This window comes from Lacrimispora sp. (assembly GCF_046972725.1).
GTDB lineage: Bacteria > Bacillota > Clostridia > Lachnospirales > Lachnospiraceae > Lacrimispora.
The window spans coordinates 288,358-346,028 of the sequence record NZ_JBKVXF010000004.1; the positions used below are offsets into that span (position 1 = coordinate 288,358).

The following is a 57,671-nucleotide window of genomic DNA, read 5'->3' on the forward strand; positions in this document are numbered from 1 at the left end:
AGATCTGGTAAGAGAGCTTAAGAGCCGGGGCTATGGAATTTATCTGTGCTCCAATGCCTCTGTGCGCCTTCTGTCCTGCTACCAGATGATTCCCGGAATCGATTGTTTTGATGGGATATTATTTTCCGCAGAGGTAAAATGCATAAAACCTCAGAAGGAGATGTACCTCCATCTGTTTGAACGCTTTCATCTGAAGCCGGAGGAATGCTTTTTTATCGATGACCTGCCTATGAACATTGAAGGCGGCAAGGCATGCGGCATGGACGGATACTGCTTTGCTGACGGAGATGTTGAACGGTTAAGGGAATTTTTGTCTCATCTCAATGAGGGGCAGCCACTTACATAACAGGATATTCAATTGGAAAGAGGTATATTATGTACCGGATAAAGATCAACGATATGGACTTAGAACAGATTGCCCGTTCCGGCCAGTGCTTCCGTATTGGAAAAAGGCAGGAACATAGGGACATCTTTACCATAGCGGCGGATGAGAACTATGTAGAAGCAGTGAAGGAGGGGGACCGCTTTCTTTTTTCCTGCACAGAAACTGATTTTTACCGCATCTGGTCCGGTTATTTCGACTTGCAGACCGATTACGGAGGCTATAAAAGCCATGTGGCTTCTGAAGATGCTTACTTAAGGGAAGCCATGAAATGGGGCTGGGGAGTCCGGATTCTAAAACAGGATTTATGGGAAATGATCATCACTTTTTTGATATCCCAGAACAACAACATCACCCGGATCAGAGGGAGTGTGGAAAAACTCTGTTCCCTGCTGGGGGAAAGAAGATCCGGGGTGGGGTTTGCAGTTTTGCCTGATAACAGCCTGATTGAGACAGAACGTTCCTATGAGACATTTCCCAGACCGGAAGCCATCAAAGAGGCCGGTCTTTCAGGACTTGCTTCCATGGGACTGGGATACAGGGATAAGTATATTCTGTCTATGGCAGAGTTCTGCAGCAGCCGGGAAGGAAACGCATGGCTTGAGAGACTGAAGACCGCAGAATATAAAGAAGCCCATGAAATGCTGAAAAGTCAATACGGCATTGGGAAAAAGGTGGCGGACTGTATCTGTCTGTTCGGCCTGCATCATGTAGGTGCTTTTCCCGTGGATACTCATGTAAAGCAGATTCTGGAGTGCCATTATCCACAGGGATTTCCTTTGGAACGGTATCAGGGATATGCTGGTATTTTGCAGCAGTATATGTTCTATTACAAGGTAAATGGGGGGAAGTCCAAGAATTCTATTCCTTCCGTATCGGTAAGCGGATCATGAATGACCTGAAATACATACTTTTCCCAGGCAGCAGACAATTACAGTTCTGCTGCCTTTTTTCGTTATTTCTTGTGATTTACTAACATATATGAAAACCTCCAGTGATCTGCAGATCTTGTCGAAACATTTCATACTTTTATCACACAATCAACAAAATTATATCACACATTTTTCACAATTCCCTTCTAATCTAGATAAGAACGCATTCATGCGAAAAAGAACAGGAGGAGAGAGCGTTGATTGAAGTCAAAAACCTGGTAAAAGATTACGGCGGCCATCTGGCCGTAGACCATTTGAGCTTTACCATCGAAGACGGTCAGATCTATGGCTTTCTGGGGCCGAACGGTGCCGGTAAATCAACCACAATGAACATTATGACCGGTTATATCGGTGCGACAGAGGGTGACGTGCTGATCAATGGCCATAATATTCTGGAAGAGCCGGAGGAAGCCAAAAGATGCATTGGCTATCTGCCCGAACTTCCCCCGTTATATGTGGATATGACCGTAAAAGAGCAGCTTTTTTTTGCTGCAGAGTTAAAGAAAATACCAAAAGGAGAAAGGGAGCAGGCTGTTTTAAAAGTTATGGAACTTGCGAAACTCTCGGATGTAAAAGGCCGTCTGATCCGTAACCTGTCAAAGGGCTACCGGCAGCGCGTGGGGCTGGCACAGGCAGTATTGGGATTTCCGCCCGTCATCGTCCTGGATGAGCCGACCGTAGGCCTTGATCCCAAGCAGATCATTGAGATCCGGGACACCATCCGGGAGCTTGGCAAGAATCATACCGTGATCTTAAGCTCCCATATTTTATCCGAAGTCAGTGCCGTGTGTGACCATATCCTGATCATTGACAGGGGCAGGCTGATCGCCAGTGATACGCCGGAGAACCTGGAGCGTCAGATGGCAGGGGCCTCTGGAATGGAACTTCTGGTTAAAGGGGCAAAAGAGGAGATTATAGACATCCTTGATTCCATTCCCCAGATTTCAGAGGTCATGGTAAAGGAAAGCGGAGAAGAAGGAATTGAGAAGGTCTCCTTTCACTTAAGCGGTGCAGAAAAAGAAGACGGTGAGGATATCCGGGAGAAGATTTTCTTTGCTTTTGCGGATAAGAGACTTCCCATATTATCCATGCAGTCCCAGAAAGCATCTTTGGAAGAAGTGTTCCTGGAATTGACTTCAGAAGCAGAAGAAGAGACGGCCGGAGCAGTTCCTGAAACCGGGTCTGATCCGGTTTCCCAGGAAGAACATGAAGAGGGGGAGAAGGCAGAATGAGTGCAATCTATCGACGAGAATTAAAATCCCATTTCCAGTCCATGACAGGATACGTATTTATTGCTTTCGTGGTGCTGTTTATCGGGATCTATTTTATGGCATATAACATGATGAGCGGGTATCCGTATTTCTCCTATACCCTTTCGGGCATGGTGACCATCATCATGATCGGTATTCCAGTACTTACGATGAGAAGCTTTGCGGATGACAGAAAGACAAAGACCGACCAGCTGCTCTTGACCGCCCCGGTTACCGTTACAAAAGTAGTTCTGGGGAAATACTTATCCATGGTAACTGTTTTTGCAGTACCAATTCTGCTTACAAGTGTCTGCCCGCTGATCATCAAGATGAACGGCACCGCCCACTTAAAGGCAGATTATGCTTCCATGCTGGCCTTTTTCCTGCTGGGCTGTGTGTATATTGCTATTGGAATGTTTATTTCCTCCTTAACGGAAAGCCAGATCATTGCTGCTGTTGGAACCTTCGGCGTTATTTTGCTACTCCTTTTGTGGCCCAGTCTTGTTGGCTTTCTTCCTGCCAGTGCATCAGGCTCTGCCATTGGTTTCCTGATCTTGTGGACCCTTGCCGTATTTATCGTACATCGGGTCACCAGCCATAATCTGCTTGCTGCTGTTTTAGAGGCTGTGGGCCTGATTGGTATCGTGGGAATTTACTTTATAAAGAGAGGCCTTTTTGACCGGGCGCTTATCCGCGTGCTGGAAAAAGTGGCTGTTACCGATGTATTCCAGAATTTTGCCAGTCATTACATCTTTGATGCGGGAGGCCTTGTGTCCTATATAAGCATCATATTCCTGCTGATATTCTTGACCGTGCAGTCCATAGAAAAACGCAGATGGAGTTAGGAGGATGGAAATGACCAGAAAATTAAAAAAAGGCGGCTACACGGCGATACTATCTGTAATCGTCATCGCAGCCGTAGTGATACTGAATATGATTATAGGCCGTCTCCCGGAAAAGGTGCGGCAATGGGATATGAGCAGCAGCCAGATCTATACCCTTTCGCAGACCACAAAGGATCTTTTAAAAGGACTTGATAAAGATATTACCATTTATGTGGTGGGGGACCCGTCTGCTGTGGATAAGCGGATCACCAGCTTTGTAAAACGTTATGAAGATTTATCTTCCCATATCAAGGTGGAAACCGTGGACTCTGTCCTTCACCCGGATAAGGTGAACCAGTTAAAAGCAAAGGACGATGCCCTGTTCGTAAGCTGTCAGGCAACCAATAAAACAGAATCCATACCCTTTACAAGCATCATCAAAATGGATGAATCATCCTATTATTATACCGGGCAGTCTCAGGAATCCCAGTTTGACGGAGAAGGCCAGCTGACCAGCGCCATTTCCCATGTGATCAATGACGTGGAGAAAAAGGTTTATGTGACCGAAGGCCACGGGGAAGCTGCCCTTGGAGCCACTGTGTCCGATATGCTGAAAAAGTCCAATCTGACCGTAACCTCCTTAAATCTGCTGAAAAAAGGAAGCATTCCCCAGGATTGTGAACTTCTTCTGTTAAATGCACCGGAATCCGATCTGGCAGACGATGAAAAAAAGATGATTTCTGAATATTTGGGAAAAGGCAAAAACGTGATGATCCTCGCTGGATATTCAGAAAAGGAACGCCCCAATTTAAATGAATTGATGAACGAGTACGGGCTGAATCTGGAAAACGGTCTCGCTGCCGATACAAAGAATTTTTACCAGAACAATCCTTACTATATATTCCCGACCATTCCTGCAGGCAATGAAGTGACAAAGGGCATTGATACCCAAAGTGCCTCTCTTGTTCTCCAGTCTGCAGCCATGACCCAGTTAAAGACACTGCCGGAAGGGGTGACCGTGACTCCTTTTATGGAAACAAGTGATAAGGGCATGCTGGTAACGGCAGATAAGAAAACTCCCGGAACCTATATTTTAGGAGCAGTAGCAGTAAAGACCCTGGATTCCGGTTCCGCCCGGTTGACCGTATTAAGTACGCCGTCTCTGATCGATGAAGGCTTAAATACCAGCTTTACCAATCTGACAAACCTAAGCCTTTTCATGAATACAGTGACTGCCAATTTTGACGATGTGGCAAACGTATCCATTCCGGCTAAAAGCCTTGATGTAGCCTACAACACCGTAACCCGCGGCGGCTGGTGGGGAATCCTGTTTATTTTCGTGATTCCTGTGATCACTCTTGGCGTTGGCCTGTTCATCTGGCTCAAGCGCAGACGGCTCTAAAAGGAGGCATGACCATGAAAAAGAAAAAGGGCCTTTTCTATGGAGTATTTGCTCTGGTGGTCCTGTGCTTTGTTTATGCAGGGACAACAGTCTATCTGGACCATAGCGAGAAAAAAGAGAACCAGAAAAAGGAAGCAGATAAAATCTATATGACGGACCTTACAGACGTGACTGCAGTTTCCTATGAAAAAGACGGAAAAGAGCTGTCCTTTACCAAAAAAGACGGAGTCTGGAACTATGACAGCGATGAACTGTTTCCAGTAAAACAGACAAAGCTGGAATCCCTTGCCACCACCGTCTCAAAGCTGGAAGCTCTTAGAAAGCTGGAGGGAGGGGACCCCCTCAGCTCCTATGGACTGGATAAACCAATCCGAAGAATCGAAGTGACTGCAAAGGACGGGAAAAACTCCACGATTCTTCTTGGAAATGGCACAGAGGACGGAAATTATTATGCGGTTCTGGAAGGAGAGACCACGCCCTATCTCATCAGTTCTTCCCTTTACAGTGAGACGGACGGCAGTCTTGATGACTTCATGGCCTTAGAAGAATTCCCTGCCATAGCAGGAACAGACATCAAGACCATTACGGTAACAGAAAACGGGAAAACGAATCATTTTGTGAAAAAGAAACCGGACGATAAAAACGGAACGGTTGAATGGTATAGAGATTCTGCTGATTCACCGGATCATAAGCTTAAGGACAATTCCCCTTTGAATGTTCTGGCTGATTCCCTGAGCAGTCTGACGGTGAAGCGCTGCGCCAACTATAAGGTACAGGCGGATGAGCTTGCAGGCTACGGCCTTGATAAGCCTGTTGCTGAAATCACTTATACCTATGAAAAGAACGGGAAAGAAGAAACCTTTCAGCTTACCGTAGGTTCCCTGAACCAGGATTTAAGCAGTTACTATACCCGCACGAAAGATTCTTCCAACATCAACGAGATCGATAAAGCCGCCATTGATAAATGCCTGAATGTAGATAAACAGGTGTAAAATAATAACAGAACAGGAAAAAACATCTCTGAAATATCCTTGTCTGCGCCTTCCAAAGCCGCTGTGGTTTTGGAAGTGCAGGCAGGGATATTTCTCTTTCATAACCTTAATTTATAGTATCAATTCCAATCTTATATATATGTTTCCAGTAAAATTATTTTATTTTAGTTGAAAAATCTCGATAAATGTTCTATTATGAGAAGAAATATATTAGCATAGTACAGTGGCATAGAGGGAGAGGACGAGATGAATTACAACATTGCAGTGATTCCCGGTGACGGAATCGGGCCTGAAATCATTGGAGAAGCCAGGAAGGTCCTTGATAAAGTGGGAAGCGTATACGGTCATAAATTTCAATATACCGAAGTATTGATGGGCGGCATTTCCATTGATACGCATGGAGTTCCATTAACAGATGAAGCTCTTAAAACAGCAAAAAATAGTGATTCCGTTCTCCTTGGCGCAGTCGGCGGAGATGTAGGAAATTCAAAATGGTACGATGTGGCACCGAATCTCAGACCTGAAGCGGGGCTGCTGTCCATCCGCAAGGGTCTTAATTTATTTGCAAATATAAGACCTGCCTACCTTTATAAAGAACTGGCGGCTGCCTGCCCCTTAAAAGAAGAGATTATCGGAGACGGTTTTGACATGGTGATCATGCGGGAGCTGACAGGCGGGCTGTATTTCGGAGAGCGTTCCACCAAAGAAGTGGATGGGGTTCTGACTGCCGTGGATACACTTACCTATAATGAAATTGAAATCCGCAGAATTGCCGTCAAAGCGTTTGATATCGCCATGAAGCGCAGAAAAAAAGTGGTCAGCGTGGATAAAGCCAATGTGCTGGACTCCTCAAGGCTTTGGCGTAAGGTGGTGGAAGAGGTGGCAAAGGATTATCCGGAGGTCACATTGAGCCATATGCTGGTAGATAACTGTGCTATGCAGCTTGTGATGAATCCGGGACAGTTCGATGTGATCCTTACAGAGAATATGTTTGGAGATATTTTATCGGATGAAGCCAGTATGATTACCGGGTCCATCGGGATGCTCTCTTCGGCCAGTATGAATGAAAGCAAATTCGGAATGTATGAGCCAAGTCATGGTTCCGCACCGGATATTGCAGGAAAAAATATAGCAAACCCCATAGCCACTATTCTTTCGGCGGCTATGATGCTCCGTTATTCCTTTGATCTGGATAAGGAAGCGGAGTCCATGGAGAAAGCGGTGGAGGCAGTATTAAAGGAAGGATACCGGACCGCAGATATTTTCTCAGAAGGCTGTAAAAAAGTATCTACCACGGAGATGGGAGATCTGATCGCAGATCAGATCGGAAAATAAATGTTAATTATTGCCGGAAGCGGAAAAAGACCTGTGGTTCTTGACCGCTCCCGGATTTCCATATAATCAGAAAACTAAGACTAAAAGAAGGAGTGTGCAGCAGATGAAGAGTGATTCAGTGAAAAAAGGAATGCAGCAGGCACCTCATCGTTCCCTGTTTCATGCACTGGGAATGACAGAGGAAGAGATGGAGAAGCCTTTGATTGGAATCGTCAGTTCCTATAATGAAATCGTACCGGGCCATATGAACCTTGATAAGATCACCAATGCCGTCAAGATGGGCGTTGCCATGGCAGGCGGAAACCCGGTTATGGTACCTGCCATTGCAGTCTGTGACGGAATTGCTATGGGCCATATCGGTATGAAATATTCCCTGGTGACCAGAGATTTAGTTGCGGATTCCACGGAATGTCTGGCCAGAGCACACGCCTTTGACGCTTTGGTTATGATCCCCAATTGTGATAAGAATGTTCCCGGACTTTTAATGGCGGCAGCCCGCGTTAATGTACCCACAGTGTTCGTCAGCGGCGGACCAATGTTAGCTGGGCGTGTGCACGGACATAAAACCAGTCTTTCCAGCATGTTTGAAGCGGTGGGTGCTTATACCGCAGGCAACATGACCGAGGAGGATGTAAAGGAATTTGAGCAGAATGCATGTCCCACCTGCGGTTCCTGTTCCGGTATGTATACTGCCAACAGCATGAACTGCCTTACCGAGGTTTTAGGCATGGGGCTGCGCGGAAACGGAACCATTCCGGCAGTTTACTCCCAGCGTCTGTCTCTGGCAAAGCATGCCGGAATGGCGGTAATGGATATGCTGAAAAAGAATATCCGTCCCCGTGACATTATGACTAAGAAAGCATTTATGAATGCCCTGACCATGGATATGGCACTGGGCTGCAGCACCAACAGTATGCTGCACCTTCCAGCCATAGCCCATGAAGCAGGAATTGATTTGAATCTTGAGATCGCCAATGAGATCAGTGCAAAGACTCCAAACCTTTGCCATCTGGCTCCGGCAGGCCCTACTTATATAGAAGATTTGCATGAAGCAGGCGGGATCTATGCGGTTATGAATGAGATCAGCAAGCTTGGACTTCTGGAGCTGGACTGTATCACCGTAACAGGTAAGACGGTAGGAGAAAATATCCGCGGGTGTGTAAATAAGAATCCGGAAGTGATCCGTCCTGTGGAAAATCCATACAGCAGTACCGGCGGAATCGCCATCTTAAAGGGCAATCTGGCTCCGGATTCTGCCGTTGTCAAGCGCTCTGCCGTTGCGCCTGAGATGTTAAAGCATGAAGGTCCTGCACGGGTCTTTGACTGTGAGGAAGATGCCATTGAAGCGATCAAAGGCGGAAAGATCGTGGCAGGAGATGTAGTCGTGATCCGTTATGAAGGCCCTAAGGGAGGTCCTGGTATGAGGGAGATGTTAAATCCTACCTCAGCCATCGCCGGTATGGGACTTGGTTCTACCGTAGCTCTCATCACGGATGGCCGTTTCAGCGGCGCCTCCAGAGGCGCTTCCATCGGCCATGCCTGTCCCGAAGCAGCCGTGGGAGGCCCCATTGCTCTGGTGGAAGAGGGAGATATCATTTCCATTGATATTGATAACCACCGGCTTGATGTAAACGTATCAGAGGAAGAACTGGCAGCCAGAAAGGAAAGATGGAAGCCAAGAAAGCCTGCAGTAACCACCGGATATCTTGCCCGGTATGCAGCCATGGCGGCCCCTGCCAGCCGTGGAGCAATTCTTGAAATATAAAAAAAGGAGCAGCCTATGAAGACATTGACAGGAGCGGAAATTGTAATAGAATGCTTAAAAGAGCAGCAGGTGGATACGGTTTTTGGATATCCGGGAGGCTCCATTCTGAATATATATGATGCTCTTTATAAGCATCAGGATGAAATCAACCATATCCTTACCGCCCATGAACAGGGGGCGTCCCACGCGGCAGACGGATACGCCAGAGCCACAGGAAAAGTGGGGGTCTGTATGGCCACCTCAGGACCTGGAGCTACAAACCTTGTAACCGGAATCGCCACAGCCTATATGGATTCTATCCCGATGGTAGCCATCACCTGCAACGTAGCCCTTGGGTTACTTGGACGTGACAGCTTTCAGGAGGTGGATATTACAGGCGTGACCATGCCGATTACAAAGTATAATTTCATTGTAAAGGATATTACAAAGCTGGCGGATGTTATCCGCAGAGCATTTGTAATCGCACAGACAGGAAGACCAGGCCCGGTGCTTGTAGATATTACAAAAGATGTAACGGCAGCCACCTGTGACTATGAATATCAGGAACCGGCACCCATCATTCGGCAGGAAGATACCATAACCGAAGAAGCTATTGAAGCAGCTTTGAACCTGATCCGTAAATCTGAGAAACCTTATATTTTTGCAGGCGGCGGAGCTGTGATCTCAGGAGCAGCGGAAGAACTTTATTCCTTTGCCCATAAGATCCAGGCTCCGGTTGCAGACAGCCTTATGGGCAAAGGTGCTTTTGACGGAACGGATGAACTCTACACCGGTATGGTGGGAATGCATGGAACAAAGACCTCCAATCTGGGAATTACCGAATGCGATCTTTTGATCGTAATCGGGGCCAGATTCAGTGACCGGGTAGTCGGCAAAGCCTCCAGTTTTGCCAGAAATGCCAAGATCCTTCAGTTCGATGTAGACCCGGCGGAGATCAATAAAAATGTAAAGACCCATGCCAGCGTGATCGGAGATGTAAAATCCATACTGAGGAAGCTCAACGCCCGTCTGGATCCTATGAATCATGAGGAGTGGATTGCCCATATCGACCGGATGAAGGATATGTATCCGATGAGGTATGAAAAGAGCATTCTGACCGGACCCTATATCATAGAAAAAATTTATGAGATAACCGGCGGAGATGCAGTCATCTGTACCGAAGTAGGGCAGCATCAGATGTGGGCAGCCCAGTTCTACCAGTATAAATATCCAAGAAGCTTTATTACCTCCGGTGGCCTTGGCACCATGGGTTACGGATTGGGGGCTTCCATAGGAGCCAAAATAGGAGTGAAGGATAAGGTGGTCATTAACGTAGCCGGTGACGGATGCTTCCGGATGAATTTTAATGAGATCGCTACCGCCACCCGTTATAACATCCCCATCATTCAGGTGATTTTAAACAATCATGTACTTGGAATGGTACGGCAGTGGCAGACGCTGTACTATGGAAAACGGTATTCCCATACGGAATTGAATGACCAGGTAGATTTTGTTAAGATAGCAGAAGGAATGGGAGCGAAAGCTTACCGGATCACCGCCAAAGAAGAATTTGAGCCGGTGCTTAGGGAAGCGATAGCCCTGAATGTTCCTGTTGTTATAGATTGTCAGATCCATTGTGATGATAAAGTATTCCCCATGGTATCCCCGGGGGCGCCTATTGAGAATGTATTTGACGCAGAAGATCTAAAGATTTAGCAGACAGCTAAAATTATGAGGAGGAAGAGATATGAGCAGAGTGTTAAACTTTTCCGCAGGACCAGCAGTTCTGCCGGAAGAAGTCCTGAAAGAAGCCGCAGAAGAAATGATGGATTACAGAGGCTGTGGAATGTCCGTCATGGAGATGAGCCACCGGTCCAAGATGTTCGAGACTATCATTGGCGAAGCAGAAGCGGATCTCAGGGAGTTAATGGAAATACCGGATAATTACAAGGTATTGTTTCTGCAGGGAGGTGCATCCCAGCAGTTTGCCATGGTTCCGATGAATTTATTTAAGAACCGTGTCGGCGATTTTGTCATCACCGGACAATGGGCAAAAAAGGCGTACCAGGAAGCATCGCTTTATGGAAAAGCCAATGCGGTCGCATCGAGTGCCGACAAGACCTTCAGTTATATTCCGGATGTTTCCGATCTGCCCATCTCTGAGGATGCGGATTACGTATATATCTGTGAAAATAATACCATTTACGGGACTAAATATAAGACCCTTCCTGACACAAAGGGAAAGACACTGGTTGCCGATCTCTCCTCCTGTTTTTTATCCGAACCTGTCGATGTTTCAAAATACGGTCTGATTTTCGCAGGTGCCCAGAAAAACGTGGGACCTGCCGGTGTGGTTGTTGTCATTATCCGGGAAGATTTAATTACGGAAGACGTACTTCCAGGAACTCCCACCATGCTGCGCTACAAGACCCATGCAGATGCTGCTTCCCTTTATAACACTCCGCCGGCTTATGGGATTTACATATGCGGAAAGGTGTTTAAATGGTTAAAGAATTTAGGTGGGCTTGAGGCCATGAAGGAGATCAATGAAAAGAAAGCAGCCATTCTTTACGATTTCCTGGATCAGAGCAGTCTTTTTAAGGGAACTGTAGTAAAGAAGGACCGTTCTCTTATGAATGTACCTTTTGTGACTGGAGATGAAGCACTTGATGCGCTTTTTGTAAAGGAATCCAAGGCAGCAGGTTTTGAGAACCTGAAGGGACATAGAACCGTAGGCGGTATGCGTGCCAGCATCTATAATGCCATGCCGACAGAAGGTGTAGAGAAGTTAGTTGCCTTTATGAAGGACTTTGAAGAAAAGCACGCCAAATAAACAGACGGGAAGGAGACCGGTATTATGAAAAAGATTCATTGCTTAAATGAGATTTCCCCTTGCGGAACCGCATTATTGACAGAAGAATATGCGCTTACAGATGATATCAAAGAAGCCGAAGGAGTTCTGGTCCGAAGCGCCTCCATGCATGAGATGGAACTGCCGGAAGGACTTTTGGCCATCGCAAGAGCCGGTGCAGGCGTCAACAACATTCCCCTTGATGGCTGTGCGGCAGAGGGTATTGTGGTATTTAACACTCCTGGAGCCAATGCAAACGGAGTAAAGGAACTGGTTCTTGCAGGTCTTTTACTGGCTTCCCGTGATATCACAGGAGGCATCGAGTGGTGCAAGGCAAACAAGGATGATGAAAATATTGCAAAGTCTGTGGAAAAAGCAAAAAAGGCATTTGGCGGACATGAGATCAAAGGGAAAAAGCTTGGTGTCATTGGCCTTGGTGCCATCGGTGCGGAAGTAGCCAATGCATGCTCCTCTCTGGGAATGGAAGTTTACGGATACGATCCGTTTATTTCCGTTACGGCTGCCTGGGGACTTTCCAGAGATATCCGGCATATCACCTCTGTGGATACCATTTACAGGGAGTGTGATTATATCACCGTCCATGTTCCCCTGATGGACAGTACAAAAGGAATGATCAATAAAGCTGCCTTTGACATGATGAAGGACGGCGTTGTGGTATTAAACTTTGCCAGGGACATTCTGGTCAATGAAGATGATATGGCTGAGGCATTAAAATCAGGGAAGGTCAAAAAATATGTAACCGATTTCCCCAATCCAAAGTCTGTTCACTTAGACGGTGCCATCGTAATCCCTCACCTTGGGGCTTCTACCGAAGAATCTGAGGATAACTGCGCAAAGATGGCGGTGAAAGAGCTTATGGATTACATCGAAAACGGCAACATCCGCAACTCAGTGAATTTCCCTGCCTGTGATATGGGAATCTGTAAGGCAGCCAGCCGTATCGCTGTGCTTCATTTAAACATTCCAAACATGATCGGACAGATCACAGGAACCCTTGCAGCAGGTAATGTAAATATTTCAGATATGACCAACAAGAGCCGTGAAAAATATGCATACACCCTGCTTGACCTTGAAAATGCCCCTGATGCCATGAGCATTCAGAAGCTTAACGCCATCAAAGGCGTGCTGCGGGTGCGGGTAATCAAATAAAGGAGATATTATGGCTATTGTAAAACCATTTCAATGTGTAAGGCCGGAGGAATCCTGTGCTCATCTGGTAGCTGCTCTTCCTTATGATGTTTACAACCGCAAAGAGGCTTGTGAAGTAACAGCAGGAAATCCCAGATCATTTTTAAACATCGACCGTCCGGAGACCCAGTTTTCTGATGATGTGGATACGTATGACAGCCGTGTTTATGAAAAGGCAAATCAGATGTTAAAAAGCTGGATCAGCGATGGGACATTACAAAAGGACCCTGCGGAGGCTTACTATATCTATGAACTGATCATGGATGGAAGGAGCCAGACCGGAATCGTGGCCTGCTCCTCCATCGATGATTACGCCGAAGGAATCATCAAAAAGCACGAAAACACGAGAGAACAGAAAGAACTGGACCGCATTCGCCATGTGGATACCACAGATGCCCAGACCGGCCCCATCTTCCTGGCTTACCGCTCAAAGGAAGCCATCAACCGGCTGGTGGCAGAGGTTACGGCAGAACGTCCATTATATGACTTTACTGCTGAGGACGGAGTCACCCACAGGGTATGGCGCATTGCAGAACAGAAGACGGTATGTGAGATCGAAAAAGCATTTCTTGGAATTCCGGCCACCTATATTGCTGATGGCCATCACAGAGCCGCTTCTGCAGTAAAGGTAGGATTTAAGCGCCGGGAAGAGAATCCGGGATATACCGGTAAGGAACCCTTTAACTTTTTCCTTTCCGTTTTATTCCCGGATGACCAGTTGATGATCATGCCCTATAACCGTGTGGTAAAGGATTTAAACGGACTTTCTGAGGAAGCGTATCTAAAGAAGGCGGAAGAGGCATTTCTGGTGGAAGAGATCGGAGAAGAAGCCTATGCTCCTGTTGAAAAGGGAACCTTTGGTATGTATTTGAACCAGAAGTGGTACCGTCTGACCATAAAAGAAGCATATAGATCCAAGGACCCGGTAAAGGGGCTTGATGTTTCCATTCTTCAGGACCAGCTTCTTGCTCCGGTTCTGGGAATCGAAGATCCAAGAACGGATAAGAGAATCGATTTCATCGGCGGAATCCGTGGATTGAAGGAGCTTGAAAAACGGTGCAGAGAGGACATGGCAGTGGCATTTTCCATGGTCCCTACTTCTATTGAGGAGTTGTTTTCTGTAGCCGATGCAGGACTTTTAATGCCTCCCAAATCCACCTGGTTTGAGCCAAAGCTTCGCAGCGGGCTGTTTATTCACCCTCTGTCCCCAATCTGAGATTTTAATAAAAAGGACTGAAGCAGTTACTGCTTCAGTCCTTCTGTTATGGCGGCCTCTGTTTCTTCCGGCACAGGCTGGGGAGGTGTGAAATTCTCCGGGATGCCGGGGTCTCTCATATCATAGACCCGGTTATATTCCTTTGTTTCCTGATTTTTCAGCGTTTCCGAACGGTTCATGGACAGGAATTTTGTCAGCTCATAGCAGCTGACCCAGATCTCATTGTTTCCCTCCTTTTGGGATTCATCAAAAATAAGCTGAAGTCCGAAATGAAGGTGGGACTGGTTGATATTATTGGTATTTTCCGTCCGGCTGTAACCGGTACGGCCCAGATAACCGATAACATCTCCGGCTGTGACGATGCTGCCTTGTTTTAAAGTTTTATGATAAGGGTAATTTTTTCTTAGATGTGCGTAATAATAATACCGTTTCCCGTCAAAACTCCGGATTCCGATCCGCCAGCCGCCGTACTGGTTCCAGCCAAGGGCTTCCACGTATCCGCTTTCCACTGCAATGACCGGAGTTCCCACCTGACCCATCATATCATGCCCCAGATGCTGCCGTTTATAGCCGTAGGACCTTGCTACGCCGAAATCATCAAAATCGCTGTAGGGAAATCCCTTTGCAAGAGGAGAAAAGCCCTTTAATCCGTATTTCTTAACCCATACCTTATCCGGGTCCACGGAGCCGTCTGGAAGCAGGGCAGGCGTTGCATAAAGAGGAGCATTTTCCGAGGGAATCTGAATCTCATAAGTACCTACAAGACCATCAAGAATGGCGCCGTAGGCTTCCCGGTAGTAGGAATAATACTTCATTTTTTCTGTCAGCTCTGCCATGGTCTTCCCTGATAAAAGCTGTTCCGCCAACGCGTCTAAATCCTTGGTGGAATAACGGGAAAAGTCTCCGCCGTATTTGGCGCCCAGATAGGCCAGTAAGTCCACCCAGTTTAAGTGCGGCTCTGACTGGCAGGTATTGACATCATATCGGAATGCTTCCTGCATTGCTTTGGAAGTTACATTGAAATCCACCCATTTAATATACTTTTTTGCATTTGAGGAACTGGCGTTTCCGTCCTGGTTCGTGACCGGAAACGAGAACCTCCCGTTTGGGGATAGGAAAAAAAGAGAAACCAGAAGAAAGGTCAGAATAATGACTTCTATGTAAATAATTTTGTGATGCCGGGATATTTCAGAGTGTTTCAGGCTTTTTTTGAATCGGTTCATAAGTGTTCTCCTTGTCATTCCTTAAGACATACAAGTGAAAAGGGAAAGCAGCTCTTTAAGGCTTTCCCATATAAGATATGCGGAAGGTGTGTAGAATATGACGAAAACAGGAGTCCTCCTTCCAGTTGGAATTTAAAGAGGTTCATGTTATAATTGAAGTATGGAATTGGTATGGAAGAAAAGGATATTATTCTGTACCGGAAAGTGAGGGTTTGAATGAATAATTTTGAGTATTGTGTACCTACAAGAGTGCTATTTGGCCGCGGCACCCACAAAGAGGTCGGAGCAGTGATTAAAGAATACGGGTTTAAAAAGATACTGGTCCATTTTGGCGGCGGCAGTGTGAAAAAGACCGGTCTTCTGGATCAGGTTACGGAATCGTTAAAGGAACATGGAATAGAATATGTGCTGCTTGGCGGAGTAAAACCAAATCCGACCCTTTCCCTTGCAAAGGAAGGAATCGAACTTTGCAGAAAAGAAGGGATTGATTTTATTCTTGCCGTTGGAGGCGGAAGCGTCCTGGATTCCGCAAAGTGCATTGCAGACGGAACCTTAAATCCTGACATTGACCCGTGGAAATTCTTCTTAAAGGAAGCGGTGCCGAAAAAAGCTCTTCCTCACGGTAACATTTTAACCCTGTCCGCATCAGGAAGTGAGACAAGCTTATCCTGTGTCATTACCAATGAGGAGGGAGGTTATAAACGTGGCTTTAACAGTCCGACGCACCGGCCGCTGTTTGCCATCTTAAATCCGGAACTGACTTTTTCCGTCAGCAAGTTTCAGACAGGCTGCGGAACCGTAGATATTATGATGCATACACTGGAGCGGTATTTGGGCGGTACCACAAAGAATACGCCTCTGACAGACCGAATTGCCGAAGGACTGCTGACTTCTGTTATGGAAGCCGGCGCTGTGGCAGATCAAGAGCCTGAGAATTATGATGCAAGAGCTACGCTTATGTGGGCCGGAAGCCTGTCTCATAATGACCTGACCGGACTTGGCAGAGATTATATGATGCAGGTTCACCAGATGGAACATGAGCTTTCCGGGCTTTATCCTTCCATTGCACATGGAGCCGGACTGTCCTCCCTTTTTTGTTCCTGGGCCAGATATGTATGCGAAGCAGATCCTATGCGTTTTGCCCAGCTTGCGGTTCGTGTGCTGCATGTGGATATGAATTTTGAAGATCCTGTAAAAACCGCATTAAACGGAATCAGACGCCTGGAAGAATTCTTTCAGAGTCTTTCCATGCCTGTCAGCTTAAGAGAACTGGATGCAGCCATAAAGGAAGAAGATTTTGAAGTGATGGCGGAGAAATGTTCCTTCCATGGGACCAGGACCCTGCCCGGAATCAAGGTCCTTGGTAAACCGGAGATGATCGACATCTATCGTCTGGCTTTTTAGAAACACCGATGAAAGAGGGGGGCTTTAAGCCCCCTTTTTATATGAAGCATTCTCAAACTCCCATATGGAAAACGGGAGAGAAAATAAAAACAGTTATCAATGATTTGGTTTGATCACTTATAGCAGCCCATTTTACAGATATTTGTTACGAAGGCTTTGTCTTTGTCTTTATCTTTATCCCTGCAAAATGGCTTGTAAATGGATACCATCGTGATCGCATTCTTGGGAGGGCGGGTCATATAGGTGGAATTGCAGATAAAACGGAAATGAATTCCCCCCTTGGTTTCCTGTGTGGCCACCAGATAGGGCTTATAGGTTGTGCCCCTTAACTCTTTGGTTGCATCGTAAAAAATTGCCAGGTCTCTGCAGTTCACATCCCGGTAGGGGGTAAAGTTGTCTGGGCAGCTCATATGAGAAACTCCTTTTCCTTTTCTATTGTTATATCATATGCATGGCAGGGGACGAGGGGCACAACGGGGGCGCTTTATGGGGTAAGGGGAATGATTTCTCCATCATCCGGAACAAAAAGCGTTCCGTTGAAGAAGGGAGTTCCTTCTTTCAGATAGCGTTCTTTCCGGTGAGCCAGGTCTGAATCCTCCGTATGCCAGAGAATCAGATGTTCCGCCTTGAGCTCTTCTGCAAGCTGACAGGCATCCTTTACGGTGCTGTGGTGCTTTTCGTAGGGCTTAAATCTCTCTCTGTCCTCATACAGGCAAAAGGCTTCATGAAGGAGCCAGCTGCAGTCTTTTACGTACGCGGAGCAGGCTTCACGATAAGGCTCGTCCCCGCAGAAGGTAAGGCGTTTTCCGTTTTCCAGCTCTGTGGTAAAACCGTACTGTTCTGCTTTGGTGGAGTGGATATCGAAAAAGGTCACCTCATTTCCAAGGATATTCCGGGTCTCACCGTCGGCAACTGCCTGTAAGCGGATCCGTTTGCCGATCAGCTCATAAAATTTGCCCTGAAGGGTCAGGCGGCAGAGGGTATCAATGACCGGAACCAGTCTTTCGTGGCAGTAAATCTGTAAATCTCCTTCATATTGGTCAGATTTCATTCTGGCTCCTATAAAACGTACCATCCATACCACGCCCAGAATATGGTCTGTATGCTCGTGACTGACAAAGATATGGTGTATGCGGGATAAGTCCACATTCATATCATTTAATATGCCAAGAATCCCATTCCCGCCTCCGGCATCGGTCATAAAATACTCATCGCCCTTTTTTATGGCAAAACAGGTATTATAACAATTGGTTACGGCTGCATTTCCCGTTCCGAAAATATATAATTGTTCCATTGTCTTCTCCTTTTTAAGCAGGGGTTTTATGTTTTCCTAAAATATGGTACTATAAGAAGCGTACAAATGCAACAGTGCATCAGGAGAGGAAGAACTATTATGAGAGATTTAGCATATCTGAAACTGATGGCAAGGGAATATCCGACGATTAAGGCGGCTTCCAGTGAGATCATCAATTTGACGGCCATACAGGGCCTGCCAAAAGGAACTGAGTATTTTTTCAGCGATTTACATGGAGAACATGAAGCTTTTATTCATTTATTAAAGAGTGCTTCCGGTATTATCCGGGAAAAGATCACAGAAACATTCAGCCACATTATGCCTGAAAAAGAGGAAGTAGAGCTGGCGAATTTAATTTATTATCCGGAAAAGGTGTTAAGCCAGCTGGAATGTATCAATGCAGCAGACGATGAGTGGCAGAGAGTGACCATTTACCGCCTGGTCCAGATCTGCAAGGTGGTATCCTCCAAATACACCAGATCCAAGGTGAGAAAAAAGATGCCCGCAGAATTTGCCTATGTCATCGATGAGCTTTTACATGTGGATTATAATGATGATAATAAACGTGTGTATTACAGTGAGATCATTCGTTCCATCATAGACATCCAGGTGGGAGACAAGTTTATTGTGGCACTGTGCGAACTGATCCAGAATTTAACCATTGACTGTCTGCATATCATTGGTGATATTTTTGACCGGGGCCCAAGAGCGGATATGATCATGAACGAACTTCTTCAGTTCCACGATGTGGATATCCAGTGGGGGAATCATGATATTTCCTGGATGGGGGCTGCCACCGGGAATCTGGCATGTATCTGCAATGTGCTGCGCATTGCCATCAGCTATAACAGCTTTGATGTGCTGGAAGACGGCTACGGCATCAATTTAAGACCGTTATCCATGTTCGCAGCAAAGGTCTACCGGGAAGACCCCTGTGAACGGTTCATTCCCCAGATCCTTGATGAGAACATTTATGATGCGGTGGACCCGGGGCTTGCAGCCAAGATGCATAAGGCAATCGCCATCATTCAGTTCAAGGTGGAAGGCCAGATCATCAAACGCCATCCGGAATACGGAATGAATGACAGGATCCTGCTGGAAGCCATTGACTTTCAGCGAGGCGTGGTAACGGTAGAAGGAAAAGAATATCCCATGGTTGATACTTATCTGCCTACGGTAGATCCCAAAGATCCGTTAAAGCTTAATAAGGAAGAGGAAGAACTGCTTCGTACCCTGCAGCTTTCCTTTCTTCATAATGAGCTTCTTCATAAGCATGTCCGTTTCCTGTATTCCCATGGAAGCATGTATAAATGCTATAATTCCAACCTTCTCTACCATGGCTGCATTCCCATGAAGGAAGACGGAAGTTTTGAAGAACTACAGATAGACGATCAGTCTTACTGCGGAAAGGCCCTTATGGATTATCTGGACAAGAAGGTTCAAAATGCCTATTTTATGCCGGAGAATTCCCCGGAGTGTGCAGATGCCAGAGACTTTATGTGGTATTTGTGGTGCGGGGCCAAATCTCCGGTCTATGGGAAAGGGAAGATGACTACCTTTGAACATTATTTCATCGAAGATCCCCAGACTTATAAAGAGCCCATGAACCCGTATTACCGTCTGAGCGTAAAAGAAGAATACTGCAATAAGATTTTGGAAGAGTTCGGTCTTCCAAAGGAAGGCTCCCACATCATCAATGGTCATGTTCCTGTGAAAATAAAGGAAGGGGAATCACCGGTAAAGGCAGGCGGAAAACTGTTCTTGATCGACGGAGGTTTATCAAAAGCCTACCAGTCAAAGACAGGAATTGCCGGATATACCCTTATTTATAACTCCAATCACCTGGCTCTGGCAGAGCATAAGCCGTTTAATCCCGATGAGGAAAGCACTCCCAGAGTTTCCGTAGTGGAAAATGTAAAATCCCGGGTCATGGTGGCAGATACGGACAAGGGAGCAGAACTTGCAGAACGGATTGCAGATTTAAAAGAACTGGTGGCCGCATACCGGGATGGGATCATTAAGGAAAACGTGGATTAGCCCGTAACAAGATGAAATTTTTATAATTTTTTCAGAGAAGGTTTATTTACGAAGCCGCCCCCGGATGGTACAATAGTCGGAGTTATTCACTTAATTGAAGGAGGCTCAGATGAGCAAACAGGAATTTTTGCAGCGTCTAAGGGAAACTTTAACCGGTGAAGTTCCCGGAAACGTGATCGAGGAGAATATAAGGTTTTATGAAGAATATATCAGTTCGGAGGCGGGGAAGGGTTCCGGGGAAGAGGAAATCATTGCTTCCATCGGTGATCCCAGACTGATTGCCAAGACTATCATAGAAGCCAATGAGAACGCTTCGGACCATGGCAAGGCTTATTATGAGTCTTACTCAGAATCCAGAAGGAATGTGTATGAGGACCAGGAAGATTTTGGACGTCAGATCCATTATTTTGACTTGAGTAAATGGTACTGGAAGGCTTTGGCAGTCCTGGTTCTTTTCTTTGTGTTCTTTTTGTCAGTCACGATTCTTACTGGGATCTTCAGTCTTCTGATGCCGCTTTTCGGGCCTCTGCTTTTGGTGCTTCTTATCATCTGGTTTGTAAGAGGAATGAAACGGTAATGTAAAATACTGTTAATAAAGTTGCTTAAATATTACAAAAATATAACGGCATTCATGACGTCAAAACGTCATGGATGCCGTTTTTGCTTGACAATTTTATAATATAATTATATAATCAAAAAGTAACAATTATGTAACATTTAGTTAAAACTTCTCAGGACTGACAGCAATCAAGGAAAACAGGAGAATCGATATGAAGAATAAAATGTGGAAGGCATTTGGACTTTTCGGGCTATTGGCAAGTCTCAGTCTTGTGACACCGGCAGAGACACATGGGGCGGAAATTGCAGTAGAAACCAGCACGACACTTTATGCGAAGATAGATGTGCCTGTTCCTGTTTTGGATACTGCAACGTCTGATGGTACGATCCTTTTAAACGCCGGGGAAGGAAAGACTTATGAGGTAGTGGAACCTCCAAAGGATGGCTATATGAAGATCAGGGTTTCTGACAGACAGGGCTACATAAAAAGCAGTTCTGCAACCTTAATCGAAAAATCTGTGGAAAAGGTGGATAAGTCCGCATTAAAGCGAAAAGAAGTGGTTGATTACGCGCTTCAGTTTGTTGGAGGCCGTTATGTATATGGCGGAGTGAATCCTGAAACCGGAGTCGACTGTTCCGGATTTACCAGATACGTGCTTGGGAAGGCAGCAGGTGTTACTGTCAGCCACAGTTCCAGAACCCAGTCCAAGGAAGGGCAGACCGTAAGCTATCAGAATGCCCGGCCAGGAGACCTGGTATTTTATGGAAGAAATGGATCCATTAACCATGTTGCTTTATATATGGGAGATGGGAAAGTTGTTCATGCATCGACTGAAAAGACCGGTATTATCGTAACAAATGTCATGTATCGCAAGCCTGTGAAATTTGTCAGCGTTTTAAACTGAAAAAAAACGAATTTCGTGCAGTTTTAAATAATACTTGACGAAAAGATAAATTAAATGTATAATAACCGTAATGAATTTAATAATTACGTAACATTTGAAAACCAAAAAGTAAAATTAGGAGCAGATTTCCCGATGATGAAAAAAACATGGAAAACGTTAGGCCTTATGGCTTTTTGCAGCGCAATTGTAATTGCAGGACCTTCAGATGTAAAAGCAGATGTGATTTCAGGACCAGGACTTAGTTATGGCAGCTATTTAGTGACTGTTGATTCGGATAAAGTAACAATCAGTAAAGATGAAGAAGGAACCGAAGCTTTGATGACTGCTTCCAAAGGAACTTCCTTTGAAGTGATGGAAGACATGGGTGGCGGATTGGTCAAGGTGAAAGTAAATGATACATACGGATATTTGCCTCTTAACGGGAATGCGACCGTGACTGAGACAGATGAAGAGACGTTAACAGCTTTGGAGCAGAAGAATAAAGCGGAAGAAGCTGCTGCGGTTGATTTAAGACAGAGTATTGCAAATTACGGATTGCAGTTTGTAGGCGGACGTTATGCATATGGCGGAACGGATCCTCACACCGGTGTGGATTGCTCCGGATTTACAAGATATGTGATGCAGCATGCGGCAGGTATTACAATCAGCCGTTCCTCTGGTGGACAAGCTGCCCAGGGCAAAGCCATCAGCGCGGATCAGATGCGTCCGGGAGATTTGATTTTTTATTCCAGAGGCAGATCCATTAACCACGTTGCCATGTACATTGGTAACGGTCAGGTGGTGCATGCTTCCACATACAGCACAGGTATCAAGACTTCCCCGTGGAATTATCGGACACCTGTGAAAATCGTCAATATTCTTGGCGACTAATGATAAAGCGGACAACCGGATTTTGGATAGGGTATAGACCTTCGGCAGGGATTGCCGAAGGTCTTTTTATGGTATAAGAAGGTTCGTCCTGTACCATAAAAAACCTTCCGGGGAAATCCCGCAAGCGGAATTCTTTCTTGCTTATAAGGTTTGTTTGCAGGAGTCAACGGTCACTTCCAATACTCTTGTCAAAAACGGGCATTTTTTTAACATCATATCATAATGTTCCCCTTCTTTTAAAAATTTTGCAGTTCCTTCTAATAAAAAACCTGTTCCCATGGATTTGTATCCCATAACTTCTTTGCTTCCCAGAGTCAGCTTTACCCTTGGATTCAATTTTACATTTTTTTCGGTTTTTATCATTGCGGCGGCCGGGATTAAGAGTTTATTCCCGTCTGCTATTTCTAAATAACGGTTCCACGTATTGACCACATGGGCTTCGTTCTCTGCAATGCTTACAATGGATACCACACCTTCGTGCTTTAATACTTCAATGAATTTTTCTGAAAACATGAATTTCCTCCTATTTAGCGACATATTATATCGTCGATTAATGTTGTCTATAATTATATTACATTTTTTTCATACATGTGTCAATGCTTTTTCTATAATTGCAGATATTTTTTGTCTTGAATTCATTCCTGTTATCCATTATGATAGATACATATCAGGGTAAAGGAGAATGAATCCATGAGATTTTCAGTTGGAGTTGAGTATGCATTGCATTGTCTGCTTTATATGATAAATATAGAAAAGGACAGATCGGTCGGAATCAGAGATCTGGCCACCTTTCAGGGCATTTCAGAAACCTATTTATCAAAGGTCTATGCAAAGCTTGGAAAATCCGGCCTTATTAAGTCTGTGCCAGGAGTAAAGGGAGGATATGCGTTGGCCCGCGATCCTGGGAATATTACATTTTGGGACGTTGTGGAGGCGGTGGAGGGAAAAGAATCATTCTTTCAATGTGCAGAGATCAGGCAGAATACGGTTTTACTGGATAAAGAGAAGCTGCCCGATTCTCATACGAAATGCCCCTGTCTTATAAAGGTAGTAATGGATGATGCAGAAAAGCAAATGAAGAAATATCTGGAACAGAAAACACTGGCATGGCTGCATCATGAAGTGTATACCAATATTTTATCTGAGGAAATAAGAGAAGCTACGGACCAGTGGTTTCGGAAAGAGTGAATAAAAAGGGAACCAGCCGGGATAGGGGAGCTATCCGGCTGGTTCCGAGGGGAGTATAAATAATTAATAAGGATGAGGAAAATTATCTCCTCATAATAATTATAATATAGCTATAATAAAAATGCAAAGTTATTTTTTGTAAAAGATGTGTTATGAATGTTGATTTAATGATCAATCTTAAACTATCAGGGGTTAGCCCTATAAAATTTTAATGTAGTGATGAGATAAGATATCTTCTGTTTATAAAGGTATAAAGAAAAGAATATATTGTTTTTTGATAAATTTTTATATCAAAATAACCGTATAATCTGTTCGGATTTTGCCATACTAGTTCATGTAACAAAAAACACCAACAGGAGGTATTAATTATGTCTAGAAATAATTACAACGATATGGATAACTCTTCTAGAAATTTCCAGAACAACAACCAGAACAACAGCCAGAACAACAACCAGAACAACAACCAGAACAACAGCCAGAATAACAGCCAGAACAGCAGCCGTAATTCCAGCCAGGACTACAGCCATAATTCCACCCAGGATTACAGCCGTAACTCCAGCCAGGATTACAGCCGTAACTCCAGCCAGGACAACAGCCGTAACTCCAGCCAGGACAACAGCCGTAATTCTAGCCGTAACAAGACTAACTAATCCTCGGGAAAAAAAAGAAGTTAAAAAAAGGCGTGGGAAAGAGACTAAAAGTCCTTTCCCGCGTTTTTTTATGGTATAGGAAAATTCGTCCTATACCATGAACACCCTTTCGGGAGGATTCTTTCTTAATTCAAAATCAGCGTGTCCCTGTGAATTTTCGCAAACTGAAAAAAATGGAATATATTATTACTAGAAAGGACAGGTGATAATATGTTCCAGACGATCCCGATTTGGGAAATCGATAATTATATCGATTACAATGATAATATCATGATCATAGATCTTCGAAATAGACAGTCCTATCGGAAAGCCCATATCAAAGGAGCTGTAAATCTTCCATATGAGGAAATGGACAGCTGGATCAACTCTCTGCAAAAGGATAAACTTCTTATATTCTACTGTGCCAGGGGCGGACAAAGCATGATGATCTGCAGAAGATTAGAGCAATATGGATACCGGGTGCTCAATATTGCCAATGGAATCGCATATTACAGGGGAAAATATATGGTTTGGGGATAGGTAAATTCATTGACAGAAATACCTCCCTGGCCTTAAAATATATCTATTATATACAGAAGGAGAAATAGCTTATGAAATATATGATTGCTTCTGACATTCATGGTTCTGCTTTTTATTGCAGGCTTCTGTTAGATGAATATAAAAAATCTGGTTCTGACAGACTGCTGTTATTGGGAGATATTCTTTATCACGGTCCGAGAAATGATCTTCCCAGGGAATATGACCCGAAGGCGGTGATTTCCATGTTAAATGGATATAAGAACCAGATTTATTGCGTTCGGGGAAACTGTGATACAGAAGTGGACCAGATGGTGCTGGAATTTCCGGTCCTTGCGGATTATGCCCTGCTGGTCATCGAAGGTCTTACGGTCTATGCGACTCACGGCCATATTTTTAATAAGGATCATCTGCCGCCGGTAAAAAAGGGAGATATTCTGCTTCACGGCCATACCCATATCCTGACTGCGGAACGGGAGGGAGATATTACCATATTGAACCCTGGCTCTGTTTCCATACCAAAAGGAGGGAATCCGCCTACCTATGCCATATTGGAGGACCAGACATTCCGCATTCTGGATTTTGAGGGAAATGTGCAAAAAGAAATGAACTTAGGAGAATTCTGTGAAAAAAACATTTGAACTGATTGCCCCCTGCCATTTTGGTATGGAAGCGGTATTAAAAAGAGAAATAACGGATTTAGGATATGATATCACTGCAGTAGAGGATGGAAGAGTGACTTTTATTGGAGATGATGAAGCAATTTGCCGTGCCAATGTATTTCTTCGTACGGCAGAACGTGTTCTTTTAAAGGTGGGGTGCTTTCAGGCCGGAACTTTTGAAGAACTCTTTCAGGGAACAAAGGCCATTGCCTGGGAGGATTATATTCCTCAGGACGGAAAGTTCTGGGTTGCCAAGGCTTCTTCCATTAAAAGTAAACTTTTCAGTCCTTCGGATATCCAGTCTGTCATGAAGAAAGCCATGGTAGAGCGGATGAAGAAGTCCTATGGCGTGGAATGGTTTGAGGAAAAAGGAAGCAGCTATCCGCTTCGTGTGTTCCTTTATAAGGATCAGGTAACGGTTGGGATCGATACCACAGGGGATTCTCTCCACAAGAGAGGCTACCGAACCTTGACCAGCAAAGCCCCCATTACGGAAACCCTGGCAGCAGCTCTTATTATGCTTACACCATGGAACAGGGACCGCATATTGGTGGACCCATTCTGCGGAAGCGGGACATTTGTAATTGAGGCAGCCATGATAGCGGCCAATATGGCACCTGGCATGAACCGTTCCTTTCTTTCCGAAGAATGGAAGAACCTGATTCCAAGAAAATGCTGGTATGATGCCATGGATGAAGCCAATGATCTTCTGGAGAATGATGTAAAGGTGGATATCCAGGGATATGATATTGACCCGGATATTATAAAAGCCGCCAAGTCCAATGCGGAAGCAGCAGGCGTGGACCATATGATCCATTTTCAGCAAAGGCCGGTCAGTGCATTAAGCCATCCGAAAAAATATGGCTTTCTCATAACCAATCCTCCTTACGGAGAGCGGCTGGAAGATAAGAAGGACTTACCGGAGCTGTACCGGCAGATCGGTGAACGGTATAAAGCTTTGGATGCCTGGTCTTTATATATGATAACCGCTTATGAAGATGCAGAAAAGTACATCGGCAGAAAAGCAGATAAAAACCGGAAGATCTATAACGGTATGATGAAAACTTATTTCTATCAGTTTATGGGGCCAAAGCCTCCAAAAAGAAAAACAGGAGATTCGTTTGAAAAATAAAAAATGGATGGCCCTTTTGCTTTTTGTGGTCTGTATTATAACGGGCTGCCAATCCATAAATCCTGTAGGAGAACCTTCAAAGGAAACTGTTATTTCCCGGACAGAAGCAGGCAAGGGGTCCATTGACCCGGAGACTGCCGTTCTTCCGGTTTCCTACGATGGAAGAAAAGAGGGCAGGGTCCCTCCGGTGAAAAATCAGGGAACCCTTGGAACCTGCTGGGCTTTTGCTTCTCTGCAGGCACTGGAAGCCAGTCTGTTACCGGAAGAATCGTTTGATTTCTCCGAAGATCATATGTCCTTAGGCAATGGGTTCTGCATTCCACAGGAAGAGGGCGGGGAATTCACCATGTCCCTGGCTTATCTCCTCTCCTGGAAGGGGCCTGTGCTGGAGTCGGATGATCCCTATGGGGACGGGATATCCCCGGAGGGATTAAAAGCCGTAAAGCACGTCCAGGAGATTCAGCTGATTCCGGGCAAGGACTACGAAAAGATCAAACGGGCGGTGCTTCAGTACGGCGGGGTACAGAGTTCTCTCTATACCTCTATGACGGACGAAAACAGCCGGTCCTCCTCTTATAATGAAGAGGCTTACGCATATTGCTATATCGGTTCCCAGCTGCCGAACCACGATTCTGTGATCATTGGCTGGGATGATGCCTACCCAAAGGAGAATTTTAACGCAGACGTTGGCGGAGACGGAGCCTTTATCTGTTTAAACAGCTGGGGAAAGGGCTTTGGGGATCAGGGATATTATTATGTGTCATATTATGATTCCAATATTGGAATGAATAATCTGGTCTATGCTGCAGTAGAGGATCCGGATAATTACGATCATATTTATCAGTCTGACCTAAGAGGCTGGGTGGGCCAGCTTGGATATGGGAAAGATACGGTGTGGATGTCCAATGTTTATGAGGCAGGGGGCCGTGAAACGCTGTCTGCCGTCGGATTTTATGCTACGGATTCCAGGACTTCCTATGAGATCTATGGAGTGCCTGATGCAAAAAATCAGGATGAAATCATGAATGGAGAAGATGCCGGCCGGAGAATACTTCTGGCAGAAGGCAGCTTTCAAAACGCCGGCTACTATACGGTGCCTGTATCCGATAAATCTACGAAAGCTGTGGAGCTTCATAAGGGGGAGCGGTTTGCAGTTACCGTAAAGATAACCACGCCCAATACGGTTCATCCTGCAGCAATTGAATACGATGCGGGAGATGGCCGCACCTTTGCAGATCTTTCCGATGGAGAAGGTTACATCAGCATTGACGGTGTAACCTGGGAAAGGGTGGAAGAAAAACAAAACTGCAATTTATGCTTAAAGGCGTACACAAAAGACCGTTAGAATTGGGAATTAAGGAGATAACAAATGAACCAGGAGATCATTGTTTTTGCAACCGGCAACGAGGGGAAGATGCGGGAAATCCGTGAGATTTTAAAGGACCTGGGAATGAAGGTATTGTCCATGAAAGAGGCGGGTGTCACCATTGATATTGTGGAAGACGGGTCTACCTTTGGGGAAAATGCAGAGATAAAAGCCAAAGCCGTGTGGAAGAGAACCGGAGGAATCGTACTTGCAGATGATTCCGGCCTGGTGGTGGACTGCTTAAACGGGGAACCGGGAATTTACTCTGCCAGATACATGGGGGAGGATACTTCTTATGTGATCAAAAACCAGAAGATTCTCGACCGGGCAGCCAGAGCATCCGGAGCAGAACGAAGCGCCCGGTTTGTCTGTAATATTGCAGCAGTTCTGCCGGATGGAAGCATTCTTCATACGGAGGAAACCATGGAAGGTTTTTTGGCTGACCGTCCGGCCGGTGTGGATGGATTTGGCTACGATCCTATATTTTATATACCTGAGTTTTCAAAGACGGCAGCAGAGCTTACCATGGAACAGAAAAATAAAATCAGCCACCGTGGAAAGGCATTGGAAGCCATGAAATGGAAGCTTATGGATTTTTACGGGAGGAAGCAGGATGAGAGTACTGATTGTCAGTGATACCCATCGCAAGGACGAGAATCTTTATAAGATTATAAGGGAAAAAGGTCCCTTTGATATGTTGATTCATCTGGGTGATGTGGAAGGCAGTGAAGAAAAGATTGCCGGATGGGCAGGAGAAAACTGCCAGGTCCATATGGTTCTGGGAAATAATGATTTCTTTTCGGAGCTGGACCGGGAAAAGGAAATAAACATCGGAAAATACCGGGTATTGCTTACCCACGGTCATTATTATAATGTTTCTCTTGGGGTGGAACGGCTGGAGCTGGAGGCAAGGGAACGGAATCTGGATATTATCATGTACGGACATACCCACAGGCCCTTTTATGAGGTACATAATGGGGTTATCATTTTAAATCCGGGAAGTTTGTCTTATCCAAGGCAGGAGGGGAGAAAGCCTTCCTATATGGTGATGGAGATCGATGAGAATGGAGAGGGGCATTTTAGTCTTAATTTTTGCGGAGGCTGAGAGGGAAAAGAGCCGGCAGAGGGACACGGCACCAAATCGGTGCGGTCGTGTCCCTCTGCCGGCCTTTTTTCCGGAAACGTGTTGCCGGGGGCGGAAAGATTATTTCCAGCCTTCGGGCAAATATTTCATGGTGTTGTTGATCATGTCGTCGGCCAGGGATTTGATCTCTGCTTCGGTGGCGCGGCCTTTTACCAGAGGGTCGGCGGCGAATGCTTCGTAGACCAGGGTGCGGTCGCAGGTGAGGGCGGCTTTTAAGATGCGCTCGTGGTTGTCGGTGTGTGGGGTGATTAATTCCAGGATGTTTTCCGGAATGGAGCCGGCGATGACCGGTTTGATGCTGTCACGGGCAAAAACGGCATTGGTTTCTACGATGGCATGTTCGGGCAGATTTGGAATCTGTAAGCCGGTGTTTGGGATGTTCACGTTGCTGATGGTGCGCGCAAGACCGCAGAGAGACTTAATTAAAAGGATTCCTTCTTCGCCGGATGGCTTTAACTGGATCTCTTCCTCTCCGTTTACCAGGCGGTGGCTTCGTTCCAGACGTTTTTTTAAGTCCTCTTTTCTCCAGGCGACGGTGGTTAAGCCAAACTTCCAGCTTTTTACGGTTTCAGGGTCTTTTAAATATTCTTCTCCTGGCATGAATTCCGCAAGGTGGCGGTCTCCGGCAGCGGCGATCAGACCGTAGCGGCAAAACAAGTCGAATTTTAAACGGTGGGCGCATTCAAACGTGCTGTTCGCCCAGTTTTTGTCCGGCTCGCTGTAGCCTTCTTCATAGTGGGAATCAATGTAATCACGGTATACGGGGAATAGATCAATTCCTTTATAGGAGGCCTGGTCAAACCAGGTAAAGTGGTTAATACCAAGGACATTTACGTGAATGTCACGGCGGTCCAGGTCTTTTAAGCCCAGCGCTTCTTCACAGATCCCTTTTAAGACCTTCTGAGTGCCGAAGACTTCGTGGCAGCAGCCAAAGGCTTTGATCTGGGGGAATACGTGATAGAGGGTTTTTACGCATAAGGACATGGGATTTGTGTAGTTAATGACCCAGGCCTCCGGAGCGTACTCTTTGATGGCTTCTGCAATGGTTACGAACATGGGAATGGTGCGCAGGGCACGGATCATTCCGCCAGGGCCAGCGGTATCGCCTACGGACTGGTAAATCCCAAGTCTTTCGGGAAGGTGGACGTCAGATTCCATTTCGTCAAAGGTTCCCGGAAGAATGGAAATGACCGCAAAGTCACAGCCGGTCAATGCCTCCTCTAAGGACCCGGACGTTTCATAATTCCATTTTCCAATGGTGTCTTCTCTGCTCGTCAGCTTATTGCCGATGATTTCATTGCTCTTTGAGGCGGACTCGTCAATGTCGTATAAGCGAATGGTTCCGCTTAATGAGTCATCCATGGATAAGTCGGTCATAAAGGTCCAGGCCCAGCCTCTGGAGCCGCCGCCGATATAGGCGATCTTTAAATCTGTGACTTTGTTGTCAGCGTATTTCATAAGGGGTTCCTCCTGTAATATAAATATATTTTAGGTGTTTCCTTGTGCTCTATATTGCATATTATAATGTATTATAGTATTATAATGCTAATATAATCGGTTCTTTTTTTTATATAATCATACTTTTGGCTACAAACATGGAGGTCGGAATGGAAAAAACAGTTTTTTCAGAAAGCATGGAGGGAATCGTCATTGATGAAGTGGTCCGGGATCAGGAATATTCCATGACCATGAAGCATTTTCATGACACGTATGAGCTGTATTTTCTCCTGGAAGGAGAGCGGTATTACTTCATTGAAAAGGAGACTTATTATGTGAAGACCGGAGACCTGGTTCTGGTAAACAGGGAGCAGGTCCACAAAACGAGCCAGGCGGGATGTAAAACCCATGACCGGATTCTTCTTCAGCTGAGCCAAAGAGTTTTAGAGCCGTGGCTGAAAAGTGCCGGTATGTATTCTCTGGAAAAGATATTTGGGGATTATTATGGAGTCATAAAACTTTCAGATACCGAATGGGAGGAGATGAAAAATCTTTTGCTTGGAATCAGGAATGAGCTGGAACACCGCGCAGATAAGTATGAGCTTATGGTCCGGTTCATGCTGTCTCAGATTCTTTTGATAATCTGCCGTAACAGGAAGAGGAATGTGGTCAAAGAGATGCCTCCTACGGTGCAGACAGCCAAACACGGGAAGGTTCATGAGGTGGCGGAATATTTAACGGTTCATTGTGAGACCGGGGAAAGCCTGGAGGCGCTTGCGGAGCGGTTCTTTATCAGCAAATCCTATTTAAGCAGGATATTCAGGGAAGTGACCAGCTTTTCCGTCAACGAATACCGGAATCTGGCCAGAGTCAGAAAAGCCAGGGAGCTTTTGGCAAACAGTGATTATTCCATTACTGAGATTTCCGATATCCTCGGGTTTGAAAGTGTGACTTATTTTGAAAGGATTTTCAAAAAACATGCAGCTGCAACACCGTCAGGATACCGGAAAGCGTTTCAATTGGCAAAGTGACAAAGCTCCTGTTCTAAGCAGAATTAGCAGAACTTTTTCTTGCCAGCTCATGAAAATACTGACTGATACGAAGGACGGTATCATAATCTTTTTCTTTATCCAGGAACTTGCAGGGCTTTCCTTCAACCATTCCATTGTAGGTAAGCACCTCTTCAATATTTCCCAATTGATTATAAAGTCTGCGCAGCGCAGCACTTTCTTTATCCTCCGGGTTTTTTAAAGAGATTCCATAGTAGAATCCAAGGGCAGTACCGAATTCAAGAAGCGGAGAGGAACTTTTCATAGAACGCACCATGGACATGGTTCCCAGTATCCGTTCGTTATGCTGAAGCTTTCGGATGGGATCCCGTCCTACCCGGTCTACAGGGTCTTTGAAAGAAAAGCGGCAGCGTTTTATAAAGTTTTTTGTAAAACCGTTGATATAATCTTCATAATCAGGATTTTTCTCTAACAAGGCAGGCTTGATTTCTTCTTCCATAAGTTTGGTTACGAAGTCAAGGATTCGTTCGTCTCCCATTCCCTGCCCGATGGTCTTGTATCCTAAAAGAGAAGAATACCAGGCAATCATGGCATGGGTGCCGTTGGAAAGGCGGTTTTTAATTATCTGCATCTGTCCGATGTCTTCCATCACCTTGATCTGCCGAAGATGATGCAGAAGCGGACTGTTCCCCCCGGCGTAGAGGGTCATGTCAGGCTCGCTGTTAAACAGCACAAGACTGACTTTGGAAAGCTCTGTCTGTATGACAGAGATGTCTTTTAGTATCCGAGTGATCCCTTTTAAACTGATGGCCGGTTTATTGATATTTACAGTATCCGGGACTGTTTCTTTTAAAGTATTCAACTTTCGCTGTATCTGCTTTAAAAGCTCCTCCTTCGGATAGGCAGAAACCATCCGGTTCACTACTGTTTCGCAAAAATAATTATCCTCAAGAATCTCATCGGCGGTTTCTCTGGGAGCCAGCTCCAGGAGTGCTTTTTTTATCTGTTTTTTTACAAAGGAAGCGGCATGAACCTTATTCAGTATGATCAAGATGGTCAGTGGTTCCCGCCCTGCTGCTTTTCGGGCCAGAAGCCCTTTGGCTGTCATTACCGCCTGTTGTTTCACTGCACTTTCCGGGATGCATAAGGCCATAATATCCGCTTCTAGGTACATGGATACCATTTGCTCTTCCTCATCCATATCGATCAGGGAAACATTGCGGATGGTCTGTTCATAGGCAAGGCTCTCATAGTTGACCTGATAGGAATGGAATGCATTTACCATATTCCTTAATTCTGAATTTCTGGTAGCACCGATGATTTTTCCAGGCCTAGTATAGCCATCCCAGTGGGAGAATATCTGGGCAATATATCCGCCTCCAATGGCACCGAAGCCGTGGATTCCGGCAGTAAGAAGGTTATCGTTTTGTGGGAAATGTTCGTTTAGAGTGGGAACAGGATAATTCTTTGTATAGAGTTGCAGATGCTGTAGAAATTCGTTCATACTGTTATAGCACAACCAGGCTTTTTCCTTAATATCCGGACGGGCTTCTTTGATATCCCTGATATAGATTGGCTGACCTCCTGCGGAAGATGCCGCTAACAGGCCGTTTTCAGAATCTTCAAAGATCATGCAGGTATCCGGCTGGCAGTTGATGCCTGCGGCTGCTTTTAAAAAGATCTGTGGGTCCGGCTTTCCTTTGTCTACTTCATCACCGCAGACCACCACATCAAAGTATTTAAAAACATCTGCATCTCTTAAGTATTCTTCTGCAATGGCTCTTTTGCTGGAGGTGGCAACTGCAAGCAAAATTTCATTGCGCTTAAGACGTTCCAGAACTTCAATCAGTCCGTTTTTGACAGGAACGCCGTGTTTCTTTACATAGGATAGTTCCAGTTCGTCGGCTCGTTTGCGGATTTCCTCGTAGGGATAATCGGGACCGAATGCTTCTTTCGCCAAGCGCTTTGCAGAAACAGAACTGAGCCCCAGAGAGTCTAACAGCAGTTTGTCAGGTATGGTTTCTCCATATAGTTCCAGAGATGCTTCTTTTAAGGTCTTCATTCTGAGCCGTTCTGTATCAAACATGGTGCCATCCATATCAAAAATTGCAGCTGTAATATCTTTGTCTATTAACTTCATCACGTGTTCCTCCTTTTTCAGACTTTGAATAGAATCATTATTTTATGTTACAAGATAAGGTGGCCGCTGTCAAATTTGAACTGAATTTTCCTCTTTCAGCAAAAGTCAATTATACCAAGAATCTGTGTGCTTTTTTTCGGGCAGAAGTCGTATATAGATTTGCTTTTGTATATTTTCAGCGGGTTTATTGTGCAATCTGCTGTTTTTCGGTTTTTTTGGTTTTTTATTGATTTATAAGCCCAAAATACCTTTTATTAAAGCAGAACAGGAACATATTTCAATTGAAAATATGTTCCTGAGCATTTGAAAATTTCGGTTTTTTTGGTTATTTTTCCAGTGCCTCGCACAATGCGGTCAGAGCCAGAGCCTGTCCGTAGGCCATCGGCATGATTAATATATTCTTATAATGATCGGCTGTCATACCGATGCCGGTTCCCGCAGATACATTTAAAACCGTTCCGTCTTCAGATATATTCTCGCAGATTGCAGCGATAGCCCGGTCAGCGGCTGCCTGGAAGGACTCATTAAGAATACCGGCTTTTACGCCTCTTAACAGCCCGGCAGCGATGGCTGCAGAGCCGGAAACCTCTTCGTAGCTGGTATCATCGGTAAGAACGGTGTGCCAGAGTCCGGACGGAGCCTGAAGTTTTAAAAGTGCCTCAGCCTGGGACTTAAAGGTATCAATGAAAAAGGTCCTTACGCCTTCGTTCAGTTCCTCTTTGCAATTGTCAAGGTATTCCATGATGCCGTAGGTGAACCAGGAGTTTCCTCTGCACCAGAAAATGCCTCCGAAGTTATCCATTTTATCAAAGCGGAAGCCATGATGGAAGAGTCCGGTCTTTTTATCAAACAGATATTTGATATGAACCAGGAACTGATGGATGGCTTCATTCTTCCAGTCCTGCCTGCCAGACTGGTTGGCCATGTTATTTAAGAAAAGAACTGACATGAACAGAGTGTCCACCCAGAGCTGGCCTTCGTTTAATGATACTCCATTCCTGTCTCCGATGGCACTGGTCACATGCTGGAAGCCGTTATCCGGGGTTTTTGGAAGTTCATTCATGAGCCAGTCCGCCCGTTTCTCGCAAAGCTCTTTAAAATCTCCGGATTTTGTCAGGCTTTCATACAGATAGGACAGGGGGAGAAACGGGGCAGTGGTATTGATGTTTTTGGAAGGAAGTCCTTTATCCACATGTCCGCTGTACCATTTTTCAAAAAAGGGAAGATAGCGGCCGTCTTCATAAAAATCCTGAAGTTTATAGAGCCCGTATAAACCGACTCCCTGTGGCCAGTCCCATTCTTCAATACCGAAATCTCTCTGGATAATGCCCTTTTTTGTATCGGTACGGCTGACGGTCCGGTCTTTGTCGTAATCGCTGCCTCCTAAATTCATGAGTTTTTCCACCACTAAGTGGATTTTTTCAAGTAACTGTTCATTTGACATCATAATTTTTCTCCTTTTGTTCTTGTTTCATGTTTGGTTTTGTACTTTTCAATATATTCGGTCGGCGGAAGGCCGGTATACCGCTTAAATACCTGACTGAAGTACTGAGGATTGCTGCCAAAGCCTACCTGGCGGGCAATGTGCTTCACGTTGTCATTCTGATAGAAGGTCATCAAACGAATAGCTTCTTCCATTCTTTCCTTGTTCAGGTAGTCGGAAAAGCGCATGCCTTCTTCTTTTATGAATTGCTTGCTTAAGTATCCCACGCTTACGAACAGATAATTCTCTGCCAGCCACTTTAATGACAGATTCTCAGAATCCAGGTGTTCTTTGATATAGGATTTTAAATGAGCGATGTTGGAGCTGTTTTTGCAGGAGCTGGTTTCTGGTGCCTTCTGGACCATGACCACCAGCAGAAGCTTTCGTATGTCATTGACCGAATTGCAGGAATAAAGGCGTCTGAAAAAATCACAGGCAACATCCGTTGGCAGCTTTTCCTGCTCCATTCCGCTTTGAAGAAACAGGCCCAGGGCCAGGTTTCTGGCACTGGAGATGGGCATGGAATCCATGAAGACCGAGTCCAGGAGTTTTGCGGCCTGAACTGTGTTTTCTGCAGAAGTAATGGAGTTTTCCAATTGGCTGATCATCCACGGAGAAGCGATATGGTTCTTGATTTCGTGGAAACGGTCGCCTTCTCCAAGGATCAGGATTCTTTCAAAACGCGAGATCTTTGAAAGAATTGTCTGAAACAGTTCCTCCGGAGATTCCTTATGGATAAACTCGGTTTCAAAGGTGACGGACTGGCCGGGATATTTCAGTTTAATGATCTGCCGGTTCATCTCTTCCTGAAGGGCGAGCGTGGATGCAGGAAAAACCAGCACTGCTGTATTTTTTACATACAGAATGGAAAACTGGAGCGGGATTTTGGCCGAATCCAGAAGTCTTTTGATATCGGTGACAAAGTTTTTTAAATAGCCTTCTTCCACAAAAGAGCAGATACAGGCATAGAGGCAGTCTTTGGGAAAGGATAAAAATCCCTGGTATTTGCGGAACACCGGAGAAAACGAGTCCTGGTGTTCCAGCGCTTCCATAATAAAGCTCTGTTCCAGCGGAACGTGCAGGGTTCTAAGAAAATTTTTCTGCTGGAGTCTCCGGTTTTCCTCCTCCATCAGCCTTTCTTTTCGAATGGAAATCAGTGATTCGATCAGTTCATTTTTATCTGTCGGCTTTAGCAGGTAGTAACGGACGCCGTATTTCATTGCCTGTTTGGCATATTCAAAATCATTATATCCGGAAAGCAGGACAAAGGTGATTCTGGAATCCGATTTTATGGAACGGTCGATTAGATCCAGACCGTTTAAAAGGGGCATGCGGATATCCGTGATCACCACATCAGGGTATTCGTCGCAGATAATATCATAGGCTTCCATGCCGTTTTTCGCCGCAGCGATCAGCTCATAGCCGATAGATTGGTAATCAATCATTTGAGAGAGTGCTTCTCTTATAATCTGTTCATCATCTACAATCATCAGTCTCAGCATATCATTCCTCCTGTTCCTTGGGAATGGACAGCATGACCACTGCCTTTCCGTCTTCATTGTAAAACTTCAATCCGTAATGATCTCCGTAAAGCAGCCTTAACCGGGAATTGATGTTTAAAAGCCCTACGCCGGAGCCCTGGGGCGTTATTTCCTTATTCTCTATTTTCTGCAGCAGATCTTTTTCAAACCGGGAACCGGTATTGGTGACTTTAATCTGATAATCCCTGTCCATCTCTTCAATGATGACCCGTATGCGGCACATCTCGTCCGTGTCCTCCATGGCATGTTTTAAAGCATTTTCCACCAGAGGCTGGATACAAAGCTTTGGCACGAAAATCCGGGAAATATTATCAGGGGTCTCCAGTTCAAAGTGGAGCCTGTCTTTAAAGCGGATCTGCTGGATCTGGATATAATTATCCAGCACTTTTAATTCTTCTGACAATGGAATAATATCCTTTTGGTCTGCAATGGAAGCCCGGAATAAATTCCCCAGAGAGCGGACCATGACAGAGATGTCATCGGCCCCGTATTTTTGAGCCATCCAGTTGATGGTGTCCAGCGTGTTGTATAAAAAGTGGGGATTGATCTGCTGCTGGAGCATCTTGATGGCAGAATCTCTGACAAGAAGCTGTTTGTCGTAATTTTCATCCCTGAGGACCTTTACGCTGTGAGTCATCTCATCAAAGCTGCGGTGAAGTTGTCCGATTTCATCCTGGCGGTTTTCATAATCGTAGCATTTCACATTACAGGCAGGAAGTTCCCCGCTTCCAAAGCACTGTATCTTTTCTATCAGATAATCCAGATGACGGAAAATATGGCGGAAAATCAGATTCACGCATACGGCAGTGGACAAAACAATGCAGAGAGTAAAAAGAAAAATCTGCATGCTGATCAGCCGGATCCTGTAAAATAACGGGTCATAATCCCGGAAATAGAGGTAATCCCAGCCCACATAAGGCACATGTCCGCTGATGATAAATTCTTTATTGCCGCTTAAGGTGGCGATGGAATAGGAATTTCCAGCTTTTTTGTTTTCCGTGATCAGCTGAATACAGTATTCATCGTGAAAGGGTTTTGCAGGATAGATCCGCTTATCCCCGTTCATCAGGATGAACATGGAATTTTCTGCAAGGCTGCCGGAATTATTTAAGCCATCTTCAATCATTTTATCCATATCCACCGTGATGTAAAGCTCCCCAAGCTTCTTTAAGCTTAAATACTTCAGCTTTAAAATCTGTCTGGCGCATACCGTATTGGGACCGGGTTCGATGCTGGCTGACCAGACGGACCTTCCTTTTAAGGACTCCAGATTCTTATCCAGTTCTTTGGTGTTGAATTTTAAAATCTCGTCAGAGCTTCCCATACAGATGTTTGTTCCGTCAGACAGTATAATGTTGATGGATTTAATGTAACTGCTGCGGTAAATATAGGAGTAAAGCTGCTGGTAGATATCCCGGCGGGCCAGGGAACGGCGGTTGCTGTAAGGGTTCTCTGAGAGGAACGTTAAGTTGTTTTGTATGACCTGGTCCCCGATTAAGTTGTCCGATACATTTTCCACCATCTGCATCTCCGATTCCAGATAAGTGGTCACATGGTTCAGGGAATTCGCATTGGTACGGTAAAGTTCTTCGTTATACCGGGCGGTGAGTATCTTAATGCTGAGAACAAAGGTGATGCAAAGTGCCAGCATCGCCAGCAGAAATACAGTGAGAATCTTCTTATATAAAGACAGGTTGTTAAACCATATGGTGCACTGACTCATAGACATACATCCTTTCTTCCTAAATGTATTATATAGTAAAAGTGTAAAAAAATAAATTGTAAAAAGCTAAAAAACAATAAAAAGCTGTTTTTTTAACCACAAAAAGCCATATTTTAACTTTACCGTTGTGCATATTTGACATATGATATGGGTATCATATTTAAATCAAAAGGGAGGTTTTATAATGAGAAGAAGATTTTTAGCAACAGCACTTGCTGCACTTTTAGCAGCAGCATCTTTAGCTGGATGCGGTTCCAAATCACAGGGTACTGATACCCAGACAACCGGTGCCTCAAGCGCAGCCGAGACTGGAAGTACAGGATCAGATACCCAGGCAGCATCCGGAGACAAGATTACTTTAAATCTCACCTGGTGGGGGAACCAGACGAGAAATGATGTTACAAAAAAAGCAGCAGATCTGTACATGAGCCAGAATCCCAATGTGGATATCAAGGTGGAATTTACCGACTGGTCCGGTTACTGGGATAAGCTTTCCGCAATGGCCGCAGGCGGCAATATGCCAGATATCATACAGATGGATTATTCCTATTTGAATCAGTACCAGAAGAGCGGACAGCTTGCTGATTTATCGGAATTTATCTCCAACGGCATCATTGATACCTCAAAGATCCCTGAGAGCATTATTGAAAGTGGTTCCATTGACGGCAAATGCTATGCAATCAGCTTGGGAAGCAATGCTCCGATGATGGTTTATGACAAGGCAATTGTTGAAAAAGCAGGAGTTACCATACCGGAACAGCCGACGATTGAGGAATTATACGACATTTCCAAGACAATATACGAAAAGACCGGAACCAAAACTTATTTTGACGGCGGTATCAACATGATGCAGATCATTGCAAGAACCAATGATTCCCATCTGTTTGATGAGTTAAAGGATGGCAAGGAAGATTCCATGAAGCTTCATTTTGCCAATGTTGAGAAATTTGCAAAAGCGGAATTCAGCATTTCCGCAGACCTTCTTGCAGAGAAAAACCCTGATGTTGTGGAGACAAAGCCCATTATTGATGGTACCACATGGAATGACTTTTCATACTCAAACCAGTATATCAGTATTTCAAGCACAGCAGGAAGAGATTTAGGCATTACCATGTATCCGACCACTAAGGATGCAAAATCCCAGCCAATGTTTTTGAAACCAAGCCAGTTCTTCTCCATTTCTGAATCTTCCAAGAATAAAGAAGAAGCAGCGAAGTTTATTGACTGGTTCGTAAACAGCACAGAAGCAAATGACATTCTTCTTGCGGAAAGAGGAATTCCGATCAACACAGCCGTAGCTGATGAAATCAAGCCAAAGACAGATGCGGTTGCACAGAACGTATTTGATTTCATTGCAAAGGTTTCTGAAATTGCAACACCAATCGATGCGCCAGATCCTGCAGGTAAGGGAGAGGTAGAAGCATTAGGAAAAACCGTGGTAGAAGCAATCCGATATGGTGATGCGACCGGTGATGATGCAACCGCTCAGTTCGTGCCGGAAGCCAAGCGCATCCTGGAAGAAGCAGCAAAATAGCAGTTAGACATACTGGAGGGGATAAGATGAAGAACAATCAAATGACCCCCAAAAGAAAAGAATCATTGGCTCAGATATTAAATAAACCGAAGGTTGCAGGATATGTATTTATCCTGCCCTTCATTATAGGATTTTTAGCCTTCCTGGCCATTCCAATGATTTTATCTTTAGGGTTTTCATTCACCAGATACAACATTTTGGAGTCACCGGTTTTTATAGGTCTGGAAAATTACAAGACCATGTTTACCGCAGATACTAAGTTCTGGAGGGTATTCGGCGTAACCATGTATTATGTTCTGTTTTCGGTTCCTCTCCGGCTGCTCATGGCTCTTGCAGTTGCCATGCTGCTAGTAAGGAGTACAAAATTATCCGGATTTTACAGGGCAGTTTATTATTTGCCTTCCATCATTGGTTCCAGCGTTGCAGTCGCCATTCTCTGGAAGCGGATGTTTGCCAGTGACGGTGTGATCAATGCACTTTTGATGATCGTAGGTCTTCCTTCTGACATCGCCTGGCTTGGAAGAACAGATACAGCCATCTGGACGCTGATCATACTTGCCATCTGGCAGTTTGGTTCCTCGATGCTTATATTTTTATCCGGTTTAAAGCAGATTCCGGTCAGCCTTTATGAGGCAGCCACCGTAGACGGTGCCAATGGAATCCAGCGGTTCTTTAAGATCACGCTTCCCATGCTGACACCAAGCATCTTCTTTAACCTGATCAACCAGTTGATCAACGGATTTATGGCATTCACCCAAAGTTACATTATCACTCAGGGAAAGCCCAGAGACACGACGCTGTTCTATACCGTATACATGTACCAGAATTCCTTTACGTACAATAAGCTCGGCTATGGTTGTGCGATGGCCTGGTTCATGGTATTCGTAGTGGGTCTTTTGACCCTGGTACTGTTCAAGACCCAGAAAAAGTGGGTATATTACGAAGCAGAAGGGTGATGAATTATGAAGACAGGATATAAAGAAAAAAGAACTGCCATCACAGTCATATATCATATATTTACCTTTTTCTTCGCATGTGTTATGATATATCCGCTTGTATGGATGGTAATGAGTTCCTTTAAAAATACCAATGAGATATTCCGTACTGCTGCCAGCCTTATTCCTGAAACATTTTCCTTTACCAATTATCATGTCGGCTGGAAGGGATTTGCAGGTTACGGTTTTGCAACCTTTTTTAAGAATTCCTTTATCATTGCAGGTCTTTCTACCGTCGGGGCAGTCATATCATCTGCCGTCATCGGTTATGGATTTTCACGCATTGATTTTAAGTTTAAAGGTTTTTGGTTCGCATGTATGCTGCTTTCCATGATGCTTCCGTTCCAGGTCATCATGATCCCTCAGTACATTATCTTTAATCAGATCGGCTGGGTAGGCAGTTATCTTCCGATCATTGTACCGCAGTTTTTCGGTCAGGGCTTTTTCATTTTCTTAAATATACAGTTTATAAAAGGAATTCCCATGGACTTAGATGAGGCTGCCAGAATGGATGGCTGTTCCATATATTCCATCTTTGTACGGATTATATTACCGCTCATAAAACCATCACTGGTTACAAGCGCGATTTTCTCCTTCATGTGGAGATGGGATGATTTCCTTGCTGCCTTGCTCTACTTAAGTGATCCGTTAAAATATCCGGTCAGCTATGCTCTTAAAATGTTTTCGGATCCTACCGCAGGTTCTGACTGGGGTGCAATGTTTGCAATGGCAACCTTATCCCTGATTCCTATTTTTGTGATTTTTCTGACCATGCAGAAGTACCTGGTAGAAGGAATCGCCTCCACAGGAATTAAGGGCTAATGACGGCTTTTTAGGCGGGAGACCAGCTTTGTGCGGTTTCCCGCCTTTTTAAAATATACAAAGAAGGCGGAGTGTGATATGAATCCTATTAGAAACAGATTAAAGGCAGCAGCAGATTCATTGAAAGAGCTGTGCTACTCAGACTTAAAAAGTGCCGGACAAGTAAGGGTAAGTCTGGGAGATTATGAATTCGGGGAATACTTTGACAGCAGCACCCTTACATGGTCAGCCTTTGAAAGGGACGAGACCTGGGGCGGAACTGACCGCCATTACTGGTTTGTAACCTCTGTTACCATACCGGCTGATGATAAAGGCGCACAGGTAAGGGCCATATTAAATACGGGAGCTACGGATATCTGGAATACCGATAATCCTCAGGTCATGGTCTATCTTAATGGAAAGCTTTCCGGCACCATGGATATGAACCATCAGGATTTTATCCTGACAGAAGAAGCAAAAGGAGGAGAACACTTTGAACTGGCGTTTTACGCTTATTCAAACAGTCCCGGACTTACCAACTTCTTTCACCTGGAGATTGGAAAATATCTTGAAGATGTTGCAAAATTTTATTACGATTTTCTCGTTCCCTTTGAGGCTGCCGATCTTTTGGAGGAGGAAGATCTGGAACGGATCGACACCTTTAAGACACTGAATGAGGCACTGAATCTGGTTGATTTTCAGCGGCCCGGTTCCGAAGCATTCCGCTTATCGGTAAGAGAAGCGGATGAGTGGCTCATGGAAAACTATTATAAGAACCGCCCGGCTCATCCGGTGACTGTCCACAGCATTGGCCACACTCATATTGATGTGGCATGGAAATGGCCGTTGAAGCAGACAAGACAGAAGACGGTCAGAAGCTTTCAGACCGTTTTAAGCCTGATGGAGCGCTATCCGGAATATAAATTTATGTCAAGTCAGCCCCAGCTTTACCAGTTTGTCAAAGAGGAAGCTCCCGAACTGTTTGAAAAGATCAGGGAGAAGATCAAGGAAGGCCGGTGGGAGACAGAAGGAGCCATGTGGCTGGAACCGGACTGTAATCTGGCTTCCGGTGAATCCCTGATCCGCCATATTCTTTATGGAAGAAGATTCTTTGAAAAAGAGCTTGGCGGTCCGGTCAATGAAGTGCTGTGGCTTCCTGACGTATTTGGTTACAGCGCTGCCATCCCTCAGATCATGAAGCAGTCCGGTCTGACCTATTTTATGACCACCAAACTTGGCTGGAACGAATTCAACCGGTTTCCCAATGATGTGTTCCGCTGGAGAGGAATTGACGGAAGTGAAGTGCTCACTTACTTAATCAGCACCAGAGATTACTTAAAAAAGAATGAGACGGAAAAGAACTTCAGCACCACTTATAATGGAAGACAGGATGCCAGCCAGATCATGGGAACCTGGCAGAGGTTCTCAAACAAGGATGTAAGCAAAGACGTGCTGACCTGTTACGGTTACGGGGACGGAGGCGGCGGTCCCACCGAAGAGATGTTAGAGCAGAGCCGGCGTCTGGAACGGAGCGTCGCCCGTGCGCCCCGGACAAAGCAGACCTTTGTAAAGGACTTTTTCCATTTATTAGAGGAGCGCATGGACCAGAAGCAGCTTCCGGTCTGGGATGGGGAATTATATCTGGAAACCCACCGGGGAACCTATACTTCCATGGCAAAGAATAAGAAATACAACCGGACCTGCGAGTTTTTAAATGGGGACGCAGAATTTTATTCCGTTCTTGATCTGCTCCTGACAAAAGACCCGGAGTATCCGTCAGAAGCTTTGGAAAAGAACTGGAAACTTCTTCTTTTGAACCAGTTCCACGATATTCTTCCAGGCTCTTCCATCAAGGAAGTGTATGAGGATTCCAGTCTTCAATATGAACAGATCATACAGTCAGACCGTGAGATCATCGACTCCCGGATCACCCGTCTGCTTTCGTCTGCCGGCTTTGAACGGACAAAAGAGAACGGAAATGCACTTGCAGTATGGAATCCATTAAGTTTTAAACGAACCGGTATCGTAGAACTAGACCATCCGGTGAAAAATCCTGGACTTTTGTCCCAGGAGACGGCGGAAGGCGGAGTCATTTATCTGGCAGAGCATGTGCCTTCTAAGGGATATCAGGTGTTTTTGGAAGGAACTGTTACCAAAAATGCGGATGAAACCGGCGTATTTTTAACATTTGATTCTGATGGGGCAGGAAGACCGGTCAGACTTTTGACCAGCTATTATGAAGTGGAATTGGGCCCCGATGGAACGCTGACCAGGCTTTATGACCGGAAGGAAGAGAGAAGCCTGCTGAAAGAAGGAACAAAAGGCAATGAGCTTCTTGTATTTGAAGACCGGCCCTTAGAGTTTAATGCATGGAACATTGACGCAGCCTATAAGGAAAAGGTATGGCAGATCGACCAGGTATCAGAAGTCCGTCTTTTGGAGAATGGCCCGGTGAGAGGCTCGGTTCTCATAAAAAAACGGTTCTTGGATTCGGAAGTGGAGCAAAGGATCTGCTTTTATAAACACACAGCAAGAATTGATTTTAAGACCCGCATTAACTGGAACGAGCATCAGATGCTTTTAAAAGCGGCATTTCCCCTGGATATTCTTTGCAAAGAAGCCAATTATGACATACAGTTCGGCAATGTGAGCCGTTCCACTCATGAGAATACTACCTGGGATCAGGCCAGATTTGAAGTATGTGCCCACAAATGGGCAGATATCTCAGAACCGGGATACGGTGCGGCCCTGTTAAATGACTGTAAGTACGGGTATGACGTTCATGATTCCGTGATTCGTCTGACTCTGTTGAAATCAGGCATTTTCCCCAATCCGGATGCAGACCAGGGAGAGCACACCTTTACCTATTCCCTGTATCCTCACAAAGGAGATTTCCGTACAGGCGGTGTTGTGAGAGAGGCTTATGATCTAAACTGCCCCATGCAGGCGACTGCCGTATCAGGGAATCAGCCGGTTTCCTATTCATTCCTTTCCATTGAAGAAGAAAACGTACTGGCAGATACTGTGAAATATGCAGAAGATGGAGATGGAATTATTGTCCGTATGTACGAAACTTATGGAATGCGTACCAATGCTCATGTAACAATTGCAGAAAACGGAGCATCTGCAATTGTGGAATGTACCTGCATGGAAGAAGAGAAAGAAGCCTTATCTCATGAAAACGGAACGCTTGTAATTACACTGAAACCTTATGAAATAAAAACCATAAAGTTAAAAAGGCAGGAGCTGAAACAGTGATTATTGGGAGATTAAAAGTAAATCATATGACCAACCCGCTGGGGTACTGGATGGGGACACCGGTTTTTTCCTGGGTAGTCCTTGCATCCACGGGGAAACGTCAAAAAAAGGCCAGGATTCTGGTGGCAGCAGATGAACAGATGGAGCAGATTCTTTATGATACCGGAGAAAAGGAAGAATTAGACAGCCTTGGAACTGTGGCTGATATAACCTTAAAGCCGCGGACCCGGTATTACTGGAATGTGGAGGTATGGGCTGACGACGGAGATCACGGCGTCAGCGAGACTGCCTGGTTTGAAAGCGGAAAGCAAAAGGAACCGTGGATTGCCAAGTGGATCGAAGCACCCTTTGATAAAGACATTCATCCCTGCTTTCAAAAGAAATTCAATCTAAAAGAAGAAGTCTTATCTGCAAGAGCCTATGTCTGCGGTCTGGGACTCTACGAGCTTTCTGTCAATGGAAAAAAGGCAGGAGAGGAGTATCTGATGCCAGGCTACTATGATTACGAAAACTGGCTTCAATATCAGACCTATGATGTGACCTCTTTGCTGAAAAAGGGAGAAAATGATCTGAATGCCATGCTGGGCAATGGCTGGTACAAAGGAAGATTTGGTTTTGTTCCGGACATGAAAGAGCTGTACGGTGACCGGATGAAGTGGATTTGTGAGCTTCATATCACCCTGGCCGATCAAAGCGTGGTTCAAATCTGTACAGACGAGAGCTTTACCTGTAAAAAGTCACCGGTTCTGGAAAGCAGTATCTATAATGGAGAGTGGTACGATGCCAATCAGAATCCGGAATATACGGAAGACAGTATTTCTGCTATTTTAGCAAAAGTGCCCAAACCCCCTTTAAGGGAGCGGTTAAGCCCGCCTCTGGTTATCAAAGAGCGCATTTCTCCGGTAAAGCTGATCACCAATGAAGAAGGGGAGCAGATTCTTGATTTCGGACAGGAGATAACCGGCTGGGTAGAGTTTCCGTGCGGTGCTGAAAAGGGAAAAGAAGTCCATTTAAGATATGGTGAGATCCTTCAGAATGGGAAATTTTACCGGGACAATTTAAGGACCGCAAAAGCAGAATACCGGTATATCTCTGATGGAAAGCAGGCATGGGTCCGCCCCCTTTTTACCTATTACGGATTCCGGTATGTAAAGGTTACCGGACTGTCGGAAAAGGAGATGATGGAAGCCGTAGGCTGTGTGATCCATTCCGATCTGGAAGAGACCGGATTTATCAAGACCTCAGACAAGCGGATCAACCGTTTGTTCTTAAACGCTTTATGGGGGCAAAAAGGAAATTTCCTGGATGTTCCCACCGATTGTCCCCAAAGAGATGAGCGTATGGGCTGGACCGGTGATGCACAGGTTTTTGCTGCAACGGCAACCTATAATATGGATACTGCAGCATTTTACCGGAAGTATCTTTACGACATGCTTTTGGAACAAAGGGAATTTGGCGGAGCCGTTCCGGATGTAGTGCCGAATGCCATCGGAAAAGTCCATCAGCTCCGGGGAGAAGAAAAACGTTTTGCAGGGGCTTGTGCCTGGGGAGATGCGGCTGCCGTCATTCCGTGGACCATGTATTTGTTTTACGGGGATAAGACGCTTTTAGAAAACCAGTTTGAAAATATGCGTCTGTGGGTGGATTATATCAGATCCCAGGATGAGGAGCATTGCGGCGGAAAACGTCTCTGGATGTGTGGCTTCCACTACGGAGACTGGCTGGCACTTGACAATCCCGATAAGGAAAGCCGTTTTGGAGGCACTGACAGCTTTTATGTTGCATCTGCCTACTATTATTATTCTGCTTCCTTAACGGCAATGGCTGCAAAGGTCCTTGGAAAAAAGGAAGAAGCGGAAACGTATGGAAAGCTGGCAGGAGAGATAAAAACTGCTTTCCAAAGCGAATATTTCAATGGGGACGGAGACATCCTTATTTCCACTCAGACCGCAATGGTTATGGCCCTTCACTTAAATCTGGTGCCTGATGGAGAACCAAGAAAACGCCTGACCGAAGCCTTAAAGAAAAAACTGGAGGAAAATAATATTCACTTAGATACCGGTTTTGTGGGAACTCCGTGGCTCTGCCCGGTGCTTTCGGAGAACGGACTGCCAAAATATGCCTATACCCTGTTATTCAACGACGATTATCCAAGCTGGCTTTATGAAATAACCATGGGTGCAACCACCATATGGGAACGGTGGAATTCCGTACTGCCTGACGGTACCATCAGCGGAACCGGAATGAACAGCTTAAACCATTACGCTTATGGTTCCATTGTGGAATGGATGTACCGCTACATGTGCGGGATCAATCCGGTATGGGAAAAGCCAGGCTTCCGTCATGCCATTTTAAAGCCGGAAACCGATGAAAGGCTTACCTGGGTCAAAGGCTTTTATAAGTCTCCGGCAGGAGAATATGAGAGCAGCTGGGAGATCAAAGAGAATGAGGTCATCTACCAGGTAAAGGTTCCTTTTGGAGCCAGTGCGGACTTTGTGCTGGAACAGGGGACTATGGCTCCGGCGCTTAACGGCGAACCGTCAAAGGAACTGGAAGAAAGGGGCCGTATCACCCTTCCACCGGGAAGCTACAGAATCACTGCCAGGAGAAGAAAATAAGGAATTAGAGTCCTTTGCAAGAAATGCAAGGGATAGTTAGAGATTTGGCAAGGATTGCATAGTCACTCCCTTCCTTATGGAATATAATGGATTCATGAACAGTACTATATTCCGTGTGGAGGGAGGGCATGCAATGGTTTTAAAAGAAGAACAGCAAAAACGGATTAACATATGGCTGGAGGAATTGAATCATCACATGTTTGAAAAACTTTGTGATGTCTCTTTCTCCGGCTTTTTTACTACAGAAAGGCTTACCTTTGAGGAGGCGCTTACCAGGGAGTTCTCTCCCATGCCACAAGGGACTTTCTGGGGAGCAAAGTGGGAATACGGCTGGTTTAAAGCGGAAGTGGTTCTTCCTGAAAAAGCACAGGGACAGCGGATATTACTCCATCCGGAGGTTGGGGGAGAGATGCTTTTGTGGATCAACGGAAAAGCCGCCGGTTCCAGGGATTTAAAACATGATGGAATTACCCTGACACGCAGCGGAAAAGCCGGAGAGCGGTTTCAGATCATCGCAGAAAGTTATGCAGGGCATGGGCCAAGGCTGGAAAACGGCGGACCATGCCCTCCCGGACGTGTTGCGGTGCCGGAACCTCCGGAATTCCAGGTGAAGGTAGGAGCCTCAGATCTGGGAATCTTTAAGGAGGAGGCCTTTCAGCTTTCCATGGATGTGTTTACCCTTTTAAGACTTTATGAAGGTCTGGACCCTAAATCCCTTCGTGCCATGAAAATCAGGGAAGGTCTTTTTCAATTCACCAGGATTGTTGATTTTGAACTGGATCCGGAGGAACGGGATCAGACCTTTATACAGGCAAGGGAAGTTTTAAAGCCCCTTCTTTCCTGTAAAAATGGATCCACGGCTCCGGAATATACCATCTTTGGGCAGTCTCATCTGGATCTTGCCTGGCTTTGGCCCTGGGAGGAGACCAGAAGGAAATGTGCGAGGACCATTTCCACACAGATCGCCTTGGCGGAAGAATATGAAGAATACAAATTTCTTTTATGTGAGCCGCCCATCATGGAGAATGTAAAAGAAAATTATCCGGAGCTTTATGAACGGCTTCTTAAAAAGGTGAAGGATGGTGCATTTATTCCGGAAGGCGGCATGTATGTGGAGCCTGATACCAATCTGGTATCAGGGGAAAGCCTGATCCGCCAGTGCCTTTACGGAAGAAAGTGGTTCCGCGAGGAGCTTGATACAGACAGTTGTCTGGTCTGGCTGCCGGACTGCTTTGGGTTCAGCGGCCAGCTTCCTCAGATCATGAAAGGATGCAGGCTCCGGTATTTTACCACTCAGAAGATGGCCAGAGCCTTAAAAGGCTGCGAGGAGTTTCCGTATAATACTTTTTGGTGGGAAGGCATTGACGGTACACGGATTCTGACCCATTTTTTCAAAAAGAACAATGCCAGACTGGATCCTTTTGAAATGATCACCCGGTGGGAGGAGGACAGAGTGCAGCAGGAGAATATCGACACCTTTTTATTTCCCTTTGGATTCGGAGACGGAGGGGGAGGTCCCACCAGAGAGATGGCTGAGGTGGCAAGACGGGTGAAGGATTTAGAGGGGGCGCCAAGGACCCGTATGGAAAGCCCGGTAAAGTTTTTTGAAAGGCTGGAGAAAGAAGGAACGGTGAAAGAGGTTTACCGTGGAGAACTGTATCTTCCCTGGCACCGGGGAACCTATACCTCTCAGGCAAAGGTGAAAAGAGACAACCGGCGTGCAGAACTGGCCCTTCGGGAAGCGGAAAGCTGGAGCTCCATTGCCGGATTTTTAAATCTGGGCCCGAACCGGAGAGAAGAAGTGGAGCGGCTGTGGAAAAAGCTGCTGTTCAACCAGTTCCATGATATTATACCCGGTACTTCCATTACCAGAGTGTATGAAGATGCCGAACGTGATTTCAGAGAGATTCTAAAAGAAACAGAGAAAATAAGTGAAGTCTCCAAAAGAAGGCTTACCGGTGCAGCAGGCCATAGCTTCCTGGTATTCAACTCTCTTTCCTGGGAGCGGGAGGAGCTGGTGGAACTTCCCTTTAGAAAGAACCATGGATTTTATCAGAACGGAGCAAGGCTCATGGCACAGGCAATGGGGGATCAGGCCCTTGTACCGGTAAAGGTCCCTTCATTTGGCTACACCAGCGTGGAGGTGATACCAGAACAGGAAGAAGTGCTTCCCCATACCGGGTGCGGTATCCGGAAGGAAGGCGGTGTTTTCTTTCTTGAAAATCAATATATCACCGCAGGCATCAACTCTCTGGGAGAAGTCATAAGCCTTGTGGAAAGAGAAACCGGAACCGAATATGCGGCCGATGTATGCAATAAGCTCTGCATGTATCAGGATATTAACGTGGATTATGATGCCTGGGAAATGAGTTCCTTTTATAAAGAGCTTCCCATTGAACTATCGGAAGATTCTGAAATCCGTGTGATTGAAAACGGCCCCCTCATGGCGGTCCTGGAAGTCAGGCGGGTTCTTCATCATTCTCCCATGACCCAGCGGATCGCTTTGGCGTATAACAGCCGGAGGCTGGATTTTATTACGGAAATTGAGTGGAACGAGACTCATAAGCTTTTAAAAGCAGCATTTTCCGCAGATATCCGTGCAGACGAAGCAGTGGAAGAAATCCAGTTCGGATATGTAAAGCGCCCGACCCACCAGAACCGCCGTTACGACGCTGACCGTTTTGAGGTGTGTGCCCACCGGTACACGGCCCTGTGGGAACCGGGGCGTACGGCTGCTGTACTCAATGACTGTAAGTACGGCATCAGCACCAGTGGAAATTCCATGGAACTGACGCTGCTAAAAGCTCCGGTCTGGCCGGATATGTACGCGGATCAGGGAATTCACCGGTTTACATATTCCTTCTATGTGATTAGCAGGGACTTTTCGCAGAGCGGTGTGATCCGGGAAGGAATGCAGCTGAATAATCCTCTTTCCTTTTCCGGGCGGGGGCAGGGAGAACGGCAGTTTTTTTCCCTTTCCGCCGGCAATGTGATCTTAGAAACCGTAAAGATGGCGGAGGACGGCAAAAACCATTTGATCCTGAGACTTTATGAGGCGGAGGGAAGGCATGGGAGCTGTAAAATCTGCGCAGATATTGTCATAGGGGAAGCGTATGAGACCACCATGGAAGAACGTCTGGAAGAAGGAAAAAAGGTGGAAGTGATACCGGAGAATGGCAGCAGCAGGATGTTCCTTTCTTTTAAGCCCTTTGAAATAAAAACCATCAGACTTCTTCCAAAAACGCAAAAATTGCATATATTTTCGACAGAATAAAAACAAATTACGCATAGAAAACAATGTGCACAGAATATTATAATGCTTTCAACAGCTTTGAGATATAAACTACCAAAAAACGATACGGAGTTTAAAAAATGGAGAAAAAACTAATCATTTTTACAGACAGTGGGGACACGATTATTGATGAAAGTACTGAAATTCGCAATAAAGATGGGATTGTAACCCATGCGGAGCTGATTCCAGGTGCCGGGGAGACTCTAAAGGCTCTTTACGATGCCGGATATACCATCGCACTGGTCGCAGACGGGGAAGAGCAGTCCTTTGCCAATGTATACGAGGAGAATGGGCTTTTATACTGTTTCCGTACCAGAACCATCTCTGAGGTTGTTGGGATCCAGAAGCCTTCCAGACGGATGTTCCAGGATGCCATGGATAAGAATCATCTTACCGAAAAGGACAAAAAGCGTGTGGTGATGATTGGCAATAATATACGGAAGGATATTGCAGGAGCCAACCGTTTTGGAATTACTTCCATACTTTTAGACTGGTCTCCCCGTTATGATATGACACCGGCGGATGACTGGGAAAAGGCAGATTATATCGTCCATGAGCCAAAGGAACTTCTGGCTTTGATCGATCATTTGGAGGAGCAGCTGAGTAAAGACTGGATTGAATAGAAAAAAAGGGGGTGCATGATTGTGAAACGAGTAAAAAACAAGACAAAGAGGGGAAAGATTCCGTTTAAGGTTTATATCCGTAATACCTGGCAGTTGTATCTCATGCTGTTGATTCCCATTATTTATATGCTTATGTTCCGCTATAAGCCCATGATCGGGGGGATCATTGCCTTTAAAAAGTTCAACGTATTTGCAGGTATCTGGGACAGCCCATGGGTGGGCCTGGCTAATTTCAGAGAAGCATTTGGTTCTAAAGATTTCTGGAGTGCTTTGGGGAATACACTGATTTTAAATGCAGGGGATCTGATCCTTGGATTTCCGGTGCCGGTGCTGATAGCCGTATTCCTTTTTGAAATACGGAACAAGCGGATCCGTAAAGCCACGCAGACCATTCTGTATCTGCCCAACTTCTTATCCTGGGTTATTATTGCAGGAATCATTACCCAGTTGTTTTCTTCCAGCGGCCTTGTCAATGATCTGATCCGTAAGGCCGGGCTTTTGGAAGTGAATTTCTTAAGCAATCCCTTTATATGGAGATTTGTATACTGGTTTTCCGGAATCTGGCAGTCAGCCGGTTATTCTCTGATTATTTATCTGGCTGCTTTAACGGCCACTGATCCGTCTCTTTCAGAAGCCGCTTATATTGATGGGGCCACCAGACTGCAGAGAATCGGCCATGTGACCATTCCACAGATCCGCCCCACTATTTCCATTATGCTGATCATGCAGCTGGGTAAGATCGTATCCATTGATTTTGACCGTCCTTATATGATGGGCAATACACTTGTAAAGAGTGCCTCCGACGTTATCAGTACCTATGTATATAACGTGGGTCTTCAGGCCGGCCGGTTCGATTTTGCCACTGCTGTCGGCTTGTTCCAAACCGTAGTCGGAATCATCCTTATTTTATCTGTGAATAAGATTTCCAAGAAAATGGGAGAGGAGGGGATCATGTAATGAATGAATTAAAGAGCAAAGCAGAACGGCGGTTCCAGCTTTTCTGGAACACATTTTTTATCGTAATCAGTATTGTGGCGCTGATTCCCATTATCCGGGTGGTATCCATGTCCTTTAGTTCCAAGGATGCAATTCTGGCAGGAAAAGTATTCCTTTATCCGGTTCAGTTTACATCAGAAGCGTATGGCAGAGCATTTATGAGCGGAAGCTTTCTTTCTGCGTTCATTTATTCCATATTTCTAATGCTGGGATCTACCATTGTCAGCATTGCTATGACCGTTCTTGCGGCATACCCCCTGTCCAAAAGGAATTTAAAGGGCGGCGTACTTATCATGACGCTTTTTGTATTGACAATGTATCTGGATCCGGGAATCATTCCCAAGTATTTGAATGTAAAGGATTTTAAGATGATCGATACATTCTGGGCTTTGATCATACCGGAAGCATTGAGTGCCTATAACATGATCATCATGTGCACTGCTTTTAAAGGGATTGATTCCTCCCTTTATGAGGCAGCCAAAATCGATGGCTGCAGTGAAATTCAAACCTTATTTAAAGTGGCTCTGCCTCTGGTTTATCCGACTCTTGCAACCCTTGCCTTATTCTATGCAGTGGGAAGATGGAACCGGTTAAGTGATGTTCTCTATTATGTAAATTCATCCAGTCTTTATACGGTACAGATGGTTTTAAAGCAGCTCATCGAATCGGTAAAGATTTCCCAGGAAGAGGGAATTGCCTCTCAGCTTGTTGCAGACAATATCAAATCTGCAAGCATAGTTATCTCCATGACCCCAATGGTCATTGCTTATCCGTTTATTCAGAAGTATTTTACGAAGGGCATAATGCTTGGTGCAGTAAAAGGCTGATCATTTATTCCAATAATTATGAAAGAGAAAGGGAGGATTTTACATGAAAAAAGCAAGATTTTTGAAAGGCTGTATGGCCGTTCTTACAACAGCAGCGCTGATAACCGGCTGCAGTTTGGGCGGAGGAAAGGATTCGTCATCGGCAGCAGGAGGTTCGGACAGCAGTACCGGTAAGGGAGAAGAAGAGACCATCAAAGTCATGGTATGGGACAGAGGTGATGCGGCCCCTGGTACAACTGTGGAGAAAAACACCCAGACAGAATGGATCCAGAAACAGATGAAGGAAAAGTATAATATTAATGTGGAGTACGTTTCCGTTCCCAGGTCTTCTTCTGATGATAAATTAAATATTATGATGTCTGGCGGAAGCGCACCGGATATTGTATTTACCTACAATCAGAGCATTTTTTATAACTTTGCCCAGAACGGCGGTCTGGCAGACCTGACACAGGCTTATGATACATACGGTTCTGACATTAAAAAATATGTGTCAGATGCCCAGAAGATGGGACAGATTGACGGAAAGCAGTTTGCCATCATGAAGCAAAGAGGCGTTGAAGCCCCTAAACATACTGCCTATATCCGTAAGGACTGGTTAGATAAGCTGGGAATGGAGATGCCAAAGACAAAGGATGAATTAGCAGCTTATTTACAGGCGGTAAAGGATAAAAATCCAGGCGGTGTAAGCAATGTGATTCCATGGGCGATGAGCGGCCGTAATGATACGGAAAAAGGCTATTTAAACTTTGTCGGCTCCTATGTAAATCTAAAAGATGACAAGGATGCCTACGTGTACAGCGAGGCATATATGGCGGTTGCCCCAGGAGCAGTAGAAGGCATTCGGAAGTTAAATGAATTCTATAATAAAGGTCTTATAACAAAGGATTTTGCTACGGACACCAATGAAGATATCTATAAAGCACAGATATCCGCAGGCAATGTGGGCTTCTTCTTAGATGATACGGAGCGCCCGTGGGAATATATTGCCATTATGAACCAGACCCTTGGTCTAACAAATACCTTTGTTCCGGTACAGTGTTTTGAGCTGGAGGATGGCTCATACCGTACTCCTTTTGAGCAGAGATACGGTATGTTTGTTATGATTCCGAAGTCAAGTGAAAAGAAGATAGAGGCCTGTATGAAATATTTGAACTGGCAGGCAGATCCAAAGGTAGCAGAGAACATTGTATACACGGTGGAACATAAGACAGACGAAAATGGTGTTCCCATCAAATTATCCAGTGAAGAACTTGCTTCCAAGGGGTATCCCGGAACCTGTGATGATTTAAATATTGTAAACCTTGCCATGGACTGGACAAAGAGCAAAGATGCCATTGTATCCAAGTGGTTTAAGGACCAGTCGGTTGACTGGGCTGATCAGGAATGGTTCTCCAACTTCTATGACGTTCGGGCAGAAGGAAAGTACCGTTTTCCTGTAGACTCTAACATTTCTCAGGCAGAGGCCGATTACGGACAGAATATTGAGAAAATGATGATTGAATATGTATATAAATTAATAAGCTGTTCCCCTGACCAGTTCGACACCTTGCAGCAGGCAGAGTATAACAATCTTGTAAATGCAGGACTGCAGAAGATTCTTGATGCAAGAGCAGAATATTATGACAGCATAAAGAAGTAATTATTTGCGGGGCAGCAGGCTAGGAGTAGCTCGTGACAGCTCTTTCTCATCCGCATATTTAGGATGCCGGGAAGCTGAAACGGGCTTTCTCTGATTTTTCTCAAAGGATTGTCTGCAGGCTGGTATTTTTGGTGCCCTTGCGGTATTCCGACGGAGACTGGCTGCAATATTTTTTAAAAATGCGGTTGAACTGGGAGAAGCTTGTAAAGCCGCATTCCTCTGCCAGCTGGGAGATCTTTTTATTGGTATTTAAAAGCATATACTGCACGTTTTTGATCCGGGTCATCTGTATGTACTGAGTGAGTGTATATCCGGTGACCTTTTTAAACTGATGGGACAGATAATAAGGGCTGATGTAAAACTTTTTTGATAAAAAATCCAGAGTCAGCTCCTCCGAATAATGATTGTGTATGTAGTTGGCAATGGAATAGATCTTTCTGGAGGCTTCATCCTTTAACGGTTCATTTATATAGATGTTAAAAGGAGCAAGCTGCCGTAAGGTATAGAGGAAATCCACAAACATTCCATGGATCATCAAAGGCTTTAAATCCGGATCATCCTCCTGAAAGGAATAAATCCGGTTTAGCTTTTCATTGATCAGCTGCTGCTGTCTGGAAGGAAAGCGGTATATGGGAAGAGGGGCATAAAACGGTTCAAAAAGCTTTTGGTAGGTTTCCTGCATGCCCCACAGGGATGGCGGATATAAAAAACTCACCACGAGCCGCTTGCCCGGAGCGCCTTTTGGATACTCGGAGCGGTGAAGCACAGAGGGACGTAAAAGGACTAAGTCACCGGATCGGATGGAATAGGGAATTCCCTCTATTAAATGGCTGGCCTGGGGAGTGATCAGGACAAAGATTTCATAAAAGGAATGGAAATGCTGGAATGGCATGTTGATGTCAAAAGAGCGTTCATCATAATCAAAATAGTAATAAAGGGAATGCTTTATGTCATTAATGGTAAGGTTATGCTGTTTTTTGTAGTGCAATGTATCATCGGAATGAGTCATAATGAATCACCTGTATTCTTTCTTAATCGTCATGTTTTGGATTTTATTATATCAGAGATATTACGAAATTTGCAATTGATTGCGTCGAAAAAAGGGGAAGTAATGTAAAGTTTGAAAATAATGCTCTTAAAAAAAGGAGAGACAGAAGAAAGGAAACTGAAAGTCATGATTGATTTAAGGGAACGTTTGAAAGAGAAGCTGAACCTGCTGGTAAACAGTTTTGAAAAGATTTTATATGATGAAGACGACATTTTTTTGGAAAATATGAAAACAAGAAATCTGGCTGGAGACAGTGCAGAGCGCTACCGCTATTGGGAATGGACGCAGGGAGTGGGACTTTTCGGTTTATGGAAAATCTATGAGGAAACCGGGGATGAGAACTTTATAGAAAAGCTTGAAAGGTATTATGAAAGGCAGATGAACATTGGTTTGCCGGCAAGGAATGTGAATACCACCGCCCCTCTTCTGGCATTGTCATATTTGGCAGAAAAAAATGGCAATGAAATCTATAGGAATATCTGCCGGGAATGGGCGGCCTGGATCAACGATGGACTTCCAAGAACAGAGGAGGGCGGATTTCAGCATCTGACCTCAGATACCCTGAATGAACAGGAATTATGGGACGATACTCTGTTTATGACAGTCCTGTTCCTGGCACGCATGGGAAAACTGGAATGCAACCAGACCTGGATTGATGAAGCCCAGTACCAGTTTTTGCTTCATGTAAAATATCTTGCTGACAGAAAGACCGGTCTCTGGTATCATGGCTGGACCTTTAAAGGCAATCACAATTTTGCCGGTGCGTTTTGGGGCAGAGGCAACAGCTGGGTCACCATGGCGATTCCTGAACTGTTTGGCATCATCGATTGTAATGGAGCAGTAAAAAGATATTTAACAGAGGCACTGAACCGGCAGATCAGGGAACTGTCCAAATATCAGAGCGAGGGCGGCATGTGGCATACCGTCATCAATGATACGGATTCATATGTGGAGGCCAGTGCTACCTGTGGGTTTGCTTACGGAATCTTAAAGGCTGTTCATATGGGGATTGTGGACCCGGCTTATGAAGCATACGCCAGAAAGGCTCTCATACCTGTCCTGGAACTGATCGATAAGGAAGGGGTGCTGCATCAGGTATCCTATGGAACCCCCATGGGCAGAGAAAGTATACAGTTCTACAAAGACATTGAGCTTCGTCCAATGCCCTACGGACAGGCCATGGCAATGCTTTTTTTACTGGAAGCATCAAAATAAGTGGAAATATGGAGCTGAAAAGCTCCCTTTCCCAATTAGAATGAAAGGATCATCGACCAATGGAGGAAAATCTAAAACTTTTAGCAGCATACAAGCCTGTGATCATGCTAGATAAAAAGGAACCTTTTGAAATTACAGCCGTAGCCTGTACCGTATTTCATGAAACAAAACGCAGCAGTTCTTTTCCCAAAAGAGAAATTGAAATCAATCCGGATACTACAGCCTTTGCGATTGAATACGCCATCTGGTATGATTACGATATCCAGCATTTATATGAGTTGGAACACGTATGGGTATATGTGGGACATGATAAAACGGTACAGCATGTGGAAGCCAGCTTCCATGGAAAATACTTAAATATGGTGAATTTAGATACCGGAAAACCGGTTATGGCGGAGGGGCCCC

Annotated in this window: 48 protein-coding genes (2 of these 48 only partly in view); 38 read left to right on the forward strand and 10 right to left on the reverse strand. The window is 45.1% G+C overall.

The window, feature by feature from the left end; all coding sequences use genetic code 11:
• The 12 genes from ACLTWA_RS15370 to ACLTWA_RS15425 all read left to right on the forward strand — a co-directional run.
• On the forward strand, positions 1 to 346 hold the 3' portion of the coding sequence (locus ACLTWA_RS15370; protein ID WP_412328773.1) for an HAD family hydrolase. Its footprint begins 281 nt before the window's first position; only the last 346 of its 627 coding nucleotides appear in the window; its start codon lies beyond the left edge, outside the window; it ends in the stop codon at positions 344 to 346.
• 29 nt (positions 347 to 375) lie between these two features.
• Positions 376 to 1,275 carry a DNA glycosylase gene (locus ACLTWA_RS15375; protein ID WP_412328774.1) on the forward strand — a complete coding sequence of 300 codons (900 nt, stop codon included), beginning with the start codon at positions 376 to 378 and terminating at the stop codon, positions 1,273 to 1,275.
• A gap of 236 nt (positions 1,276 to 1,511) precedes the next feature.
• The gene (locus ACLTWA_RS15380) at positions 1,512 to 2,546 is read left to right on the forward strand and encodes an ABC transporter ATP-binding protein (protein ID WP_412328775.1); all 1,035 of its coding nucleotides are present in this window, start codon (positions 1,512 to 1,514) and stop codon (positions 2,544 to 2,546) included.
• Positions 2,543 to 3,409, forward strand: coding sequence for an ABC transporter permease subunit (locus tag ACLTWA_RS15385; RefSeq protein ID WP_412328776.1), 867 nt, complete (start codon positions 2,543 to 2,545; stop codon positions 3,407 to 3,409). The genes ACLTWA_RS15380 and ACLTWA_RS15385 overlap by 4 nt, the downstream gene beginning before the upstream one ends.
• A gap of 10 nt (positions 3,410 to 3,419) precedes the next feature.
• On the forward strand, positions 3,420 to 4,790 hold the full coding sequence (locus ACLTWA_RS15390; RefSeq protein WP_412328777.1) for a Gldg family protein: 1,371 nt from the start codon (positions 3,420 to 3,422) through the stop codon (positions 4,788 to 4,790).
• 14 nt (positions 4,791 to 4,804) lie between these two features.
• Complete coding sequence (locus ACLTWA_RS15395) at positions 4,805 to 5,782, forward strand: DUF4340 domain-containing protein (protein ID WP_412328778.1); 978 nt, start codon at positions 4,805 to 4,807, stop codon at positions 5,780 to 5,782.
• Positions 5,783 to 6,028: 246 nt separating this feature from the next.
• Positions 6,029 to 7,117 (forward strand): 3-isopropylmalate dehydrogenase, encoded by a 1,089-nt coding sequence (gene leuB, locus ACLTWA_RS15400; protein ID WP_412328779.1) that lies wholly within the window; start codon positions 6,029 to 6,031, stop codon positions 7,115 to 7,117.
• Positions 7,118 to 7,220: 103 nt separating this feature from the next.
• A complete protein-coding gene (gene ilvD / locus ACLTWA_RS15405) occupies positions 7,221 to 8,882 on the forward strand; it encodes a dihydroxy-acid dehydratase (RefSeq protein WP_412328780.1) in 1,662 nt (553 codons plus the stop codon).
• A 15-nt stretch (positions 8,883 to 8,897) separates the two neighbouring features.
• Positions 8,898 to 10,577: a biosynthetic-type acetolactate synthase large subunit gene (ilvB, locus tag ACLTWA_RS15410; protein WP_412328781.1), complete on the forward strand. Its 1,680-nt coding sequence runs from the start codon at positions 8,898 to 8,900 to the stop codon at positions 10,575 to 10,577.
• 31 nt (positions 10,578 to 10,608) lie between these two features.
• Positions 10,609 to 11,694 (forward strand): 3-phosphoserine/phosphohydroxythreonine transaminase, encoded by a 1,086-nt coding sequence (gene serC / locus ACLTWA_RS15415; protein WP_412328782.1) that lies wholly within the window; start codon positions 10,609 to 10,611, stop codon positions 11,692 to 11,694.
• 24 nt (positions 11,695 to 11,718) lie between these two features.
• Positions 11,719 to 12,882, forward strand: coding sequence for a phosphoglycerate dehydrogenase (locus ACLTWA_RS15420; RefSeq protein ID WP_412328783.1), 1,164 nt, complete (start codon positions 11,719 to 11,721; stop codon positions 12,880 to 12,882).
• A 10-nt stretch (positions 12,883 to 12,892) separates the two neighbouring features.
• On the forward strand, positions 12,893 to 14,137 hold the full coding sequence (locus ACLTWA_RS15425; RefSeq protein WP_412328784.1) for a DUF1015 domain-containing protein: 1,245 nt from the start codon (positions 12,893 to 12,895) through the stop codon (positions 14,135 to 14,137).
• Positions 14,138 to 14,163: 26 nt separating this feature from the next.
• Here the strand turns inward: ACLTWA_RS15425 and ACLTWA_RS15430 are convergent, their stop codons facing one another.
• Positions 14,164 to 15,360 (reverse strand): M23 family metallopeptidase, encoded by a 1,197-nt coding sequence (locus ACLTWA_RS15430; RefSeq protein WP_412328785.1) that lies wholly within the window; start codon positions 15,358 to 15,360, stop codon positions 14,164 to 14,166.
• A 216-nt stretch (positions 15,361 to 15,576) separates the two neighbouring features.
• Between ACLTWA_RS15430 and ACLTWA_RS15435 the strand changes: the two genes are divergently transcribed.
• On the forward strand, positions 15,577 to 16,764 hold the full coding sequence (locus tag ACLTWA_RS15435; protein WP_412328786.1) for an iron-containing alcohol dehydrogenase: 1,188 nt from the start codon (positions 15,577 to 15,579) through the stop codon (positions 16,762 to 16,764).
• A gap of 113 nt (positions 16,765 to 16,877) precedes the next feature.
• On the opposite strand, the gene ACLTWA_RS15440 is transcribed toward ACLTWA_RS15435, so the two are convergent.
• Both ACLTWA_RS15440 and ACLTWA_RS15445 read right to left on the reverse strand, forming a co-directional pair.
• A complete protein-coding gene (locus ACLTWA_RS15440) occupies positions 16,878 to 17,174 on the reverse strand; it encodes a hypothetical protein (RefSeq protein WP_412328787.1) in 297 nt (98 codons plus the stop codon).
• 74 nt (positions 17,175 to 17,248) lie between these two features.
• Entirely contained in the window at positions 17,249 to 18,058 is an 810-nt protein-coding gene (locus ACLTWA_RS15445; protein ID WP_412328788.1) for an MBL fold metallo-hydrolase, read from the reverse strand.
• Between the two features lie 99 nt (positions 18,059 to 18,157).
• Here ACLTWA_RS15445 and ACLTWA_RS15450 point away from each other — a divergent pair, with 99 nt between their 5' ends.
• The 4 genes from ACLTWA_RS15450 (at position 18,158) to ACLTWA_RS15465 (ending at position 22,428) form a co-directional block, all read left to right on the forward strand.
• Positions 18,158 to 20,095 (forward strand): fructose-1,6-bisphosphatase, encoded by a 1,938-nt coding sequence (locus ACLTWA_RS15450; RefSeq protein WP_412328789.1) that lies wholly within the window; start codon positions 18,158 to 18,160, stop codon positions 20,093 to 20,095.
• A gap of 109 nt (positions 20,096 to 20,204) precedes the next feature.
• Positions 20,205 to 20,672, forward strand: a complete 468-nt coding sequence (locus ACLTWA_RS15455; RefSeq protein ID WP_412328790.1) for a DUF1700 domain-containing protein — start codon at positions 20,205 to 20,207, stop codon at positions 20,670 to 20,672.
• A 193-nt stretch (positions 20,673 to 20,865) separates the two neighbouring features.
• Entirely contained in the window at positions 20,866 to 21,558 is a 693-nt protein-coding gene (locus ACLTWA_RS15460; protein WP_412328791.1) for a C40 family peptidase, read from the forward strand.
• A gap of 132 nt (positions 21,559 to 21,690) precedes the next feature.
• A complete protein-coding gene (locus ACLTWA_RS15465) occupies positions 21,691 to 22,428 on the forward strand; it encodes a C40 family peptidase (RefSeq protein ID WP_412328792.1) in 738 nt (245 codons plus the stop codon).
• 141 nt (positions 22,429 to 22,569) lie between these two features.
• On the opposite strand, the gene ACLTWA_RS15470 is transcribed toward ACLTWA_RS15465, so the two are convergent.
• Positions 22,570 to 22,941: a pyridoxamine 5'-phosphate oxidase family protein gene (locus ACLTWA_RS15470; RefSeq protein WP_412328793.1), complete on the reverse strand. Its 372-nt coding sequence runs from the start codon at positions 22,939 to 22,941 to the stop codon at positions 22,570 to 22,572.
• Between the two features lie 177 nt (positions 22,942 to 23,118).
• On the opposite strand from ACLTWA_RS15470, the gene ACLTWA_RS15475 reads away from it, so the two are divergent.
• The 8 genes from ACLTWA_RS15475 to ACLTWA_RS15510 all read left to right on the forward strand — a co-directional run bounded on the left by ACLTWA_RS15475 (position 23,119) and on the right by ACLTWA_RS15510 (position 29,047).
• Positions 23,119 to 23,616 carry an Rrf2 family transcriptional regulator gene (locus tag ACLTWA_RS15475; RefSeq protein ID WP_412328794.1) on the forward strand — a complete coding sequence of 166 codons (498 nt, stop codon included), beginning with the start codon at positions 23,119 to 23,121 and terminating at the stop codon, positions 23,614 to 23,616.
• A 365-nt stretch (positions 23,617 to 23,981) separates the two neighbouring features.
• Positions 23,982 to 24,266, forward strand: coding sequence for a hypothetical protein (locus ACLTWA_RS15480; protein WP_412328827.1), 285 nt, complete (start codon positions 23,982 to 23,984; stop codon positions 24,264 to 24,266).
• Between the two features lie 210 nt (positions 24,267 to 24,476).
• Positions 24,477 to 24,785, forward strand: coding sequence for a rhodanese-like domain-containing protein (locus ACLTWA_RS15485; protein WP_412328795.1), 309 nt, complete (start codon positions 24,477 to 24,479; stop codon positions 24,783 to 24,785).
• Positions 24,786 to 24,856: 71 nt separating this feature from the next.
• Positions 24,857 to 25,423: a phosphodiesterase gene (gene yfcE, locus ACLTWA_RS15490; protein WP_412328796.1), complete on the forward strand. Its 567-nt coding sequence runs from the start codon at positions 24,857 to 24,859 to the stop codon at positions 25,421 to 25,423.
• The gene (locus tag ACLTWA_RS15495; RefSeq protein ID WP_412328797.1) at positions 25,407 to 26,576 is read left to right on the forward strand and encodes a THUMP domain-containing class I SAM-dependent RNA methyltransferase; all 1,170 of its coding nucleotides are present in this window, start codon (positions 25,407 to 25,409) and stop codon (positions 26,574 to 26,576) included. The genes yfcE and ACLTWA_RS15495 overlap by 17 nt, the downstream gene beginning before the upstream one ends.
• A 7-nt stretch (positions 26,577 to 26,583) precedes the next feature.
• Positions 26,584 to 27,921 (forward strand): lectin like domain-containing protein, encoded by a 1,338-nt coding sequence (locus ACLTWA_RS15500; RefSeq protein ID WP_412328828.1) that lies wholly within the window; start codon positions 26,584 to 26,586, stop codon positions 27,919 to 27,921.
• Positions 27,922 to 27,945: 24 nt separating this feature from the next.
• Complete coding sequence (gene rdgB, locus ACLTWA_RS15505) at positions 27,946 to 28,578, forward strand: RdgB/HAM1 family non-canonical purine NTP pyrophosphatase (protein ID WP_412328798.1); 633 nt, start codon at positions 27,946 to 27,948, stop codon at positions 28,576 to 28,578.
• Complete coding sequence (locus ACLTWA_RS15510) at positions 28,556 to 29,047, forward strand: YfcE family phosphodiesterase (RefSeq protein WP_412328799.1); 492 nt, start codon at positions 28,556 to 28,558, stop codon at positions 29,045 to 29,047. Before rdgB ends, ACLTWA_RS15510 begins: the two co-directional genes overlap by 23 nt.
• 99 nt (positions 29,048 to 29,146) lie before the next feature.
• Here ACLTWA_RS15510 and ACLTWA_RS15515 read toward each other — a convergent pair whose 3' ends face one another.
• A complete protein-coding gene (locus ACLTWA_RS15515) occupies positions 29,147 to 30,544 on the reverse strand; it encodes an alpha-glucosidase/alpha-galactosidase (protein ID WP_412328800.1) in 1,398 nt (465 codons plus the stop codon).
• 149 nt (positions 30,545 to 30,693) lie between these two features.
• Here ACLTWA_RS15515 and ACLTWA_RS15520 point away from each other — a divergent pair, with 149 nt between their 5' ends.
• Positions 30,694 to 31,554 (forward strand): AraC family transcriptional regulator, encoded by an 861-nt coding sequence (locus ACLTWA_RS15520; protein ID WP_412328801.1) that lies wholly within the window; start codon positions 30,694 to 30,696, stop codon positions 31,552 to 31,554.
• Positions 31,555 to 31,567: 13 nt separating this feature from the next.
• Here ACLTWA_RS15520 and mtlD read toward each other — a convergent pair whose 3' ends face one another.
• From mtlD to ACLTWA_RS15540, 4 genes are all read right to left on the reverse strand, one after another.
• Complete coding sequence (gene mtlD / locus ACLTWA_RS15525) at positions 31,568 to 33,673, reverse strand: bifunctional mannitol-1-phosphate dehydrogenase/phosphatase (protein ID WP_412328802.1); 2,106 nt, start codon at positions 33,671 to 33,673, stop codon at positions 31,568 to 31,570.
• Positions 33,674 to 33,998: 325 nt separating this feature from the next.
• Positions 33,999 to 35,117, reverse strand: a complete 1,119-nt coding sequence (locus tag ACLTWA_RS15530; RefSeq protein WP_412328829.1) for a glycoside hydrolase family 105 protein — start codon at positions 35,115 to 35,117, stop codon at positions 33,999 to 34,001.
• The gene (locus ACLTWA_RS15535; RefSeq protein ID WP_412328803.1) at positions 35,117 to 36,658 is read right to left on the reverse strand and encodes a response regulator transcription factor; all 1,542 of its coding nucleotides are present in this window, start codon (positions 36,656 to 36,658) and stop codon (positions 35,117 to 35,119) included. Before ACLTWA_RS15535 ends, ACLTWA_RS15530 begins: the two co-directional genes overlap by 1 nt.
• A gap of 1 nt (position 36,659) precedes the next feature.
• Entirely contained in the window at positions 36,660 to 38,426 is a 1,767-nt protein-coding gene (locus ACLTWA_RS15540) for a sensor histidine kinase (RefSeq protein ID WP_412328804.1), read from the reverse strand.
• Positions 38,427 to 38,604: 178 nt separating this feature from the next.
• Here ACLTWA_RS15540 and ACLTWA_RS15545 point away from each other — a divergent pair, with 178 nt between their 5' ends.
• The 10 genes from ACLTWA_RS15545 to ACLTWA_RS15590 all read left to right on the forward strand — a co-directional run bounded on the left by ACLTWA_RS15545 (position 38,605) and on the right by ACLTWA_RS15590 (position 55,003).
• Entirely contained in the window at positions 38,605 to 39,954 is a 1,350-nt protein-coding gene (locus ACLTWA_RS15545) for an ABC transporter substrate-binding protein (RefSeq protein WP_412328805.1), read from the forward strand.
• 26 nt (positions 39,955 to 39,980) lie between these two features.
• Entirely contained in the window at positions 39,981 to 40,910 is a 930-nt protein-coding gene (locus tag ACLTWA_RS15550; RefSeq protein ID WP_412328806.1) for a carbohydrate ABC transporter permease, read from the forward strand.
• A 6-nt stretch (positions 40,911 to 40,916) separates the two neighbouring features.
• Positions 40,917 to 41,771 carry a carbohydrate ABC transporter permease gene (locus ACLTWA_RS15555; protein ID WP_412328807.1) on the forward strand — a complete coding sequence of 285 codons (855 nt, stop codon included), beginning with the start codon at positions 40,917 to 40,919 and terminating at the stop codon, positions 41,769 to 41,771.
• A 78-nt stretch (positions 41,772 to 41,849) separates the two neighbouring features.
• Positions 41,850 to 45,008 (forward strand): alpha-mannosidase, encoded by a 3,159-nt coding sequence (locus ACLTWA_RS15560; protein WP_412328808.1) that lies wholly within the window; start codon positions 41,850 to 41,852, stop codon positions 45,006 to 45,008.
• Positions 45,005 to 47,626, forward strand: a complete 2,622-nt coding sequence (locus tag ACLTWA_RS15565) for a family 78 glycoside hydrolase catalytic domain (protein WP_412328809.1) — start codon at positions 45,005 to 45,007, stop codon at positions 47,624 to 47,626. Before ACLTWA_RS15560 ends, ACLTWA_RS15565 begins: the two co-directional genes overlap by 4 nt.
• A gap of 133 nt (positions 47,627 to 47,759) precedes the next feature.
• Complete coding sequence (locus ACLTWA_RS15570) at positions 47,760 to 50,900, forward strand: alpha-mannosidase (protein WP_412328810.1); 3,141 nt, start codon at positions 47,760 to 47,762, stop codon at positions 50,898 to 50,900.
• A gap of 98 nt (positions 50,901 to 50,998) precedes the next feature.
• On the forward strand, positions 50,999 to 51,541 hold the full coding sequence (locus ACLTWA_RS15575) for an HAD family hydrolase (RefSeq protein WP_412328811.1): 543 nt from the start codon (positions 50,999 to 51,001) through the stop codon (positions 51,539 to 51,541).
• A gap of 21 nt (positions 51,542 to 51,562) precedes the next feature.
• Positions 51,563 to 52,498, forward strand: a complete 936-nt coding sequence (locus ACLTWA_RS15580) for an ABC transporter permease (RefSeq protein ID WP_412328812.1) — start codon at positions 51,563 to 51,565, stop codon at positions 52,496 to 52,498.
• Positions 52,498 to 53,364, forward strand: coding sequence for a carbohydrate ABC transporter permease (locus ACLTWA_RS15585; protein WP_412328813.1), 867 nt, complete (start codon positions 52,498 to 52,500; stop codon positions 53,362 to 53,364). The genes ACLTWA_RS15580 and ACLTWA_RS15585 overlap by 1 nt, the downstream gene beginning before the upstream one ends.
• A gap of 43 nt (positions 53,365 to 53,407) precedes the next feature.
• Positions 53,408 to 55,003, forward strand: coding sequence for an extracellular solute-binding protein (locus ACLTWA_RS15590; RefSeq protein ID WP_412328814.1), 1,596 nt, complete (start codon positions 53,408 to 53,410; stop codon positions 55,001 to 55,003).
• A gap of 100 nt (positions 55,004 to 55,103) precedes the next feature.
• Here the strand turns inward: ACLTWA_RS15590 and ACLTWA_RS15595 are convergent, their stop codons facing one another.
• Positions 55,104 to 56,012, reverse strand: a complete 909-nt coding sequence (locus ACLTWA_RS15595; protein ID WP_412328815.1) for a helix-turn-helix domain-containing protein — start codon at positions 56,010 to 56,012, stop codon at positions 55,104 to 55,106.
• A 165-nt stretch (positions 56,013 to 56,177) separates the two neighbouring features.
• Between ACLTWA_RS15595 and ACLTWA_RS15600 the strand changes: the two genes are divergently transcribed.
• Positions 56,178 to 57,266, forward strand: coding sequence for a glycoside hydrolase family 105 protein (locus ACLTWA_RS15600; RefSeq protein ID WP_412328816.1), 1,089 nt, complete (start codon positions 56,178 to 56,180; stop codon positions 57,264 to 57,266).
• Positions 57,267 to 57,325: 59 nt separating this feature from the next.
• Positions 57,326 to 57,671 carry the 5' portion of a hypothetical protein gene (locus ACLTWA_RS15605; RefSeq protein ID WP_412328817.1) on the forward strand. 344 nt of this gene lie beyond the right edge of the window, so the window shows 346 of its 690 coding nt (coding positions 1–346); its start codon is at positions 57,326 to 57,328; its stop codon lies beyond the right edge, outside the window.

Bases quoted from the DNA above. Each gene is read 5' to 3' on its own strand.
- ACLTWA_RS15555 (WP_412328807.1), top strand. From the start codon at position 40,917: ATGAAGACAGGATATAAAGAAAAAAGAACTGCCATCACAGTCATATAT.
- ACLTWA_RS15500 (WP_412328828.1), top strand. From the start codon at position 26,584: ATGGCCCTTTTGCTTTTTGTGGTCTGTATTATAACGGGCTGCCAATCC.
- ACLTWA_RS15430 (WP_412328785.1), bottom strand. From the start codon at position 15,360: ATGAACCGATTCAAAAAAAGCCTGAAACACTCTGAAATATCCCGGCAT.
- ACLTWA_RS15600 (WP_412328816.1), top strand. From the start codon at position 56,178: ATGATTGATTTAAGGGAACGTTTGAAAGAGAAGCTGAACCTGCTGGTA.
- ACLTWA_RS15375 (WP_412328774.1), top strand. From the start codon at position 376: ATGTACCGGATAAAGATCAACGATATGGACTTAGAACAGATTGCCCGT.
- ACLTWA_RS15545 (WP_412328805.1), top strand. From the start codon at position 38,605: ATGAGAAGAAGATTTTTAGCAACAGCACTTGCTGCACTTTTAGCAGCA.
- ACLTWA_RS15475 (WP_412328794.1), top strand. From the start codon at position 23,119: ATGAGATTTTCAGTTGGAGTTGAGTATGCATTGCATTGTCTGCTTTAT.
- ACLTWA_RS15445 (WP_412328788.1), bottom strand. From the start codon at position 18,058: ATGGAACAATTATATATTTTCGGAACGGGAAATGCAGCCGTAACCAAT.
- ACLTWA_RS15515 (WP_412328800.1), bottom strand. From the start codon at position 30,544: ATGAAATACGCTGACAACAAAGTCACAGATTTAAAGATCGCCTATATC.
- ACLTWA_RS15395 (WP_412328778.1), top strand. From the start codon at position 4,805: ATGAAAAAGAAAAAGGGCCTTTTCTATGGAGTATTTGCTCTGGTGGTC.
- ACLTWA_RS15510 (WP_412328799.1), top strand. From the start codon at position 28,556: ATGAGAGTACTGATTGTCAGTGATACCCATCGCAAGGACGAGAATCTT.
- ACLTWA_RS15390 (WP_412328777.1), top strand. From the start codon at position 3,420: ATGACCAGAAAATTAAAAAAAGGCGGCTACACGGCGATACTATCTGTA.
- ACLTWA_RS15465 (WP_412328792.1), top strand. From the start codon at position 21,691: ATGATGAAAAAAACATGGAAAACGTTAGGCCTTATGGCTTTTTGCAGC.
- yfcE (WP_412328796.1), top strand. From the start codon at position 24,857: ATGAAATATATGATTGCTTCTGACATTCATGGTTCTGCTTTTTATTGC.
- ACLTWA_RS15560 (WP_412328808.1), top strand. From the start codon at position 41,850: ATGAATCCTATTAGAAACAGATTAAAGGCAGCAGCAGATTCATTGAAA.
- ACLTWA_RS15460 (WP_412328791.1), top strand. From the start codon at position 20,866: ATGAAGAATAAAATGTGGAAGGCATTTGGACTTTTCGGGCTATTGGCA.
- ACLTWA_RS15470 (WP_412328793.1), bottom strand. From the start codon at position 22,941: ATGTTTTCAGAAAAATTCATTGAAGTATTAAAGCACGAAGGTGTGGTA.
- ACLTWA_RS15540 (WP_412328804.1), bottom strand. From the start codon at position 38,426: ATGTCTATGAGTCAGTGCACCATATGGTTTAACAACCTGTCTTTATAT.
- ACLTWA_RS15440 (WP_412328787.1), bottom strand. From the start codon at position 17,174: ATGAGCTGCCCAGACAACTTTACCCCCTACCGGGATGTGAACTGCAGA.
- ACLTWA_RS15385 (WP_412328776.1), top strand. From the start codon at position 2,543: ATGAGTGCAATCTATCGACGAGAATTAAAATCCCATTTCCAGTCCATG.
- leuB (WP_412328779.1), top strand. From the start codon at position 6,029: ATGAATTACAACATTGCAGTGATTCCCGGTGACGGAATCGGGCCTGAA.
- ACLTWA_RS15575 (WP_412328811.1), top strand. From the start codon at position 50,999: ATGGAGAAAAAACTAATCATTTTTACAGACAGTGGGGACACGATTATT.
- serC (WP_412328782.1), top strand. From the start codon at position 10,609: ATGAGCAGAGTGTTAAACTTTTCCGCAGGACCAGCAGTTCTGCCGGAA.
- ACLTWA_RS15530 (WP_412328829.1), bottom strand. From the start codon at position 35,117: ATGTCAAATGAACAGTTACTTGAAAAAATCCACTTAGTGGTGGAAAAA.
- ACLTWA_RS15590 (WP_412328814.1), top strand. From the start codon at position 53,408: ATGAAAAAAGCAAGATTTTTGAAAGGCTGTATGGCCGTTCTTACAACA.
- ACLTWA_RS15450 (WP_412328789.1), top strand. From the start codon at position 18,158: ATGAGAGATTTAGCATATCTGAAACTGATGGCAAGGGAATATCCGACG.
- ACLTWA_RS15570 (WP_412328810.1), top strand. From the start codon at position 47,760: ATGGTTTTAAAAGAAGAACAGCAAAAACGGATTAACATATGGCTGGAG.
- ACLTWA_RS15535 (WP_412328803.1), bottom strand. From the start codon at position 36,658: ATGCTGAGACTGATGATTGTAGATGATGAACAGATTATAAGAGAAGCA.
- ilvD (WP_412328780.1), top strand. From the start codon at position 7,221: ATGAAGAGTGATTCAGTGAAAAAAGGAATGCAGCAGGCACCTCATCGT.
- ACLTWA_RS15520 (WP_412328801.1), top strand. From the start codon at position 30,694: ATGGAAAAAACAGTTTTTTCAGAAAGCATGGAGGGAATCGTCATTGAT.
- ACLTWA_RS15585 (WP_412328813.1), top strand. From the start codon at position 52,498: ATGAATGAATTAAAGAGCAAAGCAGAACGGCGGTTCCAGCTTTTCTGG.
- ACLTWA_RS15425 (WP_412328784.1), top strand. From the start codon at position 12,893: ATGGCTATTGTAAAACCATTTCAATGTGTAAGGCCGGAGGAATCCTGT.
- ACLTWA_RS15485 (WP_412328795.1), top strand. From the start codon at position 24,477: ATGTTCCAGACGATCCCGATTTGGGAAATCGATAATTATATCGATTAC.
- ACLTWA_RS15420 (WP_412328783.1), top strand. From the start codon at position 11,719: ATGAAAAAGATTCATTGCTTAAATGAGATTTCCCCTTGCGGAACCGCA.
- ACLTWA_RS15595 (WP_412328815.1), bottom strand. From the start codon at position 56,012: ATGACTCATTCCGATGATACATTGCACTACAAAAAACAGCATAACCTT.
- rdgB (WP_412328798.1), top strand. From the start codon at position 27,946: ATGAACCAGGAGATCATTGTTTTTGCAACCGGCAACGAGGGGAAGATG.
- ACLTWA_RS15435 (WP_412328786.1), top strand. From the start codon at position 15,577: ATGAATAATTTTGAGTATTGTGTACCTACAAGAGTGCTATTTGGCCGC.
- ACLTWA_RS15455 (WP_412328790.1), top strand. From the start codon at position 20,205: ATGAGCAAACAGGAATTTTTGCAGCGTCTAAGGGAAACTTTAACCGGT.
- ilvB (WP_412328781.1), top strand. From the start codon at position 8,898: ATGAAGACATTGACAGGAGCGGAAATTGTAATAGAATGCTTAAAAGAG.
- ACLTWA_RS15550 (WP_412328806.1), top strand. From the start codon at position 39,981: ATGAAGAACAATCAAATGACCCCCAAAAGAAAAGAATCATTGGCTCAG.
- mtlD (WP_412328802.1), bottom strand. From the start codon at position 33,673: ATGAAGTTAATAGACAAAGATATTACAGCTGCAATTTTTGATATGGAT.